Annotated in this window: 53 protein-coding genes and 1 tRNA gene (2 of these 54 only partly in view); 35 read left to right on the plus strand and 19 right to left on the minus strand. The window is 63.0% G+C overall.

The features are described 5' to 3' along the window. Positions 1 to 1246 carry the final stretch of an AAA domain-containing protein gene (locus tag BP38_RS0110250; RefSeq protein ID WP_081816593.1) on the plus strand. It extends 3362 nt beyond the left edge of the window, so the window shows 1246 of its 4608 coding nt (coding positions 3363-4608); its start codon lies beyond the left edge, outside the window; it ends in the stop codon at positions 1244 to 1246. 187 nt (positions 1247 to 1433) lie between these two features. Here BP38_RS0110250 and BP38_RS0110255 read toward each other — a convergent pair whose 3' ends face one another. Both BP38_RS0110255 and BP38_RS22585 read right to left on the minus strand, forming a co-directional pair. After that, positions 1434 to 3098: an IS1634 family transposase gene (locus BP38_RS0110255; protein WP_026987648.1), complete on the minus strand. Its 1665-nt coding sequence runs from the start codon at positions 3096 to 3098 to the stop codon at positions 1434 to 1436. A gap of 55 nt (positions 3099 to 3153) precedes the next feature. After that, positions 3154 to 3333: a hypothetical protein gene (locus BP38_RS22585; RefSeq protein WP_155992356.1), complete on the minus strand. Its 180-nt coding sequence runs from the start codon at positions 3331 to 3333 to the stop codon at positions 3154 to 3156. Positions 3334 to 3753: 420 nt separating this feature from the next. On the opposite strand from BP38_RS22585, the gene BP38_RS0110260 reads away from it, so the two are divergent. The 21 genes from BP38_RS0110260 (at position 3754) to BP38_RS0110360 (ending at position 19090) form a co-directional block, all read left to right on the plus strand. After that, on the plus strand, positions 3754 to 5046 hold the full coding sequence (locus BP38_RS0110260; protein ID WP_035724639.1) for a tyrosine-type recombinase/integrase: 1293 nt from the start codon (positions 3754 to 3756) through the stop codon (positions 5044 to 5046). Continuing rightward, entirely contained in the window at positions 5043 to 5591 is a 549-nt protein-coding gene (locus BP38_RS22590; RefSeq protein ID WP_155992358.1) for a hypothetical protein, read from the plus strand. The genes BP38_RS0110260 and BP38_RS22590 overlap by 4 nt, the downstream gene beginning before the upstream one ends. A 140-nt stretch (positions 5592 to 5731) precedes the next feature. Beyond that, positions 5732 to 5953, plus strand: a complete 222-nt coding sequence (locus tag BP38_RS20135) for a helix-turn-helix transcriptional regulator (RefSeq protein WP_051609217.1) — start codon at positions 5732 to 5734, stop codon at positions 5951 to 5953. 292 nt (positions 5954 to 6245) lie between these two features. After that, positions 6246 to 6542 carry a hypothetical protein gene (locus BP38_RS0110275; RefSeq protein ID WP_026987650.1) on the plus strand — a complete coding sequence of 99 codons (297 nt, stop codon included), beginning with the start codon at positions 6246 to 6248 and terminating at the stop codon, positions 6540 to 6542. Then, complete coding sequence (locus tag BP38_RS21790) at positions 6535 to 7374, plus strand: bifunctional DNA primase/polymerase (RefSeq protein ID WP_051609218.1); 840 nt, start codon at positions 6535 to 6537, stop codon at positions 7372 to 7374. The genes BP38_RS0110275 and BP38_RS21790 overlap by 8 nt, the downstream gene beginning before the upstream one ends. Continuing rightward, the gene (locus tag BP38_RS20145) at positions 7371 to 9116 is read left to right on the plus strand and encodes a DUF927 domain-containing protein (protein ID WP_051609219.1); all 1746 of its coding nucleotides are present in this window, start codon (positions 7371 to 7373) and stop codon (positions 9114 to 9116) included. Before BP38_RS21790 ends, BP38_RS20145 begins: the two co-directional genes overlap by 4 nt. A gap of 148 nt (positions 9117 to 9264) precedes the next feature. Next, a complete protein-coding gene (locus tag BP38_RS0110290; RefSeq protein WP_155992360.1) occupies positions 9265 to 9852 on the plus strand; it encodes a hypothetical protein in 588 nt (195 codons plus the stop codon). A 1-nt stretch (position 9853) separates the two neighbouring features. After that, entirely contained in the window at positions 9854 to 10144 is a 291-nt protein-coding gene (locus BP38_RS0110295; RefSeq protein ID WP_026987652.1) for a hypothetical protein, read from the plus strand. Between the two features lie 5 nt (positions 10145 to 10149). Next, positions 10150 to 10410 carry a hypothetical protein gene (locus BP38_RS0110300; RefSeq protein ID WP_026987653.1) on the plus strand — a complete coding sequence of 87 codons (261 nt, stop codon included), beginning with the start codon at positions 10150 to 10152 and terminating at the stop codon, positions 10408 to 10410. Between the two features lie 92 nt (positions 10411 to 10502). Next, a complete protein-coding gene (locus tag BP38_RS20150) occupies positions 10503 to 11735 on the plus strand; it encodes a phage portal protein (protein ID WP_051609220.1) in 1233 nt (410 codons plus the stop codon). Continuing rightward, the gene (locus tag BP38_RS0110310) at positions 11732 to 12283 is read left to right on the plus strand and encodes an HK97 family phage prohead protease (RefSeq protein WP_026987654.1); all 552 of its coding nucleotides are present in this window, start codon (positions 11732 to 11734) and stop codon (positions 12281 to 12283) included. The genes BP38_RS20150 and BP38_RS0110310 overlap by 4 nt, the downstream gene beginning before the upstream one ends. A 3-nt stretch (positions 12284 to 12286) precedes the next feature. After that, positions 12287 to 13450: a phage major capsid protein gene (locus tag BP38_RS0110315; protein WP_051609221.1), complete on the plus strand. Its 1164-nt coding sequence runs from the start codon at positions 12287 to 12289 to the stop codon at positions 13448 to 13450. A gap of 63 nt (positions 13451 to 13513) precedes the next feature. Continuing rightward, positions 13514 to 14098 carry a head-tail connector protein gene (locus tag BP38_RS0110320; protein WP_026987656.1) on the plus strand — a complete coding sequence of 195 codons (585 nt, stop codon included), beginning with the start codon at positions 13514 to 13516 and terminating at the stop codon, positions 14096 to 14098. After that, positions 14098 to 14418 carry a phage head closure protein gene (locus tag BP38_RS0110325; protein WP_035724641.1) on the plus strand — a complete coding sequence of 107 codons (321 nt, stop codon included), beginning with the start codon at positions 14098 to 14100 and terminating at the stop codon, positions 14416 to 14418. Before BP38_RS0110320 ends, BP38_RS0110325 begins: the two co-directional genes overlap by 1 nt. Beyond that, the gene (locus BP38_RS20155) at positions 14418 to 14801 is read left to right on the plus strand and encodes an HNH endonuclease signature motif containing protein (protein WP_026987658.1); all 384 of its coding nucleotides are present in this window, start codon (positions 14418 to 14420) and stop codon (positions 14799 to 14801) included. Before BP38_RS0110325 ends, BP38_RS20155 begins: the two co-directional genes overlap by 1 nt. 88 nt (positions 14802 to 14889) lie before the next feature. Continuing rightward, positions 14890 to 15291, plus strand: coding sequence for a phage terminase small subunit P27 family (locus BP38_RS0110335; protein ID WP_026987659.1), 402 nt, complete (start codon positions 14890 to 14892; stop codon positions 15289 to 15291). Continuing rightward, the gene (locus BP38_RS0110340) at positions 15263 to 16879 is read left to right on the plus strand and encodes a terminase large subunit (RefSeq protein WP_026987660.1); all 1617 of its coding nucleotides are present in this window, start codon (positions 15263 to 15265) and stop codon (positions 16877 to 16879) included. The genes BP38_RS0110335 and BP38_RS0110340 overlap by 29 nt, the downstream gene beginning before the upstream one ends. Further along, entirely contained in the window at positions 16842 to 17435 is a 594-nt protein-coding gene (locus BP38_RS22595) for a hypothetical protein (RefSeq protein ID WP_051609222.1), read from the plus strand. The genes BP38_RS0110340 and BP38_RS22595 overlap by 38 nt, the downstream gene beginning before the upstream one ends. Continuing rightward, positions 17425 to 18240 (plus strand): hypothetical protein, encoded by an 816-nt coding sequence (locus tag BP38_RS0110350; RefSeq protein WP_026987661.1) that lies wholly within the window; start codon positions 17425 to 17427, stop codon positions 18238 to 18240. The genes BP38_RS22595 and BP38_RS0110350 overlap by 11 nt, the downstream gene beginning before the upstream one ends. A 116-nt stretch (positions 18241 to 18356) precedes the next feature. Next, positions 18357 to 18749, plus strand: coding sequence for a hypothetical protein (locus BP38_RS0110355; protein ID WP_162175151.1), 393 nt, complete (start codon positions 18357 to 18359; stop codon positions 18747 to 18749). A gap of 14 nt (positions 18750 to 18763) precedes the next feature. Continuing rightward, on the plus strand, positions 18764 to 19090 hold the full coding sequence (locus BP38_RS0110360) for a hypothetical protein (protein WP_026987663.1): 327 nt from the start codon (positions 18764 to 18766) through the stop codon (positions 19088 to 19090). 602 nt (positions 19091 to 19692) lie between these two features. Here the strand turns inward: BP38_RS0110360 and BP38_RS0110370 are convergent. Further along, positions 19693 to 19769 (minus strand) — tRNA-Arg (locus BP38_RS0110370). A gap of 372 nt (positions 19770 to 20141) precedes the next feature. Between BP38_RS0110370 and BP38_RS0110375 the strand changes: the two genes are divergently transcribed. Beyond that, complete coding sequence (locus tag BP38_RS0110375) at positions 20142 to 21224, plus strand: hypothetical protein (RefSeq protein WP_026987665.1); 1083 nt, start codon at positions 20142 to 20144, stop codon at positions 21222 to 21224. A gap of 125 nt (positions 21225 to 21349) precedes the next feature. Continuing rightward, the gene (gene gpt / locus BP38_RS0110380) at positions 21350 to 21826 is read left to right on the plus strand and encodes a xanthine phosphoribosyltransferase (protein ID WP_026987666.1); all 477 of its coding nucleotides are present in this window, start codon (positions 21350 to 21352) and stop codon (positions 21824 to 21826) included. Positions 21827 to 21859: 33 nt separating this feature from the next. Here gpt and BP38_RS20165 read toward each other — a convergent pair whose 3' ends face one another. The 4 genes from BP38_RS20165 to dnaN form a co-directional block, all read right to left on the minus strand. Beyond that, positions 21860 to 24085, minus strand: a complete 2226-nt coding sequence (locus tag BP38_RS20165; RefSeq protein WP_051609224.1) for a transglycosylase domain-containing protein — start codon at positions 24083 to 24085, stop codon at positions 21860 to 21862. Between the two features lie 114 nt (positions 24086 to 24199). Continuing rightward, complete coding sequence (gene gyrB / locus BP38_RS0110390; RefSeq protein ID WP_026987667.1) at positions 24200 to 26650, minus strand: DNA topoisomerase (ATP-hydrolyzing) subunit B; 2451 nt, start codon at positions 26648 to 26650, stop codon at positions 24200 to 24202. A gap of 41 nt (positions 26651 to 26691) precedes the next feature. Beyond that, positions 26692 to 27939: a DNA replication/repair protein RecF gene (gene recF / locus BP38_RS0110395; protein ID WP_245602382.1), complete on the minus strand. Its 1248-nt coding sequence runs from the start codon at positions 27937 to 27939 to the stop codon at positions 26692 to 26694. A 76-nt stretch (positions 27940 to 28015) separates the two neighbouring features. After that, entirely contained in the window at positions 28016 to 29134 is a 1119-nt protein-coding gene (gene dnaN / locus BP38_RS0110400) for a DNA polymerase III subunit beta (RefSeq protein ID WP_026987669.1), read from the minus strand. A 243-nt stretch (positions 29135 to 29377) separates the two neighbouring features. Here dnaN and BP38_RS0110405 point away from each other — a divergent pair, with 243 nt between their 5' ends. After that, entirely contained in the window at positions 29378 to 29848 is a 471-nt protein-coding gene (locus BP38_RS0110405) for a GFA family protein (RefSeq protein ID WP_026987670.1), read from the plus strand. An 18-nt stretch (positions 29849 to 29866) separates the two neighbouring features. On the opposite strand, the gene dnaA is transcribed toward BP38_RS0110405, so the two are convergent. Together dnaA and rpsT are read right to left on the minus strand one after the other, a co-directional pair. After that, entirely contained in the window at positions 29867 to 31393 is a 1527-nt protein-coding gene (dnaA, locus tag BP38_RS0110410) for a chromosomal replication initiator protein DnaA (RefSeq protein ID WP_081816596.1), read from the minus strand. Between the two features lie 564 nt (positions 31394 to 31957). Continuing rightward, positions 31958 to 32221 (minus strand): 30S ribosomal protein S20, encoded by a 264-nt coding sequence (gene rpsT / locus BP38_RS0110415; protein WP_026987672.1) that lies wholly within the window; start codon positions 32219 to 32221, stop codon positions 31958 to 31960. A gap of 207 nt (positions 32222 to 32428) precedes the next feature. On the opposite strand from rpsT, the gene BP38_RS0110420 reads away from it, so the two are divergent. From BP38_RS0110420 to BP38_RS0110440, 5 genes are all read left to right on the plus strand, one after another. After that, positions 32429 to 33352 carry a substrate-binding domain-containing protein gene (locus tag BP38_RS0110420; RefSeq protein WP_081816597.1) on the plus strand — a complete coding sequence of 308 codons (924 nt, stop codon included), beginning with the start codon at positions 32429 to 32431 and terminating at the stop codon, positions 33350 to 33352. After that, positions 33349 to 34809: an ATP-binding protein gene (locus BP38_RS0110425; RefSeq protein ID WP_035724643.1), complete on the plus strand. Its 1461-nt coding sequence runs from the start codon at positions 33349 to 33351 to the stop codon at positions 34807 to 34809. The genes BP38_RS0110420 and BP38_RS0110425 overlap by 4 nt, the downstream gene beginning before the upstream one ends. Beyond that, positions 34799 to 36127, plus strand: a complete 1329-nt coding sequence (locus BP38_RS0110430) for a sigma-54-dependent transcriptional regulator (protein ID WP_026987675.1) — start codon at positions 34799 to 34801, stop codon at positions 36125 to 36127. Before BP38_RS0110425 ends, BP38_RS0110430 begins: the two co-directional genes overlap by 11 nt. Before the next feature lie 175 nt (positions 36128 to 36302). Next, positions 36303 to 36824 (plus strand): arsenate reductase (azurin) small subunit, encoded by a 522-nt coding sequence (locus BP38_RS0110435; RefSeq protein WP_026987676.1) that lies wholly within the window; start codon positions 36303 to 36305, stop codon positions 36822 to 36824. Positions 36825 to 36837: 13 nt separating this feature from the next. Then, entirely contained in the window at positions 36838 to 39360 is a 2523-nt protein-coding gene (locus BP38_RS0110440; protein WP_026987677.1) for an arsenate reductase (azurin) large subunit, read from the plus strand. A gap of 139 nt (positions 39361 to 39499) precedes the next feature. Here BP38_RS0110440 and BP38_RS20170 read toward each other — a convergent pair whose 3' ends face one another. The 3 genes from BP38_RS20170 to mutM all read right to left on the minus strand — a co-directional run bounded on the left by BP38_RS20170 (position 39500) and on the right by mutM (position 43040). Further along, positions 39500 to 41017, minus strand: a complete 1518-nt coding sequence (locus BP38_RS20170) for an MFS transporter (protein WP_211250291.1) — start codon at positions 41015 to 41017, stop codon at positions 39500 to 39502. Positions 41018 to 41315: 298 nt separating this feature from the next. Continuing rightward, positions 41316 to 42107: an enoyl-CoA hydratase gene (locus BP38_RS0110450; protein ID WP_035724645.1), complete on the minus strand. Its 792-nt coding sequence runs from the start codon at positions 42105 to 42107 to the stop codon at positions 41316 to 41318. A gap of 93 nt (positions 42108 to 42200) precedes the next feature. Beyond that, positions 42201 to 43040 carry a bifunctional DNA-formamidopyrimidine glycosylase/DNA-(apurinic or apyrimidinic site) lyase gene (gene mutM / locus BP38_RS0110455; protein WP_026987679.1) on the minus strand — a complete coding sequence of 280 codons (840 nt, stop codon included), beginning with the start codon at positions 43038 to 43040 and terminating at the stop codon, positions 42201 to 42203. A gap of 76 nt (positions 43041 to 43116) precedes the next feature. Here mutM and ubiE point away from each other — a divergent pair, with 76 nt between their 5' ends. The 4 genes from ubiE to pssA are packed head-to-tail and all read left to right on the plus strand — an operon-like array spanning position 43117 to position 47130. Next, positions 43117 to 43887 (plus strand): bifunctional demethylmenaquinone methyltransferase/2-methoxy-6-polyprenyl-1,4-benzoquinol methylase UbiE, encoded by a 771-nt coding sequence (ubiE, locus tag BP38_RS0110460; RefSeq protein ID WP_035724745.1) that lies wholly within the window; start codon positions 43117 to 43119, stop codon positions 43885 to 43887. Between the two features lie 14 nt (positions 43888 to 43901). Beyond that, positions 43902 to 45512 carry a 2-polyprenylphenol 6-hydroxylase gene (ubiB, locus tag BP38_RS0110465; protein ID WP_026987681.1) on the plus strand — a complete coding sequence of 537 codons (1611 nt, stop codon included), beginning with the start codon at positions 43902 to 43904 and terminating at the stop codon, positions 45510 to 45512. A 41-nt stretch (positions 45513 to 45553) separates the two neighbouring features. Beyond that, positions 45554 to 46276 carry a phosphatidylserine decarboxylase gene (locus tag BP38_RS0110470; RefSeq protein ID WP_035724647.1) on the plus strand — a complete coding sequence of 241 codons (723 nt, stop codon included), beginning with the start codon at positions 45554 to 45556 and terminating at the stop codon, positions 46274 to 46276. After that, positions 46273 to 47130 carry a CDP-diacylglycerol--serine O-phosphatidyltransferase gene (gene pssA, locus BP38_RS20175; protein WP_245602383.1) on the plus strand — a complete coding sequence of 286 codons (858 nt, stop codon included), beginning with the start codon at positions 46273 to 46275 and terminating at the stop codon, positions 47128 to 47130. Before BP38_RS0110470 ends, pssA begins: the two co-directional genes overlap by 4 nt. 171 nt (positions 47131 to 47301) lie before the next feature. Here pssA and BP38_RS0110480 read toward each other — a convergent pair whose 3' ends face one another. After that, the gene (locus BP38_RS0110480; protein WP_051609226.1) at positions 47302 to 48036 is read right to left on the minus strand and encodes a Bax inhibitor-1/YccA family protein; all 735 of its coding nucleotides are present in this window, start codon (positions 48034 to 48036) and stop codon (positions 47302 to 47304) included. Positions 48037 to 48404: 368 nt separating this feature from the next. Between BP38_RS0110480 and BP38_RS0110485 the strand changes: the two genes are divergently transcribed. Further along, complete coding sequence (locus tag BP38_RS0110485; protein ID WP_026987684.1) at positions 48405 to 49163, plus strand: SDR family NAD(P)-dependent oxidoreductase; 759 nt, start codon at positions 48405 to 48407, stop codon at positions 49161 to 49163. Positions 49164 to 49197: 34 nt separating this feature from the next. Here BP38_RS0110485 and BP38_RS0110490 read toward each other — a convergent pair whose 3' ends face one another. The 6 genes from BP38_RS0110490 to BP38_RS0110515 all read right to left on the minus strand — a co-directional run. Continuing rightward, the gene (locus tag BP38_RS0110490) at positions 49198 to 49683 is read right to left on the minus strand and encodes a cupin domain-containing protein (RefSeq protein WP_026987685.1); all 486 of its coding nucleotides are present in this window, start codon (positions 49681 to 49683) and stop codon (positions 49198 to 49200) included. 89 nt (positions 49684 to 49772) lie between these two features. After that, entirely contained in the window at positions 49773 to 51383 is a 1611-nt protein-coding gene (locus BP38_RS0110495) for a BCCT family transporter (RefSeq protein WP_026987686.1), read from the minus strand. A 529-nt stretch (positions 51384 to 51912) separates the two neighbouring features. Then, positions 51913 to 52980: an ACR3 family arsenite efflux transporter gene (gene arsB, locus BP38_RS20180; RefSeq protein ID WP_035724648.1), complete on the minus strand. Its 1068-nt coding sequence runs from the start codon at positions 52978 to 52980 to the stop codon at positions 51913 to 51915. 48 nt (positions 52981 to 53028) lie between these two features. Then, complete coding sequence (locus tag BP38_RS20185) at positions 53029 to 53394, minus strand: ArsR/SmtB family transcription factor (protein WP_051609240.1); 366 nt, start codon at positions 53392 to 53394, stop codon at positions 53029 to 53031. Positions 53395 to 53478: 84 nt separating this feature from the next. Further along, positions 53479 to 56010: an ABC transporter permease gene (locus tag BP38_RS0110510; protein ID WP_051609241.1), complete on the minus strand. Its 2532-nt coding sequence runs from the start codon at positions 56008 to 56010 to the stop codon at positions 53479 to 53481. Between the two features lie 23 nt (positions 56011 to 56033). Beyond that, positions 56034 to 56632, minus strand: partial view of an ABC transporter ATP-binding protein gene (locus tag BP38_RS0110515; protein WP_035724649.1) — the 3' portion only. The gene runs 115 nt beyond the window's last position; the window shows 599 of its 714 coding nt (coding positions 116-714); its start codon lies off the right edge, out of view — the gene reads right to left on this strand; the stop codon is at positions 56034 to 56036.

The raw sequence follows: 56632 nt of genomic DNA on the forward strand, positions 1-56632 counted from the left end.
ACAGTGCTGCGTAATCACACCTCATACAGAGCAGCAAAAACTTATACTGCAGAAGATCATGGCACTGCCAGAAGGACGTAAGCTTATGGAAAGGCTTAACCTTCAGGTTTTTACCTTCGATACCTGTCAGGGGGAAGAGCGGGATACGGTTCTATATTCAATGGTCGCGACAGAGGCCACCGACCGGCTTAACTACATTTTCCCAAGCACATTAGAGGCCTCTGATGAAGTCGAAGACAATCTACGTCTCCAACGCCTTAATGTAGGTTTCAGTCGCGCCAAAGAGCGAATAATGGTCTTTCACTCAAAGCCAATTGAGGAATTCAAGGGCGCAATATCAGATGCTTTACTACATTTTAGAGATACACTGAATAGTACCAGGGCAACTCCTACTTCAGATGACGTTGATCCTAAGTCCCCAATGGAGGCGCGTGTTTTAGGCTGGTTGCAGCAAGTCCCAGTACTGGATGAACTAGGGGACCAAATTGAGGTTGATGCGCAATTTGAGCTTGGATCGTATTTAAAACAGCTCGATCCAACCTACGATCACCCCAATTATAAAGTTGATTTCCTAATTAAAATTACTGGCAGCACGTCCTCGATACATATTATCGTTGAGTATGATGGCTTCAAGGAGCATTTCACTTTGCTCGACGATGTCGATGCATCAAACTACGAGCACTATATGAAGCCTGCAGATATTGAGCGCCAAAAAGTCCTTGAGGGTTATGGCTATAAGTTTCTGCGCATAAACCGTTTTAATATCGGTGAAGACCCTATTCGGACACTGGACGAAAGACTTCGAAATCTTATCAAGAGTGTTGATGTAGAACGGCAGCCGCCAAAATTAATAGAAGAATACCAAAAGCGCCAAAGTAAATTAGAAAGCGGTAAAGCCAAAGTATGCCCTACCTGCGAAGAAGTAAAACCCAAGAAGGCCTTTTACGATAAGAAACTGAAAAAGGGTAAAGGCGGTTATGGCCGAGTCTGTCGCGATTGCAAGGGACTCACTGATGAGGCCCAGAAATCACAGGCATCAAGCAGAGCAACCAGAGAGAATCTTAAGTCTGTCCAGGCTTCTGGCCGGACTTATCTGAACTGCCCCTACACCGAGAAAGAAGAATGTAAAAAGCTGGGCGGTCGCTGGGACCCTTTTCGTAAACAATGGTATGTCCCCCATGGTCTTGACATATCGCGCTTTTCAAAGTGGTTCTACGACTCGTCTTCATCGAAGACACGGCGCTGAAAACCAATATGATCAAGACCACCGGCTGGGCGCCGTGCGGTCACTGCCCCCTAATGTCCCGATCTCAATCCCATCAAGATGGCGCTCTCAAACCCAACTTAAACACCACGTTTTACATAAGCGAGCAAATACAACAGGTTGCGCAGCCGGTTCCGGCTGTTAGCACTACAGTTGGGGGGCAGATGGCTCAGGCGACGTCGCGCAGGTTGGGCGGCAGGGCGACGCCGACGGCCTTGAACAGGCTTCCGGCAACGCCGGTGGCGGGGGTGCGCACCCCCATCGTCTTGCCGTCCTTGGCGAACTCGATGTCCTGCAGGCGGTCGAGATCGCGCAGGACCTCGCCCCACTCCGGCTTGAGGCCGGCGGCCGCGCAGCGCGCCTGTAACTCCTTGCGCAGGACCAGGGCGAGGAAGGAACAGAAGACGTGGCCGCGGATGGGGGCGTCGGAGGAGTGGTAGATCGGCCGGGTGCGCATCAGCGCCTTGGCGTTGCGGAACAGCTCCTCCACCTGGAGCAGGTCGCGGTATCTGAGAACCGCCTGCAGCGGTGAAATCCGGGCATTGGTCCGGAGCACGAAGATGCCGTCATAGCGCGCCTCCTCGGCAAGCTTGCCGGCGTCAATCTCGAACGCAGCGCCGGGCGTGCCGGCCGGCTCGCCTGCCTTGCGCAGATAGCGGCGATAAGCGGAGTTGCCGACGAGCGCCTTGTCGCCCTTCTTGAGCTGGCGCTCGAGCGCCTCCAGGATGGCGGCGCGATCGGCGCGGTCCTTGCGGGTTTCCGCCTCGTTGCGGACGACGATGTAGCGGCGGCCGTCCGCCAGGACCTCCTTGACGAAGAGCTGCGTCTCGCCCGTGGCCCGCTCGATCAGCAAGGGCGTGAAGGGGGCGCTGTCCTCCAGGACGGCCTCGCGCACCAGGCGCTCGCTGCGCTCGCGCACGCCCAGCACGTATTCGAGCCCGCGCTCTTCCAGCCCGGCGATGGTGGCCGCCGAGATCATGCCGCGATCGGCCACCACGCAGACCCGGCCGATGGAAAAGCGCTGGCGCAGCCGGTCGACGATGGGCAGCAGCACCGTGACGTCGGCGGTATTGCCCGGCCACATCTCCGAGCACACCGGCCGGCCCTCGCTATCGATCACCGCCCCCACGATCATCTGATTGAGATCGGGACGATGATCCTTCGAATGGCCGCGGGCCCCGAGGGTCTCCCCGCCGGCGCCATGAAAAGCCAGCGAGGTGGTGTCGAGAAACACAACAGAGAGATCGGTGAACAGGTCGCGGCGACGCTCGAACAAGGCCTCCTCGACCTCGTCCTTCACCGTGCGCGGCGCAAAGGGCGTGGCCTGGGCCTGCCGGTCCGCCGGCAGTTCCTCGCCGAGCCAGGCCATGGCGCGATAGAAGTGGTGCAGCGACAGGCCCTGGGCGCCGGGGATATCGTAGTCCGCCATCCATGTCTCGCAGGCCCGGTCGGAGCCCGAGACCATGATGCGGTGGAGCACGGCGGTGAACACCGCCCGCTCGAGGGAAAACTCGAACTTGCGCTGCCCGGCGAGCGCCGCCAGCACCGCCTGGCAGCCGCTCTCCTCCCACAGCCGGCCGAACAGCAGCGGCGGCCCGATGCGCCGGCAGGACAGGCCCGCCATCTCGCCGCTTTCGAGCTGCGAAAGCACAAGGCTGCGCTCGGAGAACCGTTCAATTGAAGCCAGCAGGCGCTCGAGATCGCCGTTGGCCTGGACGCTCTCCTTGCGCCCCAGGTTCTTGATGATGCGCTGCTTGCTGCGCCCGCCCTCGCGCACGCTCTCGACGAGGTAGAGGTAGCTGTAGCCGCGGATGGTCTTCTCGCGCACGAACATGACAAATCAGCATCACAGAACCTGCCGATTCGTCAACTCTATTCAAGAAAAAACATCAAGAATTTAGCACCACAGATAATTCACCGCCAAACCCCGCCTCAATAAAATCAACCACTTGGCGGTCAATTCCGCGCCAAATCGACGTCCAACTGTTCAAGTTGGGCCAAAGTTGAAAACTCTGATCCGCAAAACCGCTGCTCACTCCTGCGACGAACTCTGGCAGGCCGTCGGCCATGCCTGCCACCTCTTCATCAAGGAGGAATGCACCAACTTCTTCAAAGCCGCCGGGAACGAAACCGATTCAACGCAACAAGCTCGAAGTGAATCTTTGAGGTCACGCCATCCGTGTTCCGGGCGCCATGGAGACAGCATCAAAGTTAACGCCTGAAGCGCAATTGGCACTTTCTCATAAACTTTGATTATTTGTTAGAAAAAATGGCGCGCCCGGGAAGATTCGAACTCCCAACCTCCTGATCCGTAGTCAGAAGAACTGCATTTCCCTAAGCCCTTGTGTCTCCACAATATCCGTTGTCTCCAACTATTATCCTGTTCTTATAACTAAGAAATTCCTTGCCAGCTTCTGACAGAAAGTGACAAGGTAAGACACGTTTCGCCATGAAGCGTGGAGACACTGTGGAGACACTATGGAGAAAACATGGAGACACAGAAACGGCTGGCGCGCCTGAACGAAAAGTTCGTGAAGGGCCTGGAACACCCACCCAGGGGGCACCGAATTATCTATGACGAAGATCTAAGAGGCTTCGGAATCCGCGTTACCGCAAAGGCAAAAGCATTCGTTCTCGATTACCGCTTTGCCGATCCCGATGACCTGAAAAGCAAGTCCGGAAGATACCGCTACACAATCGGACAGTTTGGCGAGCGGGGCTGGAGCGTTGCCGCGGCCCGATCCGAAGCAAAGGCATGGCGCCGCAAGATCGATCGGGGCACCGATCATCCCATGGCGCACCGCACAGAGCGGCGCGAAACCGTGAAGGCGCGGCGGGAGGCGGAGACCTTCAAACAGGCCGTGGATGATTACATCCACCGATACCAGAAGGGCCAGAAGGGCAATTCCACGGCATACGAAGTCGAGCGCGCCCTGAACCGCGAGTGCGCAGACTGGCTGGACCATCCGATTACTGTGGTCCAGACCGAAGATATCCAGCGCTTGCTGGAAGAAATGCGCGATGGCAGCGGAGACAATCCGAAGCCACGGCCCTACCTTGCGAACCGCGTCTTTGCCTATCTGCGAACCTTTTTCGCTTGGTCCAGCCAGCGGGGCATCAACAAGATCACCGACAATCCCATGCAGGGACTTCAGCGCCCGTGGGACGGCGAAGAATCCCGCGACCGCATCTTCACTGATGACGAGATCAAGGCCTTGTGGCAGGCCGCGGATACGATCGGCAATCCCGGCGGCCCCTTCCTGAAGCTTGCGCTGATTACCGGAAAGCGGAAGGGCAAACTGTCGTCAATGCGCTGGGAGGAGATTGACGAAAGCTGGACATGGACACCGCCCCAAGACACGCGGCGCAAGAAAGGCAACAAGCGCGCCCATGCCATCCCCCTGCCCGTTCTGGCGCAACGCATCCTGACACCGCTGAAGCCAGCCGAAGACGATGAACAGGCCAGTCCCTTTGTCTTCAAGGGCCGCCGACGCGGCACGCACCTAGACCCGGGGACACCGCTTCAGACCACCATCAAGGAAAAATCCGGGATCGACGACTTCTTTTTCCATGCCTGCAAGCATACTGTCGAAACGCGCATGGCAGAACTCAGGATATCGTCCGATGTCCGCGATCTTCTGCTAGACCACGCGCCCCGCAGGGGAACCGGCCAGCGATACGATCATTACCTCTACGCCGAGGACATGACGGAGGCGCTGGAGAAATGGTGCGCTGAGATCACAAGACTGGTTTCGCCTGAAGGCGTGGAGGTGCTGCGATGATGACGAAGCGATTGTTACTAGAACTTGCAGAGATCACATACAATCAAGAAGAATCGACACCTCCCCCGGACCCCGGCGATGCCCTTGGCCTTGAGTTTCTTGGTTTGCTTGAGGACCTCTATAAGGTCGATGGCAACCCATTATATGCTTGGGCCGCCTACCGAATAGCACGAAAGAAAGGAGATTCTGTACCTGAATGGGTATTATCCTATTTTGACAGTAGCTCCTTGGCTCTTTTTCAATCTCTAAAAGATCATAATGATTCTGGTTCCGATGTTAAAAATCCATCTTCCCTAATCGCAGAATGCTTAAAGATGAAAGGTCCGGGCAGAAGCGGAAGAGGGAATGTATTTTCAAGCTTTGGGGAAGCATCATGGTTATTCTATGCCTCTTTAGTCGCCGGATACATGAGAATGGGGGAAAAAGAGTATATTGCTATAGAAAACGCGGCTGAATTTCTTAGAGTAAGCCCTGCAACAGTTCGGCGAGCTTGGAAGAAATTTGAAAGCGCGTATTTCAGAGATGAAGAAGACACAAGCAGCTAAGAACAAATTTTCAGAAAGTGGCTTTCTTTCAGAAAGAAGCTGTTTTTACGAAACCTTAGATTGTTGAACTAAATTTCTTTCGCTGACTAGGTTAGTCCCGTCGCGTCGTTCTCTGACGCATTAAGACGGAGATTGACCTAATGAGTGAAATATTTGGCGAATGGATACTGGAGGCGGATGCCGCCCGGCAGGCTGATGAAAGCCCGCGCACTTGGCACCGCCGCCGGCAGAACCGCACTGGCCCGCCCTATGTGAAGATCGGCGGGCGCGTTTATTACCGCAAAGATGCTATCCGGCAATGGCTGCTGGACCAAGAGGTTCAGCCAGTCTGTTCCCCTGTCTCGAACCGGGGGGCTGCCTGATGACTATGCGAAGAAAAGGCCCCGCTGCGCTGGCACGCAACGAGGCCCAAGATCATTCACGCAACGACGCGAACGACCCTACCCTACCGGCCTGCCTGCGGCATGAAAAGCCTGATCCGCGCATGGGTAAGCGTCCTCACTACATCATCCGCCGGACTGCGGAAGGATACTTCGCAGTACCTTTCCCCGGAGGCGCGTCAATGGCGAAGCCCCTGGGCAAGGAAGCGGGGGAATCCTGGCGCGAAGCCCGGAAGCTGGCGAAACGCGGCGTCCTGATCAATGGAGACGCCCGATGAGCAAGCCATCTTCCACAACAATCAACTTCGACCTGCCCGAAACCTATCCGTTCCCGAAGGACACGCATTTCGGCGTCTGCCCGAAGTGTCATTCACATAACGGCTACCTCAATGTGAGCAAAACACACTGGTTCGTTTGCGATCGCCATAAGGTGAAATGGTGCGTCGGCGTCGGTCTGTTCTCCACTTGGGAGTTTGAAACGCAAGCCGACTGGACCGCCGCTGACGCCAAGCTGCGGGAATATACGAAGGTCGAGCCGGACTTTCCGGAGACGGGGGCAGCTAATGACTGATCCCAAACTCCACAAGGCTGCGATCTGGTATGCCCGCCACGGCTGGCGCGTCCATCCCTGTCGATCCCGTGACAAGAAGCCCTTGCTGTCCGCCTGGCAGAAGAAAGCCAGCACCGAACAGGGAATGGTCTCCACCTGGTGGCAGCAGTGGACGGAAGCGAACGTCGCCATTGCCACGGGGCCGCAGTCCGGCATCTGGGTTCTGGATATCGACGGCGAACCCGGCGAAGCCGCCCTGGCTGAACTCGAACGGAAGCATGGGGGCCTGCCAACTGGCGCACCAACACAGTTTACCGGAGGCGGTGGCAGGCAGATGTTCTTTGCCTGGCCCGAAGGCCGCCGGATACGCAACAGCGCCAGCCAGCTTGGCCGCCATATCGATATCCGGGGCGATGGCGGTTACACGATTGTCCCGCCATCCATCCATCCATCCGGAACGCCCTATCGCTGGGCCGATGGCCTGTCGCCCGCCGAGGTGACGCCCATGCAGGCGCCTGCCTGGCTGATCACCTTGATTGATCCGCCGAAGCCGAAGGCGCCCGAACCGGCGCCCGTGATCACGCACCCGAACTTGACCCGCTATGTCGCCGCGGCGGTGAAGAACGAGCTGGAGACCGTGGAGCGCGCCCGTGAAGGCACCCGCAACGATCGGCTGAACGCCGCCGCCTTTTCCCTGGGGCAATTCATCGCCGCCGGCTGGATTCCTGACGACTGGGCCAGGCATCGCCTGGAGGAAAGGGCCGTGATTGCCGGCCTGACCCTTACCGAAGCACGGCAGACGATTGACAGCGGAATCCGGGCCGGGCGCGCGAACCCAAGGGAGACAGCATGACCGCAAAAGCAGACGTCACGCAGATGGTGGACAGCGACAGCGGTTATTCCATGCGCCGCAACGGCCTGTTCTGGAAAGATCCGTCTGATCCGGAAAAGCCGGAAATGAAGATCGCCGGCCCCTTCGAGATCATGGCAGAGACCCGCGATGCCGAGGGCGGTAATTGGGGAGTCCTGCTGCGCTGGTGGGACAACGACGATCGCGAACACGAGTGGCCCATGCCGCGGTCCCTGCTGGCCAGCGATGGGGCAGAGGTCCGCAGAATCCTGCTGGACGGTGGCCTGTTCGTCGCGTCCAGCCAGAGCGCCCGCAACAAGCTGACAAACTACCTGGCGAGCGCCAAGGCGAAGACCCGGGCCAGGGCCGTATCGCAGACAGGATGGCATGATGGCGTTTTCGTACTGCCGGAGTGGACCGCCGGTAATTCCGAGGAACGTGTGATCCTGCAATCCGCCGGGGCCATCGATCACGCCTTCCGCCGGCAAGGGACGCTGGAGGAATGGCAAGTGGAGGTCGCGGCCCTGGCGATCGGCAACAGTCGTTTGATCGCAGCAATCTGTTCAGCGCTGGCAGCGCCTTTGTTGCATGTTGCCGGCAGTGAAAGCGGTGGCCTGCATTTCCGTGGCTCGAGTTCCACGGGCAAAACCACCGCCTTGAACGTAGGGGCCAGCGCCTGGGGCGGAGGTGGGATCGCCGGATATATCCGATCCTGGCGCGCCACGTCCAACGGCCTGGAAGCGGTGGCTGCGGCGCATTGCGATGCCCTGCTGTGCCTGGACGAGTTGGGACAGGTCGCGGCCAAGGAAGCCGGCGAGGTCGCCTACATGCTGTCCAATGGCAGCGGGAAGTCACGGGCCGCACGGGATGGCGGTGGACGGCGCCCGGCACAGTGGCGCCTGCTGTTCCTGTCCAGTGGCGAGATCGGCCTGGCCACGAAGGTCGCGGAAGATGGCCGCGGCCGACGCCTTGCCGCCGGCCAACAGGTTCGCGTCGTGGACGTGCCTGCCGATGCCGGGGCGGGCCATGGGATCTTCGAGGAACTGCACGGCCATGAAACCGGGGACGCCCTGGCCCGCAAGCTGAAGCAGGCCACAACCCGGCATTACGGCCATGCCGCACCCGCCCTGATCCAGCAGATCGTCCAGAACCCTGACTGGTTCGGCCGGGAGGTCCGCGCCTTCATCGAGGAGTTCAGCGGGGAGGCCTGCCCAACCGGAGCGGACGGGCAGGTTCAACGTGTTGCACAGCGGTTCGGACTGCTGGCTGCCGCCGGGGAGATCGCGGCGAAACTGGAGATCCTGCCCTGGCCAGAGGGAGGCGCCATAGAGGGCTGCCAGCGTTGCTTCCAGGCCTGGCTGGACAGTCGAGGTGGGCCGGAGTCCGCAGAGGTCCGCGACGGCATTGCCAAGGTCCGCGCCTTTGTCGAGGCGCACGGCGAAAGCAGGTTCGCGCCCTGGCAAGACGACAGCCACAAGACGACGATCAACCGGGCCGGGTTCCGCCGCACCACCGATGGCGGGGGAAGCGAATGGTTCGTCTTTTCCGAGGCCTGGGCAAAGGAGATCTGCGAAGGCTTCGACCCCACCCTGGTCGCGAAAGCCTTGGCTGATCGCGGAATGCTGAAGCCCGGCAAGGACGGCAAGCGCCTTCAGTCTCGACAGAGGCTGCCAGGCTTTGCCGGGCCGGTGCGGTGCTACCACCTGACCGACGCCCTCCTGGCTGGAGGTGAAGCCGATGACTAAGAGACTGGCCAAGCGTTTCGACTCTTTGAAGCGAGTAACTCGTTCAAAATCGGTGGGAACGGTGGGAACAGTGGGAACAGAATTGACGGAACCGCAGAAAACTGCGGCTTCCGAAGAGGGCAATCTGTTCCCATCCGACAAAACGCCAATGGGAACAGTGGGAACACAGGACGATCCTGTTCCCACCGTTCCCACCAATGGGAACAGCAGTGGGAACAGGATTGACGCCTCAAAAGCCGCAGAAAACTGCGATTCTTTAGAAGTTGTTCCCACTGTTCCCACTGTTCCCACTAAAAACGAACAAGCTACTTCAGAACCCGAATGGGACGACGAACTGGAAGAGCGTGCGGCCCTGATCGCAGAGGGAAGCGGATGCCCGGCCGAATGGGCTGAAGGCTTTGCCCGGCTGGACCCGAACTTCCCGCCCGCGGATATCACCGCGAACCGCTGGCGCGTCTTTGTCGATGACTGCGGACGGTTCATCGATCAATGGGCCAGCCACGCCGCTGCCTTGGGCTGGGGGCCTGCGGACCTGTTCGGCTGCGATCGGCAGAAGCCCCTGGCCCGGATCGATCAGGCTGGCCTGCTGTGGCTGATCAACGGCCGCCGGCTGATCGCCCTGTCCGAACAGGAAGCCATCATCGAGACACCGAACGGCGGCCGCCTGACCTACCGCCGCAGCACCACCGCGGAGCCAGGACGGGCGGCCCTGGCCTGGGATCTTCAGGGGAACTGATATGAGCAATATCACGAAACTGCACGCGGACCATGAGGAAGGCCCGTGGACACAAGCCGACCTGGACCGGCTTCGAGCAGAACGCCGCTTGGATACCCTGCGGGAAGCGATCGAGCAGCTTCCCTATCGGGGGACAACCATGGTCGCCTTCGAGGATGCCTGCCGAGCGGCCGTGCCGGATGTCACGTCGGATGAAATCGCAACGGCCCTGCGCCAGCTTGGCGAAGATTATATCGGCATGGCGATGGCCGTTGCAGCATTCGCGCCCGCTTATGAAATCGAAAAGGAGTAACCGCCATGACGATCGAAACCTTTCCCGCCCGTGGCCCGCAGCGCCATGAAGTCCTGTGCCAAGCCTTGCGCGCCATGAAGCCGGAAGACGTTCCGGACCTGCCGGCCAACGTCGCGGCCATGGAAGCGGCCCTGCCGGACGCCACGGCAGAGGAAATGCAGGATGCTCTTCGCCAGATCGGTGACGAGCACGCCGCCGAAGCCGAGGCCCTGCGAGCTGAAGCTGAACGGCGAAACAGCACGACACGAAACCACCCGGACGGTTAAGACCCGCTCACTAAGGCATCTGCGGTTACTGTTGCGTTGAAGGAAACAATCAACTAGATTGTTTCTACATAGAGAACAATGCAGGACCGCAGATGCTGGAGCGACTGCGAACTTTCCTTGGCAAGACCGACACGGAACAGAAGAGTTCCCTTGCCGCGCCATCCGCCGAACTCCTGGCCTTGTTCGGTGCGCCGCGCACTGCGGCCGGCGTGAGCGTCACGCCTGAAACCGCCCTGAAGTCACCCACCTGCCTTGCCGCAACCCGCGTCCTGTCTGAAACGATCGGTAGCCTGCCGTTTCACTGTTTCCGCCGGGGCAACGATGGTTCCCGCGAACGGGAAACCGATCATGCCGCTGCCCGCCTGCTGGGCGGACGCTGGGCGCCATGGAGCAGCAGCAGCGAAGTTCGCTGCGCAATGCAGGTTGACGCTATTCTGCACGGCCAGGCCTTCGCACAGGTTGTCCGCGCCGGTGGCCAGCCACGAGAAATCCATCGTCTTGATCCGCGATCGGTCACAGTCGAGCAAGACCCGATCAGCTTGGAACCCTCTTTTCGCGTCCAGTATCCACAAGGCGGGGATCGCGTTCTGCACTGGCGCGACGTGCTGCACGTCACGACACCCGGCAGCACGATCGACAGACCCTTGTGTTTGATCAGCGAGGCCCGCGAGGCGATCAGCGTCGATCTTCTGATGGCCGAGCATCACGCCAAGCTGTTCGCCAATGGCGCAAGACCCGGTGGCGTCTTGACGTATCCGAAGGCCCTGTCCCCGGAGATCATGGAACGCCTTAAGCGGTCCTTTGAAAGCGCCCATGCCGGCGGTCAGAACAGCGGCCGCACGATGGTTCTGGAAGACGGAATGGAGTATCAGGCAACGCAATTCAGTTCGGTTGACTTGCAATTTCTTGAACTAAAGAAGCACGTTATTCAACAGATTGCCTCCGCCTTCCGCGTGCCGCCGATATTACTTGCCGATCTCGAGCGCGCCACCTGGCGCAACGCCGAAGAACTTGGCCGGCAGTTCCTGCAATTCACCTTGTTGCCCTGGCTCGAACAGTGGCAGGCCGCCCTGGAGCGCGTGCTGCTGAACCCGGAAGACGAAGACCGCCTCTTTATCGAACCGATGGTCGACGACCTGCTCCGGGCCGATCTGTCCGCCCGCTTCACGGCCTATCGCGAAGCCTGTGGCGGAAGCTGGATGACGCCCAACGAGATCAGGCGCCTGGACAATATGGGGCCGGTGGAAGGCGGAGACAGCCTGATCCGGCAGGCCGGGCAGTCCGATGGCGAAGACGGCTTCAACGAAGAGGAAGACGCCGCATGACAAAGAAGGAAACCCGGCAACTACCTGCCAGCGAAGTCAAGTTCGCCGCCGATGACGAGACAGGCGCGTTCAGCGGTTATGCCAGCGTATGGAATGAACCCGATTCCTTCGGGGACGTGATCCAGCGCGGCGCGTTTCAGAAGACGCTGACGGAACACCGCAGCCAGGGCGGACGCCCGGCGATGTTCTGGAATCACGATCCCAGCAGCCCGATCGGCGTCTGGGACAGCCTGGAAGAGGACACCCGAGGCCTGAAGGTCTCCGGGCGCCTGGTCACCGATACGACGAAGGGCCGCGAAGCGCACAGCCTGCTGAAGGCCGGTGCGATCAATGGCCTGTCGATCGGCTTTCGCTCCAGGCAGTCCAAGCGCGGCGCCAATGGCGGCCGCGTCCTGACCGATCTGGAGCTAGTGGAAATCAGCCTTGTGACGCTCCCCGCTGCCAGCAAGGCACGGGTTACGAGCGTAAGGAACGCGGGACGACCGACCCGCAATGCGGCTTTTGTTCAGGCGGTTCGCCGCGCCGCCAAGTCGTTGAAGGGGGATTAACCTATGCGACATGAGTATGAAGTGCGGTCGGCCGAACCGACCGAAACCCGTTCCGAGGATGACGGCGAAGAGCTGGACAGCGCTGTTCAGGCCGTCGAGGAACTCAAGAGTTCAGTCTCCAGCTTCCAGCAGAAGGCTGATGAACGGATTGAGAAAGGCTTCAAGGAAATCGGTGATCGCGTCACCGATCTGGAGGCTAAGCTTAATCGTCCGGGCGCGACTGAGGCCCGCAAGGACGGCGACGACCTGGAACAGCGGGCATTTGGCAAATACCTGCGGTTCGGAACCGAACGCATGCAGGCCGAAGAGCTTCGCAGCCTGACCGCCGGGACCGACAGTGAGGGCGGATATACAGTTCCTGAAACCTTCCTCAACGAGATCGTGAAGGAACTCACCGAGATCAGCCCCATGCGTCAACTGGCCCGCGTGACTCCGGTGGGCGGCACTCCGGTGCTGCTGCCACGCCGCACGGGCACTCCGACAGGCGCCTGGGAAGGTGAGACCACCGCGGCGGGCGAGACTTCGAGCGCTTACGGCCAATGGTCGATCGATGTTCACGAAGCCCGCGTCTACTCGGATATCTCCAACCGCCTGCTGGAGGACAGCGCCTTCAGCATGGAAAGCGAGATCCGCACGGATCTTGCCGAAGCCTTCGCGGAGCTTGAAGCCGGGGCCTTCGTCTCCGGTGACGGGACCGGGAAGCCTCAGGGCCTTATCACGGATACGGACTTTGTAACGGCAACGGCAAGCGGATCAGCACTCACGGCTGATGACCTGATCGACCTGCACTATTCGGTGAAGGCCCGTTACCGCATGGCAGGCAGCTGGATTATGAACTCCAGCAGCATCGCAGCAGTTCGGAAACTGAAATCCTCGAATGGGGACTACCTTTGGCAGGACAGCCTGGCTGCTGGCCAGCCTCCGACCCTGCTGGGCCGTCCGGTGGTTGAGTTCCCCGATCTTGCCGACGTGGGCAGCGCAACCATCCCCGTGGTCTTCGGGGACTTCGCCCGCGGTTATCGGATTGTGCAGCGGATGGCCATGACGGTGATGCCTGACCGCTTCACACAGGCCGCATCGAGCATCGTTCGCTTCCACGCCCGTCAGCGTGTTGGCGGCAAGCTGGTTCTCCCTGAAGCCCTGGTCGGTCTCGAGATGCCGGCCTAAGGCTACTGAGGCGCCACCGTCTCCCCTGGGCGGTGGCGCCCTTCTTTCCCTGGAGGAAGGCCCATGCTTGTTCAGACGACACCGCCGGCCACAGACCCGCTGACGCTCGAGGACGTGAAGGCACACTTGAAGGTCGAGGGCACCGAGGAAGACGGCCTGATCAGCGACCTGATCGCCGCAGCCGTGCAGAAGATCGACGGCCGGGACGGCGTGCTGGGGGCCTGCCTCATAACGCAAAGCTGGGAAGCCACCTTCGATCGCTTCCATTCCGAGATCGTGCTGCCCCTGCCGCCCTGTCAGCAGGTGGACAGCATCACCTATCTGGACCGCAGCGGCACTCAGCAGACGCTGGACAGCAACGATTACCGCGTGACCGGCCTGAAGACCTTGGGCGGAGCACGGATCACGCCCGCCGCCAGCAAGTCCTGGCCTTCCACGATCGCCCTGCCCGATGCCGTCACCGTGGCCTTCACCGCCGGCTTTGGCGATGACCCGGCAGACATACCTGAACCCGTCCGGGCCGCCATGCGCCTGCACATAGGCCACCTGTATGCACACCGCGAAGGCGTCGTCGTCGGCAGTATCACCACCGAAATGCCCTACGGCCTGGAAGACCTTCTGCGGACCTACAGGGTCTGGAGGTTTTAATGCGTGCTGGGAAACTGGACAGACGGATCACCATTGAGCGGCTTGTGACGGGTACTGACCCGTATGGCGCACCGACCGAGACATGGCAGACCCTGGCCAGCGTATGGGCACAGGTGCTGCAGGAATCGGGACAGGAATTCTTTGCCGCCGATGCCATCCAGGCTGAGCGCCGTGTCGTCTTCCGCATACGCTACCGTGACGACCTGGCGATGACCGATCGCGTGACCTATGGCGATTGGCAGCACGATATCCACGAGATCAGAGAGCTGGGCAGGCGTGACGGCCTGGAGCTTCATTGCACTGCCAGGGAGTCCGAGTGATGCCCATGGCACCGCCGAAGCACTGCCCCAAGGCTGGCCATCCGCCCTACACACAGCGCCGCTGTCCTGCCTGTTCGGCTGCCTGGCGAGCCAAAGGTGAAGCGCGGCGCCCATCGTCCAGCGCTCGAGGCTATGGCGACCCGGAGTGGAAGGCTGCCAGCAAAGAGTTTCTGGCCCGTCCCGAGAACAAGCTGTGCGCCTGCGGATGCCAACGCCGGGCGAATGTCGTGGATCACATCGTTCCTCATCGTGGCGATGAGCGCCTGTTCTGGGACCGATCGAATTGGCAGCCCATGGCGTTCTCCTGCAACTCCCGCAAGGCCGCGAAGTCTGAAGGCGGGTTCGGCAACCGCGCAACCGTGACGGGAGGGGGGATATGCTGACTTTCTGCCACACCCGGCCAAAACCGCGCGATCCTATCTTGCGCACAATTTCGTGGAATATTCTTGCTGAAAATGGGGATTTTGAGCAATGAGAGGACGCAAGCCAAAACTGGAAGTTGTAGAGCCGATTTCTGCGCCTTCCAATCCCTGCCCGAAGGCGCCGTCCTGGCTGTCCGCGCATGCGAAGGCCGTTTGGAGAAAGACCGCTCCGGACCTTCACCGCCGCCACCTGCTGTCCGAGGACGTGGCTGCGACCTTGGAGCACTACTGTCACCAGGTTGGCCTGGTCCGCGAGTGCGAAGAGATCCTGCAGCGCGAAGGCCAGGTCCTGGAAGGCAAGGCCCATCCCGCCGGTCGCATCCAGGCCGGGGCCATCAAGGAAGCCCGCCTGCTGGCCGCCGAATTGGCGCTGACACCGCACCGCAAGGCTGCCTCAATGCCCACCGATGAAGGAGATCAGGATGACGGATGGTCCGATCTTCTCGCCTGATCCGAGCCTTTACCCGGACCCGAGCGGCCGGGCGGAGCGTATGTGCCAGTTTGTGCGCCGCCTGAAGCTATGGGAAGGCGAGTTCGCGGGCCAGCCCTTCACCCTGCACCCCTTCCAGGAAGCCGCCATCCGGCGCATTTACGGTCCCGTCACCGAGGACGGGAGTCCCCTGGTCCGCACGGCTGCCCTCTGGCTGCCGCGTGGCAATGCCAAGACGACCCTGGCCGCAGGCTTGAGCCTGGCGCACTTCATGGGGCCGATGGCCGAAGCCGGTGGACAGGTGATCTTCGCCGGTGGCGATCGCGAACAGGCCGGCATCGCCTTCAATCACTCCTGGAACATGGTGCAGCAGGACGATGCCCTGCGCCGCCGTGTGCAGCCCATCCCTTCCCGCAAGCGCCTGATCCATCCGAAGACCCGGTCGAGCCTGAACGCGATCTCGAGCGAGTCCTACAGCAAGCACGGCATGGCCGCCTCGTTCTTCCTGGCTGATGAAGTGCACGCCTGGCAGCCCGCAGAGGCCCGCCAACTGTTCGGCGTGATCCGCGATTCCATGGTGAAGCGCGAACACCCGCTCACCATCATCATATCCACCGCCGGAAGCGGCACGGGCGGTCTCGCCTGGGACTTGTGGGACTACTCGCACAAGGTCGCATCCGGAGAGATCGACGACCCCAGCTTCGCACCCATCATCTTCGCGGCCCCGTCCGATGCCGACTGGCTGGACGAGGACGCCTGGAAGCAAGCCAATCCCGCCATTGAGGGCGGCTTCTGTTCGCTGGAAGAGCTGCGGATCAAGGCCCGCCGGGTTCAACACTTCCCCGCAGAGATCGCGGACTTCCGGCGCTTCCACCTCAATCAATGGACAGAGGGCGCCGCCGAACCCTGGCTGGCCCTGGAACTATACGACACGGCAGAGGACCGGCAGCCTGAAGAGGCCCTGACAGGCCGGCCCTGCTGGCTTGGCGTGGACCTGTCCAGCGTCGAGGATCTTACCGCAGTCGTGGCTGTCTTCCCCGTCGAGGATGACAGCGAAGGCCGCCGCTATGACGTGCTGGCACAATTCTTCCTGCCTGAAGCCGGGATCGATCGGAAGGCTGAACAGGACCGTGCCGACTATCTCCGCTGGTCAGAGGAAGGCTTCCTGACCCTGACACCCGGCAACGTCGTGGATCACTCCGCCATCGTTGAGCACGTCGCCAGCCTTGGCGAGCGCTTCAGCGTCCAGGAAGTGGCGATCGACCGCTGGAACTCTACCGCGGTGAACACCGCCTTGCAGGAAGAGGGCTTCGAGGTCGCACAGTTTGGCCAGGGCTTCGCATCCATGGCCGGGCCGGTGAAGGAACTGAAGCGGGCGATTCTTTCCGGTCACTTCCGGCATGGCGGGAATCCGGTGCTGCGCATGTGCTTCAGCAATGCCGTTGCCGAAAAGGACGCAGCCGAGAATGAAAAGCTGACGAAGAGCAAGGCCCGCGGACGGATAGACGGAGCGATAGCATCTGCCATGGCAATCGGACGGGTTCTCAGTAATGAAACACTTCCCTCCCCCTATGAGACGGCCCGCCCGGAAGGATTCGTCTTCCTCTAGGGAAAAGCCGCGGAAGCTGAACAACGACCGGCGCCGGCACCTGATAAGCCGGGCTGTCGAGATCCTGGACCACGGAGAGCCGACCCGCTTCGCCCTGGAGGGCACCTGCCGGCACTGGCTGCGGGCGAACTTCTGTCTGCAAGGCTGGCCCTGGGGGCAGGCCGACGAACTTGCCGCCGATATCGTACAGACCGCCCTGAACCGCCTTGGCGCCAGCAGACCTACCTGGGCAGAGGCGCAACCGGAATGGACGCAGCCCGGCGTCCTGAGCCTGCCGCGTGATACCTGTGTGCATTGCGGCCGCGATCTCCCCGAAGGCCATTTCCGCTTCTGTTCAAGGATATGCAGACAGGCCAGGCGCATCGCTGTTACCGATCGCGACGAACGGCTCCAGGACGTGGCCTTCACGAATCAGGCCGTGCGCCAGCATTCCCGATCCCTCAAGCCTGAACGCACCTGCCCCACCTGCCGCGAACCCTTCCAGCCGCGGACCTACGGCAATCCGGCCGATCGCTGGTGCTCCGACGAATGCCGGAGGAAGGCCGATGCCCGGTGATCGTGAAGACTGGTGCCTGTGGTGTGGTGCGGACCTGCCGGAAGATAGGCCCTGGAAAAAGATCTACTGTTCACGGGAATGCAGCCAGGCCTGCAACAATCGCATTGCAACCGAGCGCCGCCGGGCCGCCCGCCTGACGCCGCAGAACTGCCCCTGGTGCAAGGCATCCCTGCCGCCCGATCGTTATATCCACCAGATCTACTGTTCCAGGAAATGCAGGCACGCCCATGGCGCCCGCATCCGTTCAAAACACTACCATGAAAACGTCCTGACCCCGCGGCCCTGTGTCGCCTGTGGCAAGACCTTCAAGCCCATGCGCAAGGATAAGGTCGCCTGTTCCAAGACCTGCCAGAAGGCGCACTGGCTTGCCCAGCAAGGCCCCGACTACGACGAGAAAGAGCTGGAGGCCAAGCGGGCATCCGTTGCCGCCAAGCGCGCCGCGCAACCGCCTAAGCCCTGTGCCTGGTGCGGCACGCCTTTCAAGCCCGAAGGCCGCAAGGGGCGCAAGGAAATGTGGTGCTCGAACTCCTGCCGGGCGAAGGCCTGGCGCGATCGCATCAAGGTGCCGCCGGAGACCCGGACCTGCGCGCATTGCAGCGCTGGCTTTGAAGTCAAACCGAACAGCAAGAGGCGGTTCTGTTCGCAAGCCTGTGGTCGTCAAGCCAATCGCCTGCCACGAACGCCGAGCCGCTGCGAGCATTGCGGCTGGACCTTCACGCCAAGGCGCCTGCGACGGGAGCGGACACTGCGGTTCTGTTCCAGGGAATGCGCGTGGAAGGGGCTGCGGGGAAAGAAGGCTGGTTAATCAGACATGGCAGGACAGCCTTGTTCCTGCGCCTACGTTTATGTTGTCAAAGTTTTGCAGATCGCTCTCAAGTGGTGCTAGGCTGCTATTATCGGCTGTATCGGGGGCCATTGATATTGGCGAAGGAAAAGCAGAAGTCGAACGCCTGGGTGCCATTGCTGTTTATCGGTGGCTTCGTGCTCTATGCCATTGGTTCAGGTGGCAGCGACGATGAGAAAGATGAATCACGATACGACGCTGATGGATGCCTGCCCGCTGAGGATGCATTCTTTGTCAGCCAACAGTTCGTCGAAAGAAGCCTGAAGGCGCCAAGCACTGCGGAGTTTTCATCTTCCTTCGATCGCGAATCAGGGTACCACAAGACAGGTGCCTGCACTTATCGTGTGAGCGGCTACGTTGACGCTGAAAACAGCTTTGGCGCCAAGATTCGCACGAACTGGTGGACTGAGGTTGAATACAGCCCTGAAGAAGACGGCTGGCGCCTGCTGGATATGACTACAGATGAATAACCTTGGAAAGTTCTATGAACATTCGTGAAACCGTGGTCGGCAACGTGGTCGCCAACGTGCGCCAGCATATAGAGAGATCAGGCAGCGTGCCGGAACAGATTGCCCTGCTGCGTTATAGCGTCCAGAGCGACCTGGATGACTACTGGCCTGAAATGGCCGGCCTGCCGCTGTCAGAGCATGAAGCCGCTTTGCTCGAGATCAAGGAACGGATTGAAGGCGAATGGGATATGTCAGTCGCCATCGTGAACTTCGATCACGAGCATTACGTCTACTGGCTGGATGGCGCGGCGGACAGCCAAGATATGCGGGTGCAGTATGCAGCCGAACATGCCGATGAGTGATCCCGGCTGAATTGTTACCGCCTTGCCCATCGGCAAGGAACTTTGCAGAGAAATAGAAGTGGTGCACTACTATGAGAGGACGACGCGAGAAACCGACACATCCGCCAACCGCCAGAGAGATAGTCGATCTCGCTGAACGGTTAGATAGGGATGCCATCAACTTGGAGCGCACAACCAGAGGGCTGCTGTGCCGCGTTGAGCCTGTAGAGGACTTAGAAAAAAGGTTTGTGCGAGACTGGAAGCCAGATCCAACAGAAAAACCTGCGACTGACCGACAGATACGGAATGCCTTGTTCGCGGCGGTAAACCGTATTGAGTGGGCTATGTCCGATATTAGACTGGCGGCAGCTACCTTAAGCGAAATAGCAGGCGACCTGGAAAGCCGAGGGCACTTGCAAGAGTGGATTAAGAGCAAGGACAAGGACCAATCTTCCTGATTCCAAACCTGCCCATTCACATCTTATGCAGCTCCGCCCTTCCCGGCGGGGCTTTTTTGTCTCCGCAAACAGGTTCAGCTTGGAGACACTGTGGAGACACTATGCAAAATCGTGTCTTAGCGGTTTTTCCCGCCGCCTTTATCTTGCTGATTTTCTTTGAGAAAATGGCGCGCCCGGGAAGATTCGAACTCCCAACCTCCTGATCCGTAGTCAGGTGCTCTATCCAGTTGAGCTACGGGCGCTTGCTGTCCGCTTGGTGTCTTGCGGGACGGTCCCGACCGGCCGCGTGCGGGCCTGTCGTCGTCGGGATGCGCGTGTCTAACAAAAGGACGGGGGCCGGACAAGCCGCTTGTTGAAGATTTTTTTGCAGCCCGCCCCGCCCCCACAACCCAGGGGTCGGTGACGCCGGAGGGTCACAGCCGGCCGCTTTCCTGCAGCATGCGGATTCAAAAGGGGAAATCAGTCTTGTTCCGCTTGACTCCATAAAGTACCATCAGCGCACCTTTCGGGGAGGCGTCCGCGCGTCCATCCCGTACTGCCGGGGTCGCAACAAGGCAGGCAGTCGTGTGCGGCGGACGGCAACAAAAGCCAGGGGTTCGGGGTTGAATTAAAACATGTCATTTTTCCAAGGTCGCATTATCGGCGCCGTCAGCGCGCTGTTCCTGATCGCCGGATGCACGACGCCAGGCGGCGATCCTGGATCACAAGCCGGAGGGGGCGGCGTCCAGAGTCCCCTGGTCCTGGGAACCGGGAGTTTCGAGCCGGAGGGCGTGCCCTCGTTCGAGTCCACCGGCACCGACGTGGGCCGCCGCGTCCAATCGCTGCGCGAGGACCTGGTCGATATCCAGGACCAGCTGCGCAGCGAGAACGAGACCCTGCAGGCGCAGCGGCAGCAATCGCGCCAGTCGGCACAGAGCTATCATGCCCTGAAAAGCGACATCAACGCGAAGCTGCAGGTGGGCACCACCCCCGGCAATCCACGCCTGGTCTCGCAATGGAACCAGGCCCAGAGCGAACTGGGCCAGGTGGACCAGAGCATCCAGCAGATGAATTCCCTGTCCAGCGAGGTGTCCTCCACCGCGTCCGAGACCGGTTACCTGCTGGATTCCATCCGCTCCACCTTCGGCCTGTCCGGCGCCGTGGACGCGGATCATGCCCAGCTGACGGTGCTGGAGGACGCGGCCAACCAGACCGCCGTCCTGGTGGACCGCCTGGACAGCGAGCTGACCGAGGACCTCCAGCGGCAGACGTCCTATCTGTCGACCGAGCGCTCCAACCTGAACGCCATGTCGGTGGCCATAGAGAACGGCGAGTCCACGGGCGTCAGCCTGTCGAACCGCATCTATGGCCAGGCAGCGCCCGCCGCCCCCGGCGGCGCAACCGGCCGCCTGGGCCAGGAGCGGCCGCTGGCCATCATCACCTTCCGGGACGAGAACACGCGCTACGAGCCCAAGCTCTACAACGCCGTGAACCAGGTGCTGGAACGCCGCCCCAACGCCGGCTTCGACGTGCTGGCCGTGGCGCCCCAGGGCAACAGCGAAGGCGAGACGTCGCTGGCCACCAACCGCACGCGGCGTGACGGCGAGCGCGTGCTGCGTTCCCTGGCCTCCATGGGCCTGCCGGCCGAGCGCCTGTCCCTGTCGGCCACCTCTTCGCCCATGGTCAGCAACGGCGAGGTCCACGTCTACGTGCGCTGAGAGGACCAGGTGCGCTGAAGGCACCGTCCCGACGCACAGGCCCATCTGCACAGCCCGCCCTTGCCTTGGCGGACGGATTGGCATAAGTCCCTGCCTCAAACTCGGCCAAGCAAGGAGGGTACGGCGTGAGCCCCAGCGATATTCCAGCCAAGACCTTTCCCGTTTCCTGGTGGGAACTGCACCGCGATGCCCGGGCACTGGCCTGGCGCCTGATGGGCAACGGCCCCTACGAGGGCATCGTCGCCATCACCCGCGGCGGCATGGTGCCCGCCGCCATCGTGGCCCGCGAGCTTGAGATCCGCCTGATCGACACGATCTGCATCGCCAGCTATGACGAGACGGTCCAGGGCGAGTTGAAGGTCCTGAAGGACGTTGAGGGCGACGGCGCCGGCTGGCTGATCATCGACGACCTGGTGGACACCGGAAAAACCGCGCGCGCCGTGCGCGACCGCCTGCCCAAGGCACATTTCGCCAGCATCTATGCCAAGCCCGAGGGGCGGCCGCTGGTGGACAGCTTCATCACCGAGGTCAGCCAGGACACCTGGATCCTGTTCCCCTGGGACACCGACATGCAGGCCGTGCCCCCGCTCATAAAGCGATAATCCACACCGGAAGAGTTCTGGCGAACGGCGGCGTCAGCGCCGCATGTTCTGTTCCCAGCGCTCCTGGTCTCGCTCGCGTACACGTTCGGAATTGCCGGTCGGCTCGCTGCCGGTCAGTCGGCCGATCAGGTTGTCCAGGAACCCGCCCACGGCCTCGGCCGGGCCGCTTCCGGACGCGCCTTCCGCCGCGGTATCGGGTTGGCTGCGCGCCACCACGGGCTCCGCGGCCCGCTTCAGCGGACGCGGCGGCTCTCCCTCCAGTGCGCGGGTGACAATGGCGTTCCACAGACGCGCCGGCAGGCCGCCGCCGGTCACGGACTTCATCACGGTGTTGTCGTCGTTGCCGACCCAGACACCGACCACCAGCTCGGCCGTGAAGCCCACGAACCAGGCATCGCGGGACTCCTGCGTGGTGCCGGTCTTGCCGCCGGCCGGGCGTCCCGGATCGGCCCCCTTGGAGGTGCCCCAGCCCACCGAGGCCTGAAAGACGTCCACCATGGCGGCCTGAACCGGCCCCGCGATCGCCTGCCCCGGCCCCTCACCCGAACGCTGGTAAAGCAGGGAACCGCCCCGGCCCGTCACCTTGCGCACACCATAGGGCCAGATCCCCCGCCCGCCGTTGGCAAAGGGCACATAGGCCGCCGTCAGGTCCAGCAGGCTGACCTCCGAGGTGCCCAGCGCCAGGCTGGGGTTCGGCTTCAGGTCGGAATCGATGCCCAGGCGTTCGGCCGCGTCCACCACCGACTCGGGACCGACCTCCATGATCAACTGCACCGCCACGGAGTTGAGCGAGCGGGCAAAGGCCTCGCGCAGCGTCACGTCGCCGTAATAGCGGTCACCATAGTTGCCGGGGTTCCAGGGCCCGCTGGGCAGGGAGACCTGGACCGGCGCGTCCCGCACGCGGCTGTCCGGGGCCAGGCCGTTCTCGAAGGCCGCCAGATAGACGAAGGGCTTGAAGGCCGAGCCGGGCTGCCGCCGCGCCTGGACCGCGCGGTTGAACTCGCTGCTGTCCCAGGAGCGCCCGCCCACCATGGCGCGGATCGCCCCGTCGTGGGACATGACCACCACCGCCGCCTGGGTAGCTCCCTTGGCCTCGCCCTCGGCCTTCAACAGGCGCTCGACCTCCTCTTCGGCGATGGTCTGGATCTTCGGGTCCAGCGTGGTGGAGATCTTCACGTCCTGGCTGAGCGGCCCGACGATATCGCCGATCTGAGAGGCCGCCCACCTGGCGAAATAGCGACCGGTCTTGCGCAGGTCCGGCGCGGCGGAACTGCCGTCCTCCAGCGCCTGCTCGGCCTCGGCCCGGCTGATGTAATCCGCATCCACCATGGCGTTCAGCACCTGGGCCGTGCGCTGGTGGGCCAGCTCGGGATTGTTGGTGGGACTGTAGCGCGAGGGCGCGCGCAGAAGGCCGGCGATCAGAGCCGCCTCGTAAAGCGTGACCTCGCGCGCCGACTTGTCGAAATAGCGCTGCGCCGCGGCATCCACACCATAGGTGCCGGCGCCGAAATAGACGCGATTCATGTAGAGCGCCAGGATCTGGTCCTTGGACAGCCGCCGTTCCAGCCAGAAGGACAGCAGCAATTCCTGCACCTTGCGCTTGAAGGTGCGCTCGTGGGACAGGAAGACGTTCTTGGCCAACTGCTGCGTGAGCGTGGAACCGCCCTGGACCACGCCCCATTCCATCAGGTTGACATAGGCCGCACGCATCAGGCCCAGGGGGTCCAGGCCGAAATGGTCATAGAAGCGGCGGTCCTCGATGGCCAGGACGGCCCGGGGCAGGTGCGGCGGCATCTGGCCGACAGACAGCGGCTCGCCGTAGACCTCGCCAAAGGCCGCCAGGGGCCGGTCGGTGACATCGACCACCTGGACGCTCGGCCGCCGTCCGGTGTCGGCAATCCGGCTGACATCGGGCAGGTCATAGGCGTAATAGACCAGGATACCGCCCAGGATCAGGATCCCCCAGACGGCCGCGACGGCCACGGCCGTGGCGCCGACCTTCAGCCAGCCCAGACGGCCATTGCCGCGCGAGGCGGACTTGCGTCCGCCACCTCCCCGGCGCCGGCCTCCATTTCCGCCCCGGCCGCCCGTGTTGCGCCCCCCGCCCTTTGCGGAGGTGCTGCGGCGGCTGGGCTTGGTCGCGGCTGGGCGTGCCGTGGTCTTGCGCTGGGCGCCGTCCTTGCCGCCGCGCTGGCTGCGCGTCCGGCGCTCGCCCTTCAATTCCCTGCCCGATTCGGAAGAGGTCCCGCGTTTCGTCATGAATCCTCTTTAGGACAGATTTGCGGGCAAGGCCAGAAAGGCCTTAAGGCAACTTCGTGGCAAACCGCTGTCCGGCAATGCCATAGCCAAACCCGGGGCTGTCCCGGCGCGGCCTCAGATGTCCAGGTTGGCGACCTGCAGGGCGTTGGTCTGGATGAAATCGCGGCGCGGCTCCACCTCGTCGCCCATCAGCGTCTCGAAGATCAGGCCGGCGTCCTCGGCGTGCGCCACCTTCACCTTCAGCAGCGAGCGCACCTCGGGGTCCAGCGTGGTCTCCCAGAGCTGGTTCGGGTTCATCTCGCCCAGGCCCTTGTAGCGGGCCACCGACACGCCCTTCTTGCCCCAGGCCAGCACGGCATCGGCCAGGGAAACCGGGCCATAGACCTTCTGCTCCTGGTCCTTTCCGGTCAGCACGCCGGGGGTCTTGTAGACCTCCCACAGCTCCTCGCGCATGCCCTTCAGCTGACGGCCCTCGCTGGAGGCCACCAGGGTCGCATCCAGGTGCCGCTTCTCGGGCACGCCGCGCAGTACGCGGGTGAAGACCAGCCCGCCGAAGCGGTCGCTCTCGCCGCTCCAGCCGCGCTCGTGTTCGGGCGCCAGGGTGTCCAGGCGTTCGGCGACAGTGGCGGCGATCTCGTTGGCCTTGTCCTCGTCTTCCAGGAGTTCGGGATCCAGCGCACCGGCAATGGCCGCCTGCTCGATCACTTCATAGGAGCCGACCTTGTAGACCATGGTCTCGATCTGGTGGCGCGCCTTGACCGCGCGGCGCACCAGGCGGGCCAGGTCCTCGCTGGCCAGCTGCGTGCCGTCGGCCAGGACCAGGGCGGTATGGTTCAGCGCGTTGCGGATCAGGTACTCCTCCATCTCGCGGTCGCCCTTCAGGTAGGTCATGGATTCCCCGCGCTTGGCGCGAAAGAGCGGCGGCTGGGCGATATAGAGATGACCGCCGTCCACCAGCTCGCGCATCTGCCGGAAGAAGAAGGTCAGCAACAGCGTGCGGATATGGCTGCCGTCCACGTCGGCGTCGGTCATGATGACGATCTTGTGATAGCGCAGCTTCGCGAGATTGAACTCCTCGGGTCCGATGCCGGTGCCCAGCGCGGTGATCAGGGTCCCGATCTCCTGGCTGCCCAGCATCTTGTCGAAACGCGCGCGCTCGACGTTCAGGATCTTGCCGCGCAGGGGCAGGATCGCCTGGAACTTGCGGTCGCGGCCCTGCTTGGCCGAGCCGCCGGCGGAATCGCCCTCGACGATGAACAGTTCGGACTTGGTGGGATCGCGCTCCTGGCAGTCGGCCAGCTTGCCGGGCAGCGAGGCCACATCCAGCACGCCCTTGCGCCGTGTCAGCTCGCGCGCCTTGCGCGCCGCTTCGCGGGCGCTGGCGGCCTCGACCACCTTGGTGACGATCTTCTTGGCCTCGGCGGGATGTTCCTCGAAGTACTGCTGCAGCTTGTCGTTGACCACGGACTCGACCACCGGCCGCACCTCGGAGGACACCAGCTTGTCCTTGGTCTGGCTGGAGAACTTGGGATCGGGCACCTTCACCGACAGCACGCAGGTCAGGCCCTCGCGCGCATCGTCACCGGTCAGGCTGACCTTCTCCTTCTTCAGCATGCCCGTCTCCTGGGCATAGGCATTGATCTGGCGGGTCAGAGCCGCGCGCAGGCCGGCCATGTGGGTGCCGCCGTCACGCTGGGGAATGTTGTTGGTGAAGCACAGCGTGGTCTCGTGATAGCTGTCGTTCCACTGCATCGCCAGCTCGACCGTGATGGCCTCGCGCTCGACGCTCATCTGCACCGGCTTCTCCAGCAGCGAGTGCCGGTTGCGGTCCAGATAGTGCACGAAGGCCTCGATCCCGCCATCATAATGCAGGTCCACCTCGACCTCTTCGGGGTGGCGCTTGTCCACCAGCTTGATGTGCACACCGGAGTTCAGGAAGGCCAGCTCGCGCAGGCGGTGTTCCAGGGCGCTGAAGTCGAACTCGATATGGGTGAAGGTCTCGGGCGAGGGCATGAAATCGATCTGGGTGCCGCGCTTGCCGTTGGCCGGGCCCACGACCGTCAGCGGCTCCATCGTATCGCCATGCTCGAAGCGCACGTAGTGTTCCTTGTCGTCGCGCCAGATGCGCATCTCCAGCCAGGAACTGAGCGCGTTCACCACCGAAACGCCGACGCCGTGCAGACCGCCGGAGACCTTGTAGGAGTTCTGGTCGAACTTCCCGCCGGCATGCAGCTGGGTCATGATCACCTCGGCGGCCGACACCCCCTCCTCGGAATGGATGTCGACGGGCACGCCGCGGCCGTTGTCGCTGACCGTCACCGAGCCGTCACCGTTCAACTGCACCAGCACCAGGTCGCAGTAGCCGGCCAGCGACTCGTCGATGGCGTTGTCCACCACCTCGTAGACCATGTGATGCAGGCCGGAGCCGTCATCGGTGTCGCCGATGTACATCCCCGGCCGCTTGCGCACGGCTTCCAGCCCGCGCAGCACCTTGATGGATTCCGCACCATAGTCGCCGTTCTCGCCGGCGGCTTCGGGGGTTTCGTTCACATCGGAAGTGGCCATGATCAAGTCTTCTTTGCCTATGATGAAATGGTTTCCGCGACTCACGCCTCGCGCAACACGAGGCCCTCGCGCAGATGAAAGCGCTGGACCTTCGGGCCCAGTGCCGAAAAGAGAGCACTGTCCGTGCCGCTCATCCAGGCCTGGACCCCCAGGTCCAGGATGCTGTCGTACAAGGCCGCGCGCAGGTCCGAATCCAGATGTGCCGCCACCTCGTCCAACAGCAGCAGCGGCCCGGATCCGCGTTCCAGCGCCAGCAGGCGCGTATGGGCCATGACCAGCGAGAGCAGCAGCGCCTTCTGTTCGCCCGTCGAGCAGAAGGCCGCCGGCATGTCGCGCTCCAGATCGCTCGCCGCCAGGTCGCTGCGATGGGCGCCATGGGCCGCCCCACCGGTTTCGGCGTCCTGTGCCCGGCTGTTCGCCAGGCTTTGCAGCAGGCGCTCCTCGACCTGCACGGCCGGCAGTTCGTCCATCCAGCTCTCGGCATCGCCCGCCAGCGCCAACCCCACGGCCGGAAAGGCTCCGTGCGTTTCCTGGCAGGCGGCCGACAGGCGCGCCACCAGCGAGCGTCGCGCCGCGGCAATGGCCACGGCCTTCTCGGCCATGGTGCGCTCGAGTCCGCCCAACCAGGCCGGGCCGCCGCGCTGCTCGCGCAGCAGGCGCGCGCGCTCGCGCATGGCATGTTCATAGGCCGCGATCCGGCCGGCATGGGCCGGGTCGAAGCCGTAAACCAAGCGATCCAGGAAGCGCCGCCGAGAGGCCGGTGATTCCTGGAAGATCCGGTCCATGTGCGGCGCCACCCAGACGGCCGAGACGACCTCGCCCAGTGCCTGCTGGCTTGAGACGAATTCCCCGTCCAGCTTCAGGAGCCGCCGCTCGCGCCCCGTTTCGTTCGCCGGGTCCAGGCCGGTGCCCAGCTCGCGCGGGCCCTCCGTCGTGTTGACCCGCGCCGCCACGGCCCAGGCCCCGCCGTGGTCCGGACTGTTGCCCGGCTGCCGCCGGTTCAGGTCACCCAGCCGTGCCCGGCGCAGGCCCCGCCCGGGCGCCAGCAGGGATATGGCTTCCAACAGGTTGGTCTTGCCACTGCCGTTTCCACCCAGCAGCACCACCGGACGCGCATCGCAACGCAATTCGCTCTGGGCGAAATTGCGGAAGCCGGTCACCGTCAGGCGCTCGAGCCAGAGGGCCTGGCTGCCTGCCGTTCCCTGCCCCGTCCGTCGGGTGCCCGTGCCTGGCGGAGCTGTGCGCTCGGGCCTTTCGCTCTGACTGTGAATCGCAGGGGTTCCCATCATCCAAGAGCCATTACGGGCGCTGTCGCGTGTCAGCCATAGCTAGAACCGGGGCCATAGCTAGAACCGGGACCATGCCCTAGACCCGCATCGGCATCAGCACATAGAGCGCGCTGGTGTCGGCCAGATCCCGCACGATCGTCGGCGAAGAGGAGTCCGCCAGCATGAACTCGGCGCCCTCGCCCTCGATCTGATGGGCGATGTCCAGCAGGTAGCGCGAGTTGAAACCGATCTCGATGGGCGGGCCGTCGTACTGGATGACCACCTCTTCCTCGGCGCTGCCGGCCTCGGGACTGGTCGCCGACAGGGTCAGCGCGCCGTCGCCCAGGGACAGCTTCACCGCGCGGCTCTTCTCGGTGGAGATGGTGGACACACGGTCCACAGCCGAGGCAAAGGTCTTGCAGTCCACCGACATGGCCTTGTCGTTGCCGCTGGGAATCACGCGCTCGTAATCCGGGAAGGTGCCGTCGATCAGCTTCGAGGTCAGAATGGTGTTGCCGAAGGTGAAGCGCACCCGGGTGTCGGACAGGGCGACCTCGATGCCGTCCTCGACCTCGTCAATCAGCTTGCGCAGCTCGTTCACCGTCTTGCGCGGCACGATCACGCCCGGCATGCCGGACGCGCCTTCGGGCAGCGGCATCTCGAAGCGCGCCAGGCGGTGACCGTCGGTGGCCACGGCGCGCAGGACCGGCAGGTCGCCGCTGCTGGCGGCATGGACATAGATGCCGTTCAGGTAATAGCGCGTCTCCTCGGTGGAGATGGCAAAGCGCGTGCGGTCGATCAGGTTCTTGGCCTCGCCGCCCTGAAGCGTGAAGACGTTGGGCAGGTCGGTCGGGCCGACCGCCGGGAAATCCTCACGCGGCAGGGTCGACAGCGTGAAGGTGGAGCGCCCGGCGCGCAGCCGCAACTGCCCGCCGTCGCCGGCCACGCTCAACTCGACCTCGCTGCCGTCGGGCAGCTTGCGCACAATGTCATACAGCGTGTGGGCCGAGACCGTGGTGGCGCCGGCTTCTTCTATGCTGGCGGCCGTCTGCTCGACGATGGTGAGATCCATGTCCGTGGCCGTCATGCCCAGCCGGCCGTCCTGTGCTTCCATCAGGACGTTGGAGAGGATCGGTATGGTGTTCCGCCGCTCGACGACAGACTGCACGTGGGCCAGCGAGCGAAGGAGGGCTGCGCGTTCAATTGTCAGCTTCATAGCGTCTCTGAATGACTAAACCGTTGGAAATACGGACAAAGCCCCCGGGAAGGACCTGGATCGGCGCCCGTTTGCGTTAAGGAACTCCGAAAGGGGCCCAAAGGCCCCCTTCGCATGTGGCCGCACTATAACACAGATGACCGATTCCGTAAGGAATTTCCCTGTCTTATTGTACGGGCACACCCCGATTGTTATGTCCCCTAGGATGGGGGGAAACGGATCATCCGGAAAGGGAGAAACATCATGCAGCTCGAAGGCTCCTGCCACTGCGGCGCCGTCACCTTTCAGGTGGACTCGCCGCACCCCTATCCCTACCAGCGCTGCTATTGCTCGATCTGCCGCAAGACGGCCGGAGGCGGCGGCTACGCCATCAACATCGGCGCCAAGGCCGACACGCTGCAGGTCACGGGCGCCGAGCACAAGCGCATATACCACGCCCGCCTCAACGGTTCGACAAGTTCGGGCGAGCGCCACTTCTGCGGCACCTGCGCCTCGGCGCTATGGGTCTATGACCCGGACTGGCCGGAGCTGGTTCATCCCTTCGCCTCGGCCATCGACACGGACCTGCCCGTGCCGCCGGAGCGCGTGCACCTGCTGCTGGACAGCAAGGCGAGCTGGGTGGACCCTGATGTGGGGAAGCACGACAAGTGCTTCGAGGGCTATCCCGAGGAAAGCCTGGCCGCGTGGCACGAACGCCTGGGGCTGGTGCGCTGAAACAGCCGGCGCGGTCCGTCAGCCTTCCAGCATGCGGCGCAGCATGTCCACGTCCTCGGCAAAGCCGTTGTCCGTGGCTTTCAGCTCCTCGACCTTGCGCACGGCATGCATGACGGTGGTGTGGTCGCGTCCACCGAACTTGCGGCCGATCTCGGGCAGCGAACGGGCCGTCATCTGCTTTGCCAGGTACATGGCCACCTGGCGCGGCCGGGCCACGGCCCGGGCGCGGCGCGCTGAGGACATGTCGGACACGCGTACGTTGTAGTGTTCGGCCACGCGCTTCTGGATCTCCTCGATGGTGACCCTGCGGTCGCTTGCGCGCAGCAGGTCCTGCAGCAACTCCTGGGTGGTTTCCAGGGTGACCGGGCGGCCGACCAGGGTGGCATGGGCGGCAATACGGTTCAGGGCCCCTTCCAGTTCGCGCACGTTGGACGAGACCTTGTGAGCCAGGAATTCCAGGACCTTGGGCGGAATCGGCGCATTCAGCTGTTCGGCCTTGGACTGCAGAATGCCCAGGCGCAGCTCGTAGGTGGTGGGGTGGATGTCGGCCACCAGCCCCCAGCCCAGGCGCGAGCGCATGCGCTCCTCGACCCCCTCCAGGTCCGAGGGTGACTTGTCGGCCGAGATGATCAGCTGGCGGTTGTTGTCCACCAGAGTGTTGAAGGTGTGGAAGAACTCCTCCTGGGTTGCCTCGCGCCCGCCGATGAACTGCACGTCATCGATCATCAGCACGTCCACCGAACGGAACTGGTCCTTGAAGGCCATGGTGTCCTTGGTGCGCAGGGCGCGCACGAACTGGTACATGAACTTCTCGGCCGACAGGTAGATGACCCGCCTTTCAGGCGTGCGCGTGCGAATCTGCCAGGCAATGGCATGCATCAGGTGAGTCTTGCCCAGGCCCACGCCGCCATAGAGGAACAGCGGATTGAAGGGCACGCCATCGGCCTCGGCCACGCGCTGGGCGGCGGCATAGGCCAGTTCGTTCGGCTTGCCGACCACGAAGTTGTCGAAGGTAAAGCGCGGGTCCAGCGGCGCCGAGATATCGCGGCAACGTTCGGCCTCGGAGTCGGCCGCAGACGCCAGGCCAACGGTGTTGGCGGAGGCCTCCCCGGCGGATACGGCGGACGCCGTATCCGAGCCGGCACCGTTCGCGCCGACAGAAGGCTCACCCGCATCGCTGCCGGGGCGCGAGGCCTTTTCCGGCGTCGCAGGCCGGGCCGGTGGCTGGACCACGATCTCGACATGGCGGACCTGGGAGAACTCCTCCATCCACAGGCCGCGCAGGCGGTCGGCATAGTTGCTGCTGACCCAGTCGCGCATGAAGCGCGAGGGAACGGACATCCGCGCCACGCCATCCTTCAGGCTGACCAGGGTCAGGGGCTTCAACCAACTCTTGAAAGCGGCTTCGCCCACCTCGGAACGCAGGCGCCCCCGCACACGTGCCCATTGTTCGGAATAATCATCAGCGGCAAGCCCGGCCTGATCTGCCCCGGCTTCCTCCTGAAGCCGTTCGGTCCCCTGCTTCGCCTCCAGACCTGCGCTCATCTGCACCTCGTTTCTCCCTGCGGCCAAATGACTGTCATTTCGACCAGTCGCCCCCAAAATCTCGAAAACCAGGTTCCAAACAAACTCTGCGACATCTGAGAAAAGTCTTCTCCATCCCTACCTGGGCAGTCTTCGCATAGACGGTTTGGTTTTGAATATTCTTTACTTAATCAAGTCACAGTCAATACTCAGGATTTTAGAATAAACCCCAATTTGCACTTCCATGCCTTTGATATTTAGTTTCCGGAGCCCTGCTTTTACTAAGCGCCCCGTTAATGGATTGGACACTCTACAGATGGACGTGAAGGGAGGCAACGAGACCGTTTGCAGAACATTCCCCACAGGCTGAGACGATTTCTCAGAAGCAGGGGACAAAGCTGTCATATTCCCGAAAGAATCCTGTAACCGACTCGCAAAAATTTTTTTTTACGAACACTGCCCACCATCAAGGGTCGCAGGAGGCAGCCTTGCGACACACGAATAGCAGGCATGCAAAAAGGTGCCCGCAAGACTGCGGGCACCTCTTGTTCCTGCAGGGCGCCCCGAAGGACGCGGCCGTTCGGTTTACGCGATCCGCTTGATGCGCGAAGACAGGCGGGAAATCTTGCGTGCCGCAGCGTTGCGGTGCATGACCCCCTTGGTCACGCTGCGGTGGATCTCGGGCTGCGCCTGCTTGAAGGCATCGGCGGCAGCCTGCTTGTCACCGCTGTAGATTGCCGTCTCCACACGCTTGATATAGGTGCGGATGCGGCTCATGCGGTCCCCGTTGATCTGGGCGCGACGCGTATTTCTGCGGATCCGCTTGAGAGCGGACTTGTGATTGGCCATGAATGGACCCGTCTCTGCTTGAGTGTGCCTTGAGAGGTCGCGGTTATAGCGGTCGCCCCAGCCAAGGTCAAGCCCTCAGCCTGCAGGAAAACGGCCTTTTTCAGGCGCGTCGAAATGGCATTCTCCATCTGTGCCATTGACCTGCCACGACACAGTCGGCGAAGCTTCCGACAAGCACAATAAAGCAAAATATGCTGAGGGAACGTCATGAGCGGCAAGGGCATGTGCGACTCCCTCCCGTCAGGAGAGAGACAGCAGCGCGAATCACTAAGGCTCTCGCGACGCCAGTGTCTGGCTGGTATGGCCGGCTTGACGGCAACGGCCATGGCCACGCCGTTGCGGGCGCAGACTCCTGAGGCCCTGAGCTTCGGGTTGACCCCCGTGTTCCTGACCTCGAATCTGGCCCTCCTGGAGCGGCTGCAGACCTACCTCGAGGAAATGACCGACCGTCCCGTGCGCCTGGTCACGCGGCGCACCTATCAGGAGATCACTTCGCTCGTCGTTTCCGGGCAGGTCGATGCCGCCTGGATATGCGGTTATCCCTACGTGCAGTATCGCGATTCCCTTTCGCTGATGGCTGTGCCTGTCTGGCGCGGACGACCACTCTATCAGTCCTACCTGATCGCCGATGCGAACAGGTCCGGCGATGACTGGCGGGTCATCGAAGGCGACATTCACGCCTTTTCCGACCCTGATTCCAACTCCGGCTACCTGGTCACGGCCGCGCTTCTGGCCGAGGAGGGCAAGATTCCCGACGGCTTCTTCCGGAACAGCTTCTACACCTACGGTCACCGCAATGTCGTGCGCGCCGTGGCCTCTGGTCTCGCGCAATCGGGCAGTGTTGACGGCTATGTCTGGGAAGTCATGAAGGAGATGGAGCCGGAACTGACGGGACGCACCCGGATACTCCACGCCTCGGATTGGCTGGGTTTTCCGCCCATCGCCTGTGCCCGGGAAAGCGCAGGCGCGCGCAAGACTCAGCTGCTGCAGAATGCCCTGCTCGGCATGGAAGACAGCTCTTCGGGCCGCAGTGTCCTGGAGATGCTGCGACTGGACGGCTTCACCTCCGCCCGCGATGGTTTGTTCGACAGCATCGCCCGCAAGGTTGAACTGGTGAGGCGCACGGCATGAAGCGGGCGCTCGCCACAATCCGTGCCTGGCCGATCACCGTCAAGATACCGCTGCTGGTGGCCGTCTTGATGGTGGTGGTCAGTGCCGTCATTTCCGAACGGGTGCTATCCCGGCTGGGAGACACCCAGTCGCGCCACCTGCAGGAACTGGGCAACGCCTATCTTGACGGGCTGTCGTCCTCGCTAATGCCGGCTGTCCTGCGTAATGACGTCTGGGAAGTCTATGACACCATCGACCGGGCACGTGGCCGCTATCGCGGCCTGGAACCGGTCGATACCATCGTCACCGATCCCGAGGGCGGGGTCCTTGCCGCCTCGGACCCGCGGCGCTTTCCTACGGGCAGCAGCTTGTCGGAAGGCTATCTCGGTGAGTTTCCCGCCTCCGGCGAACTGCGCGCCGACGACGGACAGAAGCGCGCCTTCCTGCAGCGCGACCTGGTCTACCAGGACCGCAGAATCGGGACTGCCTATGCCACCTTCAACACACAAAGCCTGCTGGCGGAACGCCGCGAGGTCTTCCTGACGCTGCTGGCAACCAACACCGTGATCACCTTTGCCCTCGCTCTTCTGGGATACCTGGCGATCAGCCGCATGGTCCGCCCCTTGCGCATCCTCAGCGAACATCTGCATCAGGGCGCCGCCGGGAACGTGCAGCCGATCACGGATACGCAAACGGCCGCCGGCAGCGAGACCCAGCACCTCTTCAAGGCCTACAACGACATGGCCTCCGCCATGCGCGAGCGTGAGGCGCTGGCCCATCGCCTGGCAGAAGAGAAACGCCTGGCCAGCCTCGGGCGTCTCGCCTCTGGCATGGCGCACGAAATCAACAACCCGCTGGGTGGACTCTTCAATTCCCTGGATACGCTGAAGCGGCATGGTGACACGCCCTCGGTGCGCAACACCTCCATCGACCTTCTGGAAAGAGGATTGGTGGGCATACGCGATGTGGTGCGCGCCGCCCTGGTCAATTACCGCACCGGCGGTGAGGCCCGCCCCCTGCAGCCCGTAGACATGGAGGACCTGCAGGTCCTGATCAAACCGGAACTGACCCACCGCTCGCTTGCACTGACCTGGTCTTCCGACATCGACAGCGAGTTGCCGGTCAACGCCGGGGCCGTGCGCCAGATCCTGCTGAACCTCCTGCTGAACGCCTGTGCCGCCTCGCCTCCAGGATCGGTCGTCGCCCTTGCCACGCGGACCAGCGAGAACGCCCTGACCCTAACGATCGACGACAGCGGGCCAGGCCTGCCGCAGGAGGCCCGACGCTTCCTGACCAGTGAAGATGAACGCCAGGACACACCGCCGGAAGCCGGTGCCCGTCTGGGTCTCTGGCTGGTGCGCCGCCTGGGCCGGGAGATACAAGCTGAATTCTCCGTCACCGAGAGCGAACTCGGCGGCACGCGGATCAGCCTGAAGATTCCCTATTCCGACAGGGAGGAGCAGCGCCATGTCGCTTGAAAACAGACGTATCGCGGTGGTCGAGGACGACCCCATCATGGGGGAATCCCTGCTCCAACGGCTCAGCCTGGAAGGCGGGGAGGTAACCTGGTGGCGCGACGGCAATCAGGCGCTCGAAGGGTTCCGTCAGACGCGTCCCGAAGTCGTGGTCTGTGATATCCGACTGCCCGACCTCAGCGGGGAAGAGCTGTTCCGACGCACCGCTGAGCACGCCAGCCTGCCCTTCCTCTTCATCACGGCTTATGGTGACATCGATCAGGCGGTGCGCCTGATGCGGGCCGGGGCCGGCGATTACCTGACGAAGCCCTTCGAGATGGAGGCACTTCTCGTGCGCCTGGACGACCTGCTGCGCCCGGCCGAACCGGCCCGCGGGGGCAGCCTGGGAGCCTCGCCGCAGATGTGCGAAATCGAAAACCTGTTGCGTCGCCTTGCGGATCGACCAAGCCCCGTCCTGCTGACGGGTGAAACGGGCGTAGGCAAGGAAATTTGCGCCCGTTTCCTGCACCAAGCTTCGCGCAACGCCGGCGAACCCTTCATTGCCGTCAACTGTGCCGCCATCCCCTCCGAGCTGCTGGAAAGCGAACTCTTTGGCCATGAGAAAGGTGCTTTCACGGGCGCCTCGGCACGGCATCTCGGTTACGCCGAGCGAGCGGGCAGCGGCACGCTGTTCCTGGACGAGATCGGAGAACTGCCCTTCGCCCTCCAGGGCAAGCTGTTGCGCCTGCTGGAGGATCGCAGTTTCCCGCGTGTCGGCGGCGAGAAGCCGATCGCGTTCAAGGCCCGCGTGGTTACGGCTACGACTCGCGATCTTGCTGCGGACGTACGCGACGGCCTTTTCCGCGATGACCTCTATTACCGCATCAATGTGGTCAGCGTGGACATACCGCCCCTGCGTCAGCGCTCCGCCGACATCACCCTGCTCATGGAGAATTTCTTCGAGGCCTTCATGCAGGATGGCGAGTGCAGCCTGCGCGGCATCAGTTCCCTGGCCGAAGAGGCGGCCCTGGCGCATGACTGGCCAGGCAACGTGCGCGAGCTTCGCAATCGCATCGATCGCGCCGTGGCCTTGGCGCCCGGTCCGCACATCATGCCCTGCGACCTCTTTCCCGAGCAGGAAAGCCTGGGACACGAGACGGCCGGGGACACTCCTGCCTCGCTGGCCAAGGTGCGTGAAGCTGCAGAGCGCCGCGAGATCCTGCGCGCGCTCGAGGAGACCGGCGGTCAGCTGAGCGCCACGGCCCGGCGCCTGGGGGTCTCGCGCACCACGCTATGGGAGAAGATGCGCCGTTTCGGTATCGGCAATTCCCTTAGCCAGTGAAAGGCCCTGTCCGGATTTCCGGACAGACCCCGCTTGTGCCTGTTCGGGAATCCGGACAAAGCCTCACTGTCGCTTTACCCGGACTGAAACATAAACATTATGAATCAATAACATAGCTCACTGGCATGAAGGTTGCTCTGCTTCCTGGAAAACATCAGCAGGAGAGGAGAACCCTATGCGCAGATGCTCGAAACTTGTCGAAATGGGACGCCGCCAGTTCCTGTCCGGGAGCGCCGTTGCCGCCGCCACGGCCGCCGGCGCCTCGATAATGCCGGCCGAAGCCAAGGCCGCCAACGGACAGGCCCGTGTCAACTATCCCTCGAACCGCCTCGCCAATGTCGAAGACCTGAGCGAGAACGAACCCCTCAACGTCGCCTATCCGGACGACCAGGCCCCTGGCGTGCTGCTGAAGCTCGGCCAGTCCGTGCCAGGCGGTGTCGGGCCCGACGAGGACATCGTCGGCTTCTGCACGCTCTGTCCACACCAAGGCTATCCGGTCAGCTACAACACCGAGGCCCGTACCTTCAACTGTCCGGGCCACTATTCGGTCTTCGACCCCGAACAGGCCGGATCCCAGGTCTGGGGCCAGGCAACCCAGAACCTGCCCCAGTACATCCTGCGTGTGGACGAGGACGGCGAGATCTATGCCGAAGGCGTGGACGAGCTGATCTACGGCCGTCTCTCGAACGTTCTCTGAGGAGGAAACACCCATGACCTACAAACGCCAGATCGATCGCCTGCCGATCATCCCCGCCGACGCCAAGGAGCACAACGTCGTCTGCCACTACTGCATCGTCGGCTGCGGCTACAAGGCCTATACCTGGGATATAAACCGCCAAGGCGGTACGGATCCTTCCGAGAACGCGATGGGCGAGGATCTCTCGCAGCAACAGTACGCCGAGAGCCCTGCCTGGTACGCCCCGTCCATGTACAACATCGTCAAGCAGAATGGCCGCGACGTTCATATGGTGGTCAAACCCGACCACGACTGTGTCGTGAACTCAGGCCTGGGCTCCCCGCGCGGCGCCCGCATAGCCGAGATGAGCTATTCCCAGGCCCGCAATACCCAACAGCAGCGCCTGACCGATCCGCTGGTCTGGCGTTACGGGCAATACCAGCCTACCAGCTGGGAGGATGCCCTTGACCTGGTGGCGCGCGTGACCGCCCGGGTCATCCAGGAACAGGGGGAGGACGGCCTGTTCGTCTCCTCCGCGGACCACGGCGGAGCCGGCGGCGGCTACGAATTCACCTGGGGCACCGGCAAGCTCTACTTCGGTGCTATGAAGGTCAAGAACATCCGCATCCACAACCGCCCGGCCTACAACTCCGAGGTCCACGCCAGCCGTGACATGGGGGTTGCCGAGCTCAACAACTGCTACGAGGATGCCGAGCTGGCCGACACCATCATGTGCGTCGGCGCCAACCCGCTCGAAACCCAGACCAACTACTTCCTGAACCACTGGGTCCCCAACCTGCGGGGCAGCTCCATCGGCAAGAAGGAAGAGCAGCTGCCCGACGAGGCGCACGCCCCCGGACGCATCATCATCGTGGACCCGCGCCGCACAGTGACGACCAACGCCTGCGAAATGGAGGCCGGCAGCGACAGGGTCCTGCACCTGGCCATCAACTCCGGCACCGACCTGGCCCTGTTCAATGCGCTGTTCACCCACATCGCCGACCAGGGGTGGCTGGACCAGGATTTCATCGAACACTTCACGGCCCAGGCCTCCGATTCGGGCCGCAGCGGCCTGCCCGACGATCAGGTTCATGGCTATCTCACGGACTTCCAGGCGGCCATCGAGGCCAACCGGATGTCACTGGAGGAAGCCGCCGAGATAACAGGGCTGGAAGTTCCGGACATCGAGAAGGCCGCCCGATGGATCGCCGAACCCAAGGAGGACGGCGCCCGGCGGCGCTGCATGTTCGCCTACGAGAAGGGCCTGATTTGGGGCAACGACAACTACCAGACCAACGGGGCGCTGGTGAACCTGGCGCTCGCCACCGGCAATGTCGGCCGCGAAGGCGGCGGCTGCGTGCGCCTGGGCGGCCATCAGGAAGGCTACGTCCGCCCCGACGAGAGCCATGTGGGACGCCCGTCCGCCTATGTGGACAGGCTTCTGATCGAAGGCTCAGGCGGCGTGCATCACATCTGGGGCTGCGACCACTACAAGACCACGCTGAACTCCATGGAGTTCAAGCGTGTCTACAAGCAGCGCACCGACAAGGTGAAGGACGCCATGAACCGGGTGCCCTACGGCGACCGCGAGGCCATGGTGGACGCCATCGTGGAAGCCATCAACGACGGTGGGCTGTTCGCGGTGGACGTGGACATCGTCCCCACCCGCATCGGCGAAGCCTGTCACGTCATCCTGCCGGCGGCGACCTCAGGCGAGATCAACCTGACGTCCATGAACGGCGAACGCCGCATGCGCCTGACGGAACGCTATATGGACCCGCCGGGCCAGGCCATGGCCGACTGCCTGATCGCAGCCCGGTTGGCCAACAATCTCGAGCAGGTCTTCCGCGAGGCCGGTGACGAAGCGACAGCCGACAAGTTCCAGGGCTTCGACTGGCAAACCGAGGAAGACGCCTTCATGGACGGCTATCACGCCAACGCCAATGGCGGTGAGCACGTCACCTATGATCGCCTGCGGGAGCTGGGAACCAACGGCTTCCAGGAACCGGCTGTCAGCTTCGAAGACGGGCAGATCGTCGGCACCAAAAGGCTCTATGCTGATGGAACGTTCGGTACCGAGGATGGCAAGGCACGCTTCATGCAGAGCCCATGGCGCGGGTTACAAGCCGCCGGCAAGCAGGACGAGAAGGACAGATATCCTTTCCTGATCAACAATGGGCGCGCCAACCTGGTGTGGCAATCCGCCTATCTGGACGTGGACAACGAGTTCGTCATGGACCGCTGGCCCTATCCCTTCATCGAGATGAGCCTCGAGGACATGGACGAACTCGGGCTGGGCAACGGCGACCTGGTCGAGGTCTGGAACGACAACGGCGCTACCCAGGCCATGGTCTATCCCACGCCCACAGCCCGCAAGGGAGAGGCCTTCATGCTGTTCGGCTACCCCACCGGCATCCAGGGTAACGTCACCTCGGACGGCGTGAACGAACTGATCATCCCGAACTACAAGCAGACCTGGGGCAACATCCGCAAGATCTCCGACGCCCCGGAAGCTGTACGCAACCTCTCCTTCAAGTCGAAGGAATACAGCGTCTAACACAAGGCCTCACACGGATGCGGAAAGAGGCGGCACCTATGTGCCGCCTCTCTTCTTTCGGCCAAGCTTGCCGGTTCTTCCACACTGGCTTGCGGCAGCGGGTTTAATGATTCCCCTCGCTGAAATCCAGTGCCTCCTGTCATTCGGCATGCGAGCGCCTGGCCGGCATCGTAGCCGGTTGGCCCTTGCGACGATCGTGAAGATCCTTGAAGCCCATCGCGAGCGCAGCAAGGAGCACAAGCCCGATCAAGGCGAAGCCCGTGATCACAGCAAGCGACCACGAGGTGTATTCGAGTGTGGCGAAGACTGCAGCCGTGATGACGGCGATGCCCACCGATGTTCCCACACGCTGTCCAGTTTGCACGATCGCGCCCGAGCTTCCTGCATATTCCAGGGGCACCTCCGCCAGGGTCAAGGTCTGGTTCGGGCTGATGACCGAGCCCTGCGCGAGACCGATGAAGCTCAGCGTCAGCAGCAGCCACCAGACGCCGAGATCGAAATATTCGTGCAGCATGATAACGCCACTGCTCGCCGTCAGACCGAGCAAGGCAAAGAAGAGCCCGACGATCACGATCCTGCGACCATAGCGGTTGACGCGCCGCCCGGCCCAATTCGCCGCAAAAGCTGAGCAAAGAGCGGAGGGAACACCAAACAATCCGGATTCGAGGGCTGTCATGCCTTCACCAATCTGCACGTAAAGCGCGACCAGCACCCAGATGCTGGTCATGCCCAGAAAATACAGGGACATGATGATTGTCCCGTTGGTAAAGCTGCCGGTGCGAAAGATTTCCAGATCGACCATCGGCTTGTTCCCGCGCCGGGCAAAATACCTCTCCCACCGCAGCCACAACCAAACAAGGACACCGCTCAGTGGCAACAAGCCCCACAAGAGGCCGGTGCCGCGATGCTCAAGAAATGGGTAGAGAAACGAGAGGACCGCCAGCGCGAGAAGAACGGAGCCAACGGGATCCAGCGTGCGCACAGCCCTTCCGAAAAGACCGGGCGCGCCTGGAGCAAGCTCGAATGGCCGATGGAAGAGAGGCTTAGGAAACCACAAGAGTCCCAGGAGGATGGCGATGACGCCGATGGGAACATTTACCAGAAACGTCAGGCGCCAGCCGAGATCCGGACCGCCTGCTTCGATAAGGAAGCCGCCCAGCACCGGTCCGATGGCGACGGATATCCCGACAACGGTTCCGAAATAGCCGAAAGCGCGGCCTCGCTCCTCCCGAAGAAAATACTGCTGAATCATCCCGACGCCCTGCGGGTTGAGCAGTCCCGAGCCCAGCCCCTGCACGAAACGTGCGGTATTGAGCCACATTGCGTCGGGGGCTAACCCCGCCGCGATCGAAGAGGCGGTAAAGATGCCCACGCCGACAAGAAAGATACCGCCTCGCCCCATGATGTCGCCAGCTCGACCGGCCGCCACCAGAAACACGCCGAATGTCAGTGCATAGCCCGACAGCACCCATTGCAGGTCGGATGAATCCGCATTCAGCCCGCGCTGGATTGCAGGGAGTGCGACGTTGACGATGCTCACACTGACAAGCGACATGAAAATGACCGCAAGCAGCACGAACAGAATGCGCCAGCGCTCGGAGCGCGCCACGGATCCGTCGGATTGACCGCTTCTTTTCACGTCTTGTGAGGCTGGCACCAGAGTCTCCCTGTTCCCCCCAACTATCCAGATGACGAAGGGATAGACAAGGATCGGCACAGCCCTGGAATGCCCATGTTGCCCTGGGCGAAAGGCGCCATGGAGTGGCGGCACACCACAGCATGGCACAAGCCCCCAGACCACTGGGCAGGCTGCGCGCGCACTTCACGCTCAACCGATCAGCAAAGCTGGCGCACCGGCACCCAAGCCGTGCGCGCAGCATTCAGGGGCTCGATCCTGCCAACAGCTGCAGGTATTGAAGCCCGCTCAAAATGTCAGATCCTCTGCGCCAGAGCTCTTACCGGTTCTTCCAGTCCGGCTTGCGCTTCTCGGTGAAGGCCTGCATGCCCTCGCTGCGATCCTCCAGGGCGAAGGTGCTGTGAAAGGCCCGGCGCTCGAAGCGCACGCCCTCGCTCAGTGTGGTCTCGTAGGCGACCTTGACGGCTTCCTTGCAGGTGGCCACGACGGGCTGGGACAGGCCGGCAATCTTCTGTGCCACCTTCAGGGTCTCGTCCATCAGGTCGTCGGCCGGCACCACCTTGGCCACCAGGCCGGCCTGCAGCGCGGTCTGGGCATCGATCCTGTCGCCCGTCAGGCACATGTACATGGCCATGGACTTGCCCACCGAGCGGGTCAGGCGCTGGGTGCCGCCGGCGCCCGGAATGGTGCCGATCGTCACCTCGGGCTGGCCGAACTGGGCCGTATCGGCGGCAATGATCATGTCGCACATCAGGGCGAACTCGCAGCCGCCGCCCAGCGCGAAACCGGCCACGGCCGCGATCACCGGCTTGCGGCAGTGGGTGATGACTTCCCAGTCGTCGGTGATGAAGTCCTCGCGTTGAACGTCGGCAAAGGACTTGTCGGCCATTTCCTTGATATCGGCACCGGCGGCAAAGGCCTTTTCGGAGCCGGTCAACACCATGCAGCCCACGGTCTCGTCCGCCTCGAAGGCCAGCAGCGCCTGGCCCACCTCGGCGACCATGACAGCGTTCAGTGCGTTGTAGGCCTTGGGCCGGTTCAGGCGAATGATGCCGACGGCCCCGTCGGTTTCGACCTGGATGTTCTCGTACGCGGTGGTGGAGGCGGGCATGCCTATCTCCCTTGCTTGAAAGAGCGTGGCTTCATGTTGCGTTGCGGGATTGAGGCCTTCCGGCCCGCTCCTGTCAAGGTACGAAGCGGCGGATCAGCGCTGGTGCCGTGGACAGTAGAAGGTCGAGCGCCCCGCTTGGACGATTCGACGGATCAGGGCTTCCTGTCCGCTCTCGGCGCAGTGACGACAGGCCTGGCCAGCACGGCCATAGACTCCCCACTGGTGCTGGAAATAGCCCAGTTCGCCGGTGGCCTGGACATAGTCGCGCAGCGAGCTGCCGCCGGCCTGGATGGCCCGCTCGAGCACAACGCGCACGGCCCGCGCCAGGCGCTCGGCGCGCTGCCCCTGAACGCTGTAGGCCTGGCGGCGCGGCGACAGGCCGGCCTCGTACAGGGCCTCGGAGACATAGATGTTTCCCAGGCCGGCCACCACCTTCTGGTCCAGCAGGGCCGCCTTGACCGGCGTGCGCCGCCCCTTCAAGGCCGCCGCCAGGGCCGGCCCGTTGAAGGCGTTGCCCAAGGGCTCCGGCCCCAGCTCGGCCAGCAGCCGATGGGACTCCAGCGCCGCCGCTGGTACTAGGTCCATGATCCCGAAACGCCGCGCATCGTTGAATCGCAGTTGCAGGCCGGCATCGGTCTGCAGGATCACGTGGTCGTGCGGCGCGAAGGGCAGGTCGGGGTCGGCCACCAGGGTCATGCGTCCCGACATGCCCAGATGGCACAGCAGCACCTCGTCCCCGTCGGTGTGGGCCAGAAGGTACTTGGCGCGCCGATCCAGCCGTTCGACGGTGCGGCCCTCAAGGCGCGCGGCGAAATTCTCGGGCAATGGGAAACGCAGGTTCTCGCGGCGCTGGATGACGCGCTCGAGCCGGTGGCCTTCCAGCGCGTTCAGCAGTCCACGACGAACCGTTTCCACCTCGGGCAGCTCGGGCATCGATCCTCGGATTGCATGTCAGAAAGTTCAATTCTCACCGTAGCCTAAAAGGACCACAAAGGCTATGTTCCGCAACATGTCATCAAGATCCTCCGAAACACCGCCTGCGGGCCAGACCCACTTCGGATTCCGCAGCGTCAGCGAAAACGAGAAGACACCCCTGGTTCACGGGGTCTTCCGCAACGTGGCCGACAACTACGACCTGATGAACGACCTGATGTCGGGGGGCATCCACCGGCTCTGGAAGGCGGCCATGGTCGACTGGCTGCGTCCGCGCCCCGGCTGGCAGGTCCTGGACGTGGCCGGCGGTACGGGGGATATCGCCTTCCGGATCCAGGACCGCATCGACGGGGAGGGCACGATCCACGTCTGCGACCTGACCTGGGACATGCTGTCGGTCGGTCGCGACCGGGCCATCGACCAGGGCCGCCTGCAGGGCCTCAACTGGATCTGCGGCAACGCCGAGACCCTGCCGCTGCCGGACCGCTCCATGGATGCCTACACCATCGCCTTCGGCCTGAGGAACGTGACCCGCATGGACAGGGCCCTGTCCGAGGCCCGGCGCGTGCTGAAACCCGGTGGACGCTTCCTCTGCCTGGAATTCAGCCAGGTGGTCCTGCCGCTTCTGGACCGGCTCTACGACCTCTATTCCTTCCGCCTGCTGCCGGCGCTGGGCGGCATGGTGGCCGGAGACCGCGAGTCCTACCAGTACCTGGTGGAGTCCATACGCCGCTTCCCGGCCCAGGAGGACCTGGTCCAGCGCATGGTGGCCAACGGCCTGGAACAGGTGCGCTACCGCAACCTGTCGGGCGGGATTGCCGCCCTGCATTCGGCCTGGCGCCTGTAAGGACGTTCGGTTTCATGCGCACGCTGCTGTCCTTCCCTTTCCGGCTTTTGCACATCCTGCGCGTCCTGACGCGTCACGACGCGCTGGCCGTGGCCGATGCCATGGGGCTCTATCCCGCCCTCATCAAGCCGCTGCGCCGCTTCAGCCACCGCAAGGCGGAAGGCCGGCCCGGCCAGAAGCTGGCCCGGGCGCTGGGCGAACTGGGCCCCAGTTTCATCAAGCTGGGACAGTTCCTCGCCACGCGCGCCGACCTGGTGGGCGAAGACGTGGCCGGCGACTTGGCGGAGCTTCAGGACCGCCTGCCCCCCTTCTCGTTCGAGGAAGCCCGCCGCCTGATTGAAAGCGAACTGGGCCAGCCGCTGGAAGTGCTGTTCGAGGATTTCGACTCCACGCCGGTGTCCGCCGCCTCGATCGCGCAGGTTCATTTCGCAACCACGCGCCCCAGCGACGAGGAGATCTCCGCGGCCAACAGCGAGGACCAGGGCTTCGACGAGGACGAGACGGCGGCGCCGGCCGTCGCGGCACGCGAAGTCGCGGTAAAGATCCTGCGCCCCGGAATCGAGCGCGCCTTCGAACGCGACCTGCAGCTGTTCTACCTGGGTGCCCGGATGATCGAGCGCAGCCAGCCGGCGCTCAGGCGCTTCCGCCCGGTGGCGGTGGTGGAGCTGTTCGAGAACACCGTGCGCCTGGAGATGGACTTCCGCATGGAGGCTGCCGCGGCCTCCGAACTGGCGGACAACTTCGCCGACGATCCCGACTACGAGGTGCCGGACATCGACTGGGAACGCACGGCCCAGCGCGTGCTGACCCAGACACGGCTGACCGGCATCCGGCTGGACGACCGGCAGGCGCTGGTCGAAGCGGGCCACGACCTGACCGAGGTCCTCAGCAAGGCCTCGGCCATCTTCTTCAACCAAGTCTTCCGCGACGGCTTCTTTCACGGCGACCAGCACCCCGGCAACATGTTCGTGACCGAACGCGGCACCATCGCCGCCGTGGACTTCGGGATCATGGGCCGCCTGGATCGCCGGACCCGCTATTTCCTGGCCGACATGCTGCTGGCCACGCTGGACCGCGACTACCGGCGTCTGGCCGAGGTCCAGATGGAGGCCGGCTACCTGCCGTCCGACCAGGCGGTGGACACCTATGCCCAGGCGCTGCGCGCCGTCTGCGAGCCGATCTTCGGGCGTCCGCTCAACCGCATCTCCTTCGCACGCCTGCTGGGCCAGCTCTTCAAACTGACCGAGACCTTCAACCTGTCCGTCCAGCCGCAGCTGGTCCTCCTGCAAAAGAACATGCTGATGGCCGAGGGCGTCAGCCGCCGACTGGATCCGGCGCTGAACATCTGGCTTCTGGCCGAACCGCTGATCGTGCGCTGGATGCAGGAGAACCGGGGTCTGAAGGCCCGCCTGAAACATTCCGGCGAGGCTCTGGCCGGCTCTCTTGAACGCCTACCGGACACGCTGGTGTCCATGGAGCGAACCCTGCACGACCTGTCGGACAACGGCCTGCGCCTGCACAGCGACACCGCAGAGCGCTTCGCCGGCCGTCGCCGCATCGGCTGGGCCCTGCCTATCGGCAGCCTCGCGCTGCTGCTGGCGCTGGCGGCCATTCTGCTCGATTGAGCCAGCGCGATGAACCGCCCCACCAACCCGAGAGGGCTGACGTGACCTCCCCTAGCGACATCCTGAAGCCGGTCCTGGTTCCCATCCATTCTGCGGGCTATCCCTTCATTGCCGGCTTTGCCGCCGCCACCCTGCTGCTGGGTCTGCTGTGGGCCCCGCTGCTGATCCCCGGAGGGCTGCTGACCGCCTGGTGCATCTATTTCTTCCGCGACCCGCCGCGGGTAACACCCCAGCGCGAAGGACTGGTGATCTCGCCCGCGGACGGCATCGTCCTGCCCCATGTCCAGGCCGCCCCGCCGCCGGAGCTGGGCCTGGGCGAAACGGCGCGCACACGCATCAGCATCTTCATGAACGTCTTCGACGTCCACGTGAACCGCACCCCGGTCAGCGGCCGCCTGCGTCACCTGGCCTATCACAAGGGCCGCTTCCTCAATGCCTCTCTGGACAAGGCCAGCGCATACAACGAACGCAACGCGCTCTGCATCGAACTGCCGGATGGGCGCGACATCGTCGTGGTCCAGATCGCCGGCCTGGTCGCACGGCGCATCTTGTGCGAGGTCCGTGAAGGGCATAGCCTGATCCAGGGTGAACGCTTCGGCATGATCCGTTTCGGCAGCCGCCTGGACGTCTACCTGCCCGAGGGCGTGGCCCCGCTGGTCAGTCCGGGGCAGCGCATGATCGCCGGCGAAAGCGTGCTGGCCGACCTGATGCCCGAAGGCTACAGCCAGGAAGCCCGGGACGGGCGTTCCGGAAAGAGTACATGATGCTGAATCGCCGCAGGAACCGTCGCAAGCACCGTCGCCCCCAGAGCGCCTCGCTCGGACGCCTGGTGCCCAACGCTCTGACCGTGGCGGCGCTGTCCTCGGGCCTGACCGCAGTGCGCTTTGCCTACGAGGGGAGCTGGAACGCCGCCATCGTCGCCATCCTAGTTGCCGCCATTCTGGACGGCCTGGATGGACGCATGGCGCGCCTTCTGCGCGCCACCAGCGAGTTCGGCGCGGAACTGGACTCCCTGTCCGACGTGATCGCCTTCGGCGTGGCGCCGGCCATGATCCTCTATTTCTGGTCCCTGGACGGGCCGGGCAGTGCAGCCTGGGTCGTGGCCCTGTTCTACGTCGTCTGTGTCGCCCTGCGCCTGGCGCGCTACAACACCGACCAGGACAAGCCCAGCTATGCCTACAACTACTTCACCGGCATCCCCTCTCCCGCCGGGGCCATACTGGTGCTGCTGCCCCTCGTGATCAGCCGCGAGATCGGCAACGACCTGGTGGGCAATCCGCTGTTCATATCCGGCTGGATGGCGCTGATCGGTGTCCTGATGGTCACGCACATCCCCACCTTTGCCATCCGCAGCCAACGCATCCCCAACCGCTATGTGCTACCCCTGCTGGCCGCGGTCGGGCTGATCAGCGCCGGCCTTGCCGAACGGCCCTGGTGGACCATAACGCTGGGCAGCGTAGTCTACCTTGTCAGCATTCCGCTGTCCTACTGGTCCTTCAAGCGCCTCGAGGCCAAGGTGGCACAGGCAGAGGCCGAAAGCACCGAAACGCCACAGGCCACCACGGATGACCCCCAGGCCACCGCTGACGGCCCTGTTCCGCTGCGCAAACACAAGTAGACCGGAGGTCAACTGCGGCACGGGAACGCTGCAGCTGCATCACATCTGAACGCGCCCTCACGGCAGGTTGACCAAGGAATGGCTCGGGGTCCCTGAAATGGCGTGGAAGCCCATGAAAAAGGCCCGGATGCGAACACCCGGGCCTTATCGTCTCATGCTGTTCTCATGCGGTTATTCGCGCATGATCCCCAGGATGCTGAGGATGTAGATGAACAGAGTCACGAAGGAGCCGTAGAGCATGAAGGCCCCGAAGATGGCCTTGCGCATGGTGATATCGGCACCATCGCTCTCCTGGTACATCTTCTTGATCATCTGGGTCTCATAGGCGGTCAGCCCGGAGAAGACCAGGACCACCAGAACCGACAGGCCAAGCTGGAACATGCCGCTCTGGATGAAGAAGGCATTGACCAACAGGGCGATCAGCAGGCCGATCGTGGCCATTGCCAGGAACGCCCCGATCGGGCCCAGGTTGCGCTTCGTGGTGTAGCCATAAAGACTGAGCCCGGCGAAAGCACCGGCCGTGATGAAGAAGGCACGTGCGATCATCATCGGGTCAATGGCCGCATAGGCCGCCATCATCGGACCCAACAGGGCCCCCCAGAGCGCGGCATAGACCCAGAAACAGGCCTGAGCCGCCCCAATGGACTTTGACATCATGATCTTCGGCGCAAAGAAGCCGAGACCCATGATGCCGATGAAGAACAGCCAGAACGAGGATGCCACGGCCTGAACCAGGGCCGGGTTCATGGCGACGACCATTGCGATCGCGCCCGTGAAGGCGATCCCCAGTGACATGTAGTTGTAGACGCGCAGCATGTACTGGCGCAGGCCGGCATCAATCTGTTCCGCCGTTTGCGCCCGGCTCTGCGCGCCGGTCATATAATTGCGATCTGGACCGAGGGCCATCTCACTCCTCTCTTTCGAAATGCTGTGTTCGACTGCAATAGATATGAGGCATTCTCACATGCAAATCAATCGAATCCGGAGGGGCAAGCCCTGCAAAAAATGCAGGTATCGCGCAATCTTGCCCCGTTTCCATCATAATCTCCCTTGCGCGCCAGGAAAACAGGACTGCCGTATCCGACCTCTAAAAATCGAAAGGCGATGCCTTGGTTGACGCTGTCCCCGGAGGGCTGGATTCGAAGCGTAGCCACCTTGTGAGAAACAGAAGGTTCCAGGGCGCGCATAGGTCCGGCAACAGGCGTGCCGTGACAGGCCGGCTCCAGGCAGTGATAGTTCCCTGGAATAACGCAACAGAACGGGATGGAGTCGAGATGGATCTGAAACTGACTGGAAAAAGCGCCCTGGTCACAGGTGCCAGTTCCGGTATCGGAGCGGGAATTGCCCGGGTGCTGGCCGACGAGGGCGTGCAGCTCGTCATGACCGCCACAAATCGGGAGCGCCTGGAAACGGTGGCCGACGAGATCGTGGCCGCCGGACACGAGAAACCTGCCCTTGTCACCGCGGACATCACCGATCCACAGGCCGTGAATTCACTGGCCGAAGAGGCGCAAGGCATCCTGGAGGGGATCGACATCCTGGTGAACGCCGCAGGTAGTTCCCGGCCCACGGATACGCAAGCCGACGATGCCTTCTGGGAGGAAGCCTTCGAACTGAACTTCTCGTCGGCGCGGCGCCTGACACAGGCCCTGCTGCCCGCCATGCGCAAGCGGCAATGGGGCCGCATCGTCAACATCAGCGGCACCATGGAGCCGCGCAGCCTCAATGCTGCGAGCGCCGCCAAGGCGGCCCTGCATGTCTGGGCCAAGGGCCTGTCCTGCGACGTGGCCGCCGAAGGCGTGACCGTGAACTGCGTGGCACCCGGGCGCATCAACAGCGCCCAGATCCGGGACCGCCTGCATCCCACCGAGGAAAGCCGTCAGGAATTCATCGCCCGCAACATCCCGGCCGGCACCTTCGGCGAACCCGAGGACATGGCATACATGACGGCCTTCCTTGCCTCACCGTTGGCCTGGTACATCACGGGTGCGGTCATTCCCGTGGACGGCGGCATGCACTACTTCGCACACTGAAAGACAAGGATAGCGGCAAGCCCAGGACCAGGACTCAGAAAGGCTGGCCATCCTTGTGCGTGAACTGCCAGGTTCCGTCCGACCCCAGGACCGCCTGCAAGTCGTCCTGGGGATAGTAGACCGCATCACCGCTGCTGCGATCCCCAACCTCCAGGAAGACGGCATCCTGGTCCGTACGATTAACCAGGTGGTGGGCCTGACCGCCGGCAGGAAAACCGGCACACATGCCTGGCGACAAGGTAACCTCTCCCTCCTCGGTGATCAGCGTCGGCGCGCCCTCCAGGATATAGACGAACTCGTCCTGACGGCTGTGACGATGCAGCAGGGCCGATTCGCCTCCAGGCGCCAGGCGAGTCAGGTTTACGCCGAAGTTTGCCAGGCCGAACAGCGTGCCCAATGGGCGCTTCTCCCGCTTCGCCATGCGGCTGAAGAAGGGTTCGGGATAGTTCGAGGGCTTGCTGCGTTTTTCGGCCTCCTCTGCCCTGAGGGCGCGCGGCGCCGTGCGTGCGGATTCGTTCATGGCCTTGCCTCCTTTCCCGGCCATGCAAGCAGAGCGATCCGGATGTGTCGAGATCACCCGCAGGGGCAATCCCGACACACAAATCCCCGCTAGAGCTTCTTGACTTCAGGAGGTGGGCCGACTTTCACATGCGAAACCTCCTCGCTCCTCAGACCGCGCGCCAGGGCAAAGATCATGGCGAAGACCAGTACGAAGATCGGAAGACCGATGACCGTAATGACCTGTTGCAAGGCCTCCAGGCCGACGGAGCCCGCCAGCACGATCAGCATCGCAGCGACCGCGCCCTCGGCCACGCCCCAGAACACGCGCTGGCGCACGGGTCCGGGCTCGGCATCTCCGGTGCAGAGCATATCGACAACCAGGGAGGCCGAATCCGACGAGGTGGCGAAGAATATGGCCACGATGACGATGGCCAGGCCCTGGATCAGGGTGGTCCCGGGGAAGTGCTCGAAGAAGGCGAACATGGCCAGTGGCACGCTTTCGGCAACTGCCGCCGATAGCTGTCCGGCCTGATCGCCCATGGCTTCGCGGGCAGCCGAGCCGATGCCGTCGATCTCCATGGCCGACCAGCCGAAGATCGCAAACCAGACCAGGGTGAAAAGCGAGGGCGCGAAGAGCACACCCAGAACGAATTCACGGATCGTGCGCCCCCTGGAAATGCGGGCGACGAAGATGCCGATGAAGGGGGACCAGGTGACGGTCCAGGTCCAGTAGAAGACCGTCCAACTGCCCTGCCAGCCCCAGCGACCGTCCTCCTGGGTGTACTGTGCGAGGGTATCGTTCCAGAACGCCATGGGCACGATATTCGAGATATAGATCCCCAGTGTCTCGACGACCCCCCTCAGCAGGAACACCGTCGAACCGGCCACGAGCACGAAGAGCATGAGCCCCGTCGCCATGCCGATATTGATGTTGGACAGCAGTTTCACGCCGCTGTCGAGCCCGGCGACGATCGAACTGACGGCAACCATGGTCAGTACGATGATGATGAGGACCTTGGTCGTCACACTGTCGGATACGCCGGTCAATTCCGTCAGCCCGGCATTGATCTGGGACGTCCCAAGCCCGATCGACACGGCAACACCGAACAGTGTGCCCAGGACGGCAAAGATATCGATGGTCTTGCCGATGGGGCCATAGATCTTGTCGTGAAGCAGGGGGTAGAACACGGAACTCACCCGCACAGGCAGGTTATAGCGATAGATGAAATAGGCGAACGCCAGGCCGGGCAGCGTGAATATGGTCCAGGTATGCAGCCCGAGATGATAGAGCGAGAAGCCTATGGCGTCCCGTGCGGCCTCCACGGTATGGGGTTCCACGTCAGCCCGGGGCGGGTTGGAGAAGTGGAAGACCGGCTCGGCCACACCCCAGAACATCAGGACGGTGCCGATACCACCGGCGAAAAGCATCGTGAACCAGGACAGGTTCCCGTACGCCGGCCTGGCGTCCTCCCCGCCCAGACGGATATTGCCGTAGCGGCTGATGGCCACCCACAGCAGGAATAAAAGCCAGACATTCACCCCGAAAATGAAAAACCAGCCCAGGTTGGTGACAATCCACTCGCGCCCTGCGGTGAAGGCATCCCGTATGGACTCCGGCATGATGACCAGGGCCAACAGAAAGACGATCATGGCAGCGGCGGACACGAAGAAGATGGTTGGCTCGGTACGCAGCCCGAGACGTTTTGCGAGTTCGTCCATATCAGCATTCCCCTGTTCTCGGTTATGCTTCAGGCCTGAAATCTGCTTTATCGGCCGCGTCCTATCCTCTTCGCGCGACGATACGGTCCTCTCTTTCCTTGGCCCGACCCAGCCCGGCTTCCAGGAAGCGGGACAAGTATTCTTGCACTAAGGTTACACGCACCTGCCAGCATGCATTGTTATTACGCTACATTGCAATCGATCTTTGAATACTCCGACACCCAAGGCCAATATTTGTCATAAGGCAGGCAGAAATCTTCAAGTTTTAACAACCACAGGACAGACTCGATCTGCCCGGCTGAAGAAAACTATTACAAAGTGAGCCTTGAATGGTTCCCAGGCGGCCAGAGATCACTGGCTGCCCCGAAGTCCTGGATTGACGAGAGGCGAAAGGGCTCAGCAGCGCCCTGCCCAGCAAGTACGCCCAAAGTACCGATGGCCGTAATGATTGCTGCAGTGGGCGCGATCAGCGACTGCCGCCACTGTCCAGCTATTTCAGTGCATCTGCCTTGCTGTCACCAGAACGGGCCTACTGCTTCCCCTGAGATGGCTCGTCAGTCTCACCCTGGGGAAACCAGTTCCGTGTGCGATTGGCGAAGGCCACCAGCGAGAGCATGACCGGCACTTCGACCAGGACGCCCACCACCGTGACCAGGGCGGCTCCCGAATTGAGCCCGAACAGGCCGATGGCCACGGCCACGGCCAGTTCGAAGAAGTTCGAGGTCCCGATTAATGCGCAGGGAGCCGCCACGTTGAAGGGCACGCGCCACAGCCAGGCGGCCGTATAGGCCAGGGCAAAGATGCCGTAGGACTGGATCAGCAGCGGCACGGCAATCAATGCGATCAGCAGCGGCTGGTCGAGGATGACCGGCCCCTGGAACCCGAAAAGCAGCACCACGGTCGCCAACAGCCCCAGTACCGACAGGGGTTTTACCCGGCCTGTAAAGCGCGCCACTTCGGCTTCGCCCTGGGGACCGTCGCCTGCCCTTTGCGTCAACTTCCTGCGGGTCAGTGCGCCTGCAATCAAGGGGATGACGACATAGAGCAAGACGGAAAGCAGCAGTGTTTCCCAGGGCACCGAAAGGTCGGTCACACCCAGCAACAGGGCCACGATCGGCGCAAAGGCGAAGACCATGATCACGTCGTTCAACGAGACCTGGACCAGAGTGTAGTTGGGATCACCGCGTGTCAGCTGGGACCATACGAAGACCATCGCCGTGCAGGGCGCCGCACCCAGCAGAATGAGGCCGGCGATGTACTGCCCGGAATTCGCCGGATCGATCAGCCCGGCAAAGAGGTATTCGAAAAACAGCACGCCCAGAGCCGCCATAGTGAAGGGCTTGATCAGCCAGTTCACCGCCAAGGTGATGATCAGGCCCTTCGGCCGTTCATGGACCCGTTTCAGGCTGGAGAAATCCACGGCCACCATCATGGGGTAGACCATGAACCAGATCAGGATGGCGACCAGGAAATTGACGGAGCCATACTCCAGGCCGGCCAGAACCCCGAACAGCCCGGGCAGAAGGCTGCCCAGGCCAACCCCTGCCACGATGCAGAGCGCAACCCAAAGGGACAGATAGCGTTCGAAATTCGACATATGGCTGGTCTTTCCCGGCTTGAACAGAGGGTATCGGTGCAACGGCTATCAGGCTTCCCGAGGGCGGTAACAGTCCGGTCCCGTCAGTTCACCCTGGCTGTCCTGTTCGAAGATCCGTTCCAGCAGGTCGGCCAGCGGCAGGAGCCGGCTTGGATCAAGGGAATAGCAGACCCGCGGGCGTTCGATCTCGCCGACAATGACGCCGGCGGCCTTCAGGATGCGCAGATGCTCGGAAACGGTGGACTGCGCAAGACCGACCTCGGCGACAATGTCGCCGCCGATGCAGGATTGCTTGTCCAGCAGCAGCCGGACGATGCGAATGCGCACCGGATGGGCCAAGGCCTTGGCGAGGTGCGCCACCTCCTCGTCCCTATCCGATGCAGAAACTTGTTGAAAGCTGGAGAGGCTCGTCATGGGCAGAGCAATCCGTATATCGTCGATTGGCGATACATAGCATGCCGAACCAAGGGCCTCAAGCAACACGCCAGGCCAGGTCGCTCAATCGTTGCGCAGCAGGGGACCCGCTTTCTGTGACAGGGCACGCCAGGTGCCGGCGAAGCCGAAGATCAGGGTAACCGCCACAGCGGCCAGCACGGTAACGACGGCCTGCAGCGGCAGGAAGTGGAACTCCGCCTTCATCACGAAGACCAGAACGGCCCAGGCGCCCATCGTTCCGAAGGCGACCGCCACCAGGGCCGCACTCGTGCCCAGCAGGCTGAATTCCATCAGGTAGGCACGCGCCAAGTCCCGGCGTGTCGCGCCCAGTACCTTGAGAACCACGGAATCATAGATCCGCCGCTGTTGCCCGGCCGCCACGGCCCCGGCCAGAACCAACAGGCCCGCCAACAGGGTGACGGAGCCTGTGGCGGTCACGGCCGCCGCCGCATTGCGCAGGATCTCGGCCAGACTGCCCAGGGCCTCCTTCACGCGGATGGGCGAGACGTTCGGGTAACGGTCGGTCACCATGCGCTCGAGCGCCAGCTCCTGCTCGGGGTCCAGGCGAACGGTCGCAATCTGCGACTGAGGTGCTGCCTCCAGCATGCCAGGGGAGAAGATCATGACGAAATTGATGGCTAGGTCCGACCAGTCGATCTCGCGCAGGTTGGCGATTTCGACCTCGATATTGCGCCCCAGGACATTGATCGTCATTTCGTCCCCGGGACCCAGGTCCAGGGCCTCCCCCACCTCGTTGTCCAGCGAGACCAGGGGCGGGCCGTCATAATCGGCTGGCCACCAGTCACCTTCCGTGATCCGCGCACCCACTGGCGGTTCGGCCGACCAGGTCAGTCCGCGATCGCCCCGGAACACCCAACGAATGTCCTCGGGAATGTCCATCTGCTCGGGCGCCATGCCGTTCACCTCGGCGATGCGCCCACGCAGCATCGGAACGTGATTCACTTCCTCGACCCCCTCGAAGTCCCGCACGTCCTGAACGAAGCTGTCGATCTGATCGGGTTGGATATCGATGAAATAGAAGCCGGGCGCCTCTTCGGGCATGTCCTCCAGCACCTGGCGCTTCAGATTGCCCTCGATCAGCGCAATGGCCACCAGCACGGTCAGCCCCAGGCCCAGCGATGTGATCACGCTGCCCGTCGCCGCGCCGGGACGGTAAAGGTTGGCAATGGCCAGCCGCAACCCGGGCCGGCGGCTGCGTGGCAGCTTGCGTGCGGCATAGGCCAGGCCGGCCGCGGTAACCCGGAAGGCCAGCAGCGCGGCAATGGCACCGCCCACGAAGCCCAGGGCCACACGGCCCCCATCCGTTCCCAGGACAGCCACCGCAACCAGGGCGCCCCCCAGCAGCAGGATGGTCAGGGCCACCCTGGGCGAGGGGCGCGCACGGGTCTGCGAGACCAGGCCGCGGAACAGGGCCGCCGCGGGAATCTGCTGGGCTTGTGACAGTGGCCAGAGCGAGAAGACCAGTGTGGTCAGAACACCGAAGACCGTCGCCAGAAGCAGCGGATAGAGATAGACACCTGTTGCTATGGGATAGTTCAGGCGCTCGGCCAGAAGGGGACCGAAGACCAGCGGCGTCATCGCCCCGATCAGCAGGCCGCCCAGTATGCCGGCCAGGGCCAGGACCATGATCTGCAGCAGGTAGGTCATGAAGACCATCCGCGCCGTCGCGCCCAGGCACTTCATCGTGGCAATGGTCGCGCGTCGGCTTTGCAGGAAACTGCGCACCGCATTGGCGATACCAACCCCACCGACCAGCAGGGACGTCAGCCCCACCAGGGTCATGAAGATGGTGATCTGATTGACGAAGCGGTCCAGGCCCGGCGCCGCATTGCTGAGGTCGCTGACACGCCATCCGGCATCGGGAAAGCGCGCGTTCAATCGCTCCTTCCAGCTTTCCACCCCCTCGCCTTCCGGCAGGTCCAGGCGATAGTGGTGATAGATCAGGCTGCCGGGCTGGGCCAAGCCGCTTTGCTCCAGGCCTTCCTGGGAAATCATGACACGCGGACCCAGTGTAAAGGCGCGTGTGGTCCGGTCGGGTTCGTGCGTGATCACCCCGCGGATCTGAAAGCGGCTTTCACCAAGCTCGACCCTGTCGCCCCTGTCCAGTTCCAGGCGGTCCAGGACGCCGCGGTCCACAAGCACGCCTCGCACGTCCTCCCGGTCGGCCAGGAGCGCCTGCGGGTCCTCGTTGGATTCGAGTTCCAGGCTGCCATAGAGCGGATAGGCGTCATCCACGCCCTTCAGCTCGACAAGCCGGCGCTGGTCCGGGTTCTCGGCACTGCGGACCATGCCCCGCATTTCCGTGGTGTGGGAAAATCGCGCGCTGTTCTCGCGCAGCCAGCCGGATTCTTCCTCTGTGGCCGAGCGGTGGATGAGCCGCAGTTCCACCTCGCCCCCCATAAGGCTGCGCCCATTGCGCTCCAGCCCCGTCATCAGGGCCTCGGACAGGGACTGCACGCCGGCTATAGCCGCCACACCCAGCAGCAGGCAGGCCAGGAAGATCCGGAAGCCCTTCAGGCCACCGCGCATCTCGCGACGCGCCATGCGGGCGGCCAGAGCCAGTGAAGACGCCATGTTTCTGGAAGTTCCCTTGGCCGTCATGCGCGCGAGGCCGCCCGGCTGCTGTCGTCCGCCTGTTCCTCCAGGTACTGGTCCGAGACGATTTCGCCATCGGCAATGCGGATGCGCCGCTCACAGCGCTCGGCCAATGCCGGGTCGTGGGTGATCAGCAGCAGAGTCGTGTTGTGCGTGCGTTGCAGGGAGAACAGCAGGTCGATCACCTTACCGCCCGTCTCGCCGTCGAGGTTGCCCGTCGGCTCGTCGGCCAGCAGCAGGTCCGGCGAGGTGGCGAAGGCGCGGGCCAAGGCAACCCGCTGCTGCTCGCCGCCCGAAAGCTGGCCGGGGTAGTGATCCAGCCTATGATCCAGCCCGACATCGGCCAGGACCTCGGCGGCCCGTTCGAAAGCCTCGCTGCGACCGGCGAACTCCAGGGGAACAGCCACATTCTCGCGGGCCGTCATGGTGGGGATCAGATGGAAATCCTGGAACACGATTCCGATCCGGTCCCGCCGGAATTCAGCCAGGCCGTCCTCGTCCAGCCGGCCGATATCCTGGCCGGCAACCTCGATACGGCCGCCCGTGGACCGTTCCAGTCCGGCCGAAACCATCAGCAGCGAGGTCTTGCCGGAGCCCGAGG

This window comes from Fodinicurvata fenggangensis DSM 21160 (genome assembly GCF_000686045.1).
GTDB classification, from domain to species: Bacteria; Pseudomonadota; Alphaproteobacteria; order Kiloniellales; family DSM-21159; genus Fodinicurvata; species Fodinicurvata fenggangensis.

Excerpts from the sequence above, each read along its gene's own strand:
- BP38_RS0110255 (WP_026987648.1), bottom strand. The coding sequence starts at position 3,098 with ATGTTCGTGCGCGAGAAGACCATCCGCGGCTACAGCTACCTCTACCTC.
- BP38_RS22585 (WP_155992356.1), bottom strand. The coding sequence starts at position 3,333 with ATGGCCGACGGCCTGCCAGAGTTCGTCGCAGGAGTGAGCAGCGGTTTT.
- BP38_RS0110260 (WP_035724639.1), top strand. The coding sequence starts at position 3,754 with ATGGAGACACAGAAACGGCTGGCGCGCCTGAACGAAAAGTTCGTGAAG.
- BP38_RS22590 (WP_155992358.1), top strand. The coding sequence starts at position 5,043 with ATGATGACGAAGCGATTGTTACTAGAACTTGCAGAGATCACATACAAT.
- BP38_RS20135 (WP_051609217.1), top strand. The coding sequence starts at position 5,732 with ATGAGTGAAATATTTGGCGAATGGATACTGGAGGCGGATGCCGCCCGG.
- BP38_RS0110275 (WP_026987650.1), top strand. The coding sequence starts at position 6,246 with ATGAGCAAGCCATCTTCCACAACAATCAACTTCGACCTGCCCGAAACC.
- BP38_RS21790 (WP_051609218.1), top strand. The coding sequence starts at position 6,535 with ATGACTGATCCCAAACTCCACAAGGCTGCGATCTGGTATGCCCGCCAC.
- BP38_RS20145 (WP_051609219.1), top strand. The coding sequence starts at position 7,371 with ATGACCGCAAAAGCAGACGTCACGCAGATGGTGGACAGCGACAGCGGT.
- BP38_RS0110290 (WP_155992360.1), top strand. The coding sequence starts at position 9,265 with ATGGGAACAGTGGGAACACAGGACGATCCTGTTCCCACCGTTCCCACC.
- BP38_RS0110295 (WP_026987652.1), top strand. The coding sequence starts at position 9,854 with ATGAGCAATATCACGAAACTGCACGCGGACCATGAGGAAGGCCCGTGG.
- BP38_RS0110300 (WP_026987653.1), top strand. The coding sequence starts at position 10,150 with ATGACGATCGAAACCTTTCCCGCCCGTGGCCCGCAGCGCCATGAAGTC.
- BP38_RS20150 (WP_051609220.1), top strand. The coding sequence starts at position 10,503 with ATGCTGGAGCGACTGCGAACTTTCCTTGGCAAGACCGACACGGAACAG.
- BP38_RS0110310 (WP_026987654.1), top strand. The coding sequence starts at position 11,732 with ATGACAAAGAAGGAAACCCGGCAACTACCTGCCAGCGAAGTCAAGTTC.
- BP38_RS0110315 (WP_051609221.1), top strand. The coding sequence starts at position 12,287 with ATGCGACATGAGTATGAAGTGCGGTCGGCCGAACCGACCGAAACCCGT.
- BP38_RS0110320 (WP_026987656.1), top strand. The coding sequence starts at position 13,514 with ATGCTTGTTCAGACGACACCGCCGGCCACAGACCCGCTGACGCTCGAG.
- BP38_RS0110325 (WP_035724641.1), top strand. The coding sequence starts at position 14,098 with ATGCGTGCTGGGAAACTGGACAGACGGATCACCATTGAGCGGCTTGTG.
- BP38_RS20155 (WP_026987658.1), top strand. The coding sequence starts at position 14,418 with ATGCCCATGGCACCGCCGAAGCACTGCCCCAAGGCTGGCCATCCGCCC.
- BP38_RS0110335 (WP_026987659.1), top strand. The coding sequence starts at position 14,890 with ATGAGAGGACGCAAGCCAAAACTGGAAGTTGTAGAGCCGATTTCTGCG.
- BP38_RS0110340 (WP_026987660.1), top strand. The coding sequence starts at position 15,263 with ATGACGGATGGTCCGATCTTCTCGCCTGATCCGAGCCTTTACCCGGAC.
- BP38_RS22595 (WP_051609222.1), top strand. The coding sequence starts at position 16,842 with ATGAGACGGCCCGCCCGGAAGGATTCGTCTTCCTCTAGGGAAAAGCCG.
- BP38_RS0110350 (WP_026987661.1), top strand. The coding sequence starts at position 17,425 with ATGCCCGGTGATCGTGAAGACTGGTGCCTGTGGTGTGGTGCGGACCTG.
- BP38_RS0110360 (WP_026987663.1), top strand. The coding sequence starts at position 18,764 with ATGAACATTCGTGAAACCGTGGTCGGCAACGTGGTCGCCAACGTGCGC.
- BP38_RS0110375 (WP_026987665.1), top strand. The coding sequence starts at position 20,142 with ATGTCATTTTTCCAAGGTCGCATTATCGGCGCCGTCAGCGCGCTGTTC.
- BP38_RS20165 (WP_051609224.1), bottom strand. The coding sequence starts at position 24,085 with ATGACGAAACGCGGGACCTCTTCCGAATCGGGCAGGGAATTGAAGGGC.
- gyrB (WP_026987667.1), bottom strand. The coding sequence starts at position 26,650 with ATGGCCACTTCCGATGTGAACGAAACCCCCGAAGCCGCCGGCGAGAAC.
- recF (WP_245602382.1), bottom strand. The coding sequence starts at position 27,939 with ATGATGGGAACCCCTGCGATTCACAGTCAGAGCGAAAGGCCCGAGCGC.
- dnaN (WP_026987669.1), bottom strand. The coding sequence starts at position 29,134 with ATGAAGCTGACAATTGAACGCGCAGCCCTCCTTCGCTCGCTGGCCCAC.
- BP38_RS0110405 (WP_026987670.1), top strand. The coding sequence starts at position 29,378 with ATGCAGCTCGAAGGCTCCTGCCACTGCGGCGCCGTCACCTTTCAGGTG.
- dnaA (WP_081816596.1), bottom strand. The coding sequence starts at position 31,393 with ATGAGCGCAGGTCTGGAGGCGAAGCAGGGGACCGAACGGCTTCAGGAG.
- rpsT (WP_026987672.1), bottom strand. The coding sequence starts at position 32,221 with ATGGCCAATCACAAGTCCGCTCTCAAGCGGATCCGCAGAAATACGCGT.
- BP38_RS0110420 (WP_081816597.1), top strand. The coding sequence starts at position 32,429 with ATGAGCGGCAAGGGCATGTGCGACTCCCTCCCGTCAGGAGAGAGACAG.
- BP38_RS0110425 (WP_035724643.1), top strand. The coding sequence starts at position 33,349 with ATGAAGCGGGCGCTCGCCACAATCCGTGCCTGGCCGATCACCGTCAAG.
- BP38_RS0110430 (WP_026987675.1), top strand. The coding sequence starts at position 34,799 with ATGTCGCTTGAAAACAGACGTATCGCGGTGGTCGAGGACGACCCCATC.
- BP38_RS0110435 (WP_026987676.1), top strand. The coding sequence starts at position 36,303 with ATGCGCAGATGCTCGAAACTTGTCGAAATGGGACGCCGCCAGTTCCTG.
- BP38_RS0110440 (WP_026987677.1), top strand. The coding sequence starts at position 36,838 with ATGACCTACAAACGCCAGATCGATCGCCTGCCGATCATCCCCGCCGAC.
- BP38_RS0110450 (WP_035724645.1), bottom strand. The coding sequence starts at position 42,107 with ATGCCCGCCTCCACCACCGCGTACGAGAACATCCAGGTCGAAACCGAC.
- mutM (WP_026987679.1), bottom strand. The coding sequence starts at position 43,040 with ATGCCCGAGCTGCCCGAGGTGGAAACGGTTCGTCGTGGACTGCTGAAC.
- ubiE (WP_035724745.1), top strand. The coding sequence starts at position 43,117 with ATGTCATCAAGATCCTCCGAAACACCGCCTGCGGGCCAGACCCACTTC.
- ubiB (WP_026987681.1), top strand. The coding sequence starts at position 43,902 with ATGCGCACGCTGCTGTCCTTCCCTTTCCGGCTTTTGCACATCCTGCGC.
- pssA (WP_245602383.1), top strand. The coding sequence starts at position 46,273 with ATGATGCTGAATCGCCGCAGGAACCGTCGCAAGCACCGTCGCCCCCAG.
- BP38_RS0110480 (WP_051609226.1), bottom strand. The coding sequence starts at position 48,036 with ATGGCCCTCGGTCCAGATCGCAATTATATGACCGGCGCGCAGAGCCGG.
- BP38_RS0110485 (WP_026987684.1), top strand. The coding sequence starts at position 48,405 with ATGGATCTGAAACTGACTGGAAAAAGCGCCCTGGTCACAGGTGCCAGT.
- BP38_RS0110490 (WP_026987685.1), bottom strand. The coding sequence starts at position 49,683 with ATGAACGAATCCGCACGCACGGCGCCGCGCGCCCTCAGGGCAGAGGAG.
- BP38_RS0110495 (WP_026987686.1), bottom strand. The coding sequence starts at position 51,383 with ATGGACGAACTCGCAAAACGTCTCGGGCTGCGTACCGAGCCAACCATC.
- arsB (WP_035724648.1), bottom strand. The coding sequence starts at position 52,980 with ATGTCGAATTTCGAACGCTATCTGTCCCTTTGGGTTGCGCTCTGCATC.
- BP38_RS20185 (WP_051609240.1), bottom strand. The coding sequence starts at position 53,394 with ATGACGAGCCTCTCCAGCTTTCAACAAGTTTCTGCATCGGATAGGGAC.
- BP38_RS0110510 (WP_051609241.1), bottom strand. The coding sequence starts at position 56,010 with ATGGCGTCTTCACTGGCTCTGGCCGCCCGCATGGCGCGTCGCGAGATG.